At 49.0% G+C, this 56,691-nt stretch carries 70 protein-coding genes, 1 rRNA gene and 1 other annotated feature (1 of these 72 only partly in view); all 71 genes read right to left on the bottom strand.

Annotated elements, in window-relative coordinates; all coding sequences use genetic code 11:
- Positions 1-803, bottom strand: the 5' portion of a protein-coding gene (locus tag E1757_RS32670) for an Mrp/NBP35 family ATP-binding protein (RefSeq protein ID WP_133236176.1). It extends 283 nt beyond the left edge of the window; 803 of the gene's 1,086 nt are visible here — the first part of the coding sequence; its start codon is at positions 801-803; its stop codon lies off the left edge, out of view.
- Positions 804-859: 56 nt separating this feature from the next.
- Positions 860-1,615, bottom strand: coding sequence for an N-acetylmuramoyl-L-alanine amidase CwlD (cwlD, locus tag E1757_RS32665; RefSeq protein ID WP_133236174.1), 756 nt, complete (start codon positions 1,613-1,615; stop codon positions 860-862).
- 73 nt (positions 1,616-1,688) lie between these two features.
- On the bottom strand, positions 1,689-2,867 hold the full coding sequence (sat, locus tag E1757_RS32660; RefSeq protein WP_133236172.1) for a sulfate adenylyltransferase: 1,179 nt from the start codon (positions 2,865-2,867) through the stop codon (positions 1,689-1,691).
- A gap of 25 nt (positions 2,868-2,892) precedes the next feature.
- Positions 2,893-3,585 carry a phosphoadenylyl-sulfate reductase gene (locus E1757_RS32655; RefSeq protein WP_133236170.1) on the bottom strand — a complete coding sequence of 231 codons (693 nt, stop codon included), beginning with the start codon at positions 3,583-3,585 and terminating at the stop codon, positions 2,893-2,895.
- A gap of 204 nt (positions 3,586-3,789) precedes the next feature.
- Entirely contained in the window at positions 3,790-4,182 is a 393-nt protein-coding gene (gene rpsI, locus E1757_RS32650; RefSeq protein WP_133236168.1) for a 30S ribosomal protein S9, read from the bottom strand.
- Positions 4,183-4,202: 20 nt separating this feature from the next.
- Positions 4,203-4,640, bottom strand: a complete 438-nt coding sequence (gene rplM, locus E1757_RS32645) for a 50S ribosomal protein L13 (RefSeq protein WP_133236166.1) — start codon at positions 4,638-4,640, stop codon at positions 4,203-4,205.
- A 218-nt stretch (positions 4,641-4,858) separates the two neighbouring features.
- Positions 4,859-5,635, bottom strand: coding sequence for a tRNA pseudouridine(38-40) synthase TruA (gene truA, locus E1757_RS32640; RefSeq protein WP_133236164.1), 777 nt, complete (start codon positions 5,633-5,635; stop codon positions 4,859-4,861).
- Between the two features lie 105 nt (positions 5,636-5,740).
- Positions 5,741-6,106, bottom strand: coding sequence for a 50S ribosomal protein L17 (gene rplQ, locus E1757_RS32635; protein ID WP_133236162.1), 366 nt, complete (start codon positions 6,104-6,106; stop codon positions 5,741-5,743).
- Positions 6,107-6,156: 50 nt separating this feature from the next.
- The gene (locus E1757_RS32630; protein WP_133236160.1) at positions 6,157-7,101 is read right to left on the bottom strand and encodes a DNA-directed RNA polymerase subunit alpha; all 945 of its coding nucleotides are present in this window, start codon (positions 7,099-7,101) and stop codon (positions 6,157-6,159) included.
- A gap of 124 nt (positions 7,102-7,225) precedes the next feature.
- The gene (gene rpsK / locus E1757_RS32625) at positions 7,226-7,621 is read right to left on the bottom strand and encodes a 30S ribosomal protein S11 (protein ID WP_133236158.1); all 396 of its coding nucleotides are present in this window, start codon (positions 7,619-7,621) and stop codon (positions 7,226-7,228) included.
- Positions 7,622-7,642: 21 nt separating this feature from the next.
- The gene (rpsM, locus tag E1757_RS32620) at positions 7,643-8,011 is read right to left on the bottom strand and encodes a 30S ribosomal protein S13 (RefSeq protein ID WP_133236156.1); all 369 of its coding nucleotides are present in this window, start codon (positions 8,009-8,011) and stop codon (positions 7,643-7,645) included.
- A gap of 15 nt (positions 8,012-8,026) precedes the next feature.
- Entirely contained in the window at positions 8,027-8,140 is a 114-nt protein-coding gene (gene rpmJ, locus E1757_RS32615; RefSeq protein WP_003333770.1) for a 50S ribosomal protein L36, read from the bottom strand.
- Positions 8,141-8,241: 101 nt separating this feature from the next.
- Positions 8,242-8,460 (bottom strand): translation initiation factor IF-1, encoded by a 219-nt coding sequence (gene infA / locus E1757_RS32610; protein ID WP_009676800.1) that lies wholly within the window; start codon positions 8,458-8,460, stop codon positions 8,242-8,244.
- A 2-nt stretch (positions 8,461-8,462) separates the two neighbouring features.
- Positions 8,463-8,771, bottom strand: a complete 309-nt coding sequence (locus E1757_RS32605; protein WP_133236154.1) for a KOW domain-containing RNA-binding protein — start codon at positions 8,769-8,771, stop codon at positions 8,463-8,465.
- Positions 8,772-8,779: 8 nt separating this feature from the next.
- Positions 8,780-9,532 carry a type I methionyl aminopeptidase gene (gene map, locus E1757_RS32600; protein ID WP_133236152.1) on the bottom strand — a complete coding sequence of 251 codons (753 nt, stop codon included), beginning with the start codon at positions 9,530-9,532 and terminating at the stop codon, positions 8,780-8,782.
- Entirely contained in the window at positions 9,532-10,182 is a 651-nt protein-coding gene (locus tag E1757_RS32595) for an adenylate kinase (RefSeq protein ID WP_133236150.1), read from the bottom strand. The genes map and E1757_RS32595 overlap by 1 nt, the downstream gene beginning before the upstream one ends.
- 84 nt (positions 10,183-10,266) lie before the next feature.
- Positions 10,267-11,568 (bottom strand): preprotein translocase subunit SecY, encoded by a 1,302-nt coding sequence (gene secY, locus E1757_RS32590; RefSeq protein ID WP_133236148.1) that lies wholly within the window; start codon positions 11,566-11,568, stop codon positions 10,267-10,269.
- Complete coding sequence (rplO, locus tag E1757_RS32585) at positions 11,568-12,008, bottom strand: 50S ribosomal protein L15 (RefSeq protein WP_133236146.1); 441 nt, start codon at positions 12,006-12,008, stop codon at positions 11,568-11,570. Before rplO ends, secY begins: the two co-directional genes overlap by 1 nt.
- A 37-nt stretch (positions 12,009-12,045) precedes the next feature.
- A complete protein-coding gene (gene rpmD, locus E1757_RS32580) occupies positions 12,046-12,234 on the bottom strand; it encodes a 50S ribosomal protein L30 (RefSeq protein WP_133236144.1) in 189 nt (62 codons plus the stop codon).
- 10 nt (positions 12,235-12,244) lie between these two features.
- A complete protein-coding gene (rpsE, locus tag E1757_RS32575; RefSeq protein WP_094018036.1) occupies positions 12,245-12,742 on the bottom strand; it encodes a 30S ribosomal protein S5 in 498 nt (165 codons plus the stop codon).
- A 26-nt stretch (positions 12,743-12,768) separates the two neighbouring features.
- A complete protein-coding gene (gene rplR / locus E1757_RS32570) occupies positions 12,769-13,137 on the bottom strand; it encodes a 50S ribosomal protein L18 (RefSeq protein ID WP_133236142.1) in 369 nt (122 codons plus the stop codon).
- A gap of 54 nt (positions 13,138-13,191) precedes the next feature.
- The gene (rplF, locus tag E1757_RS32565) at positions 13,192-13,734 is read right to left on the bottom strand and encodes a 50S ribosomal protein L6 (RefSeq protein WP_133236140.1); all 543 of its coding nucleotides are present in this window, start codon (positions 13,732-13,734) and stop codon (positions 13,192-13,194) included.
- A gap of 31 nt (positions 13,735-13,765) precedes the next feature.
- Complete coding sequence (gene rpsH, locus E1757_RS32560; protein WP_133236138.1) at positions 13,766-14,164, bottom strand: 30S ribosomal protein S8; 399 nt, start codon at positions 14,162-14,164, stop codon at positions 13,766-13,768.
- Between the two features lie 32 nt (positions 14,165-14,196).
- Positions 14,197-14,382 carry a type Z 30S ribosomal protein S14 gene (locus tag E1757_RS32555; RefSeq protein ID WP_026326663.1) on the bottom strand — a complete coding sequence of 62 codons (186 nt, stop codon included), beginning with the start codon at positions 14,380-14,382 and terminating at the stop codon, positions 14,197-14,199.
- A gap of 35 nt (positions 14,383-14,417) precedes the next feature.
- A complete protein-coding gene (rplE, locus tag E1757_RS32550) occupies positions 14,418-14,960 on the bottom strand; it encodes a 50S ribosomal protein L5 (protein WP_133236136.1) in 543 nt (180 codons plus the stop codon).
- 32 nt (positions 14,961-14,992) lie between these two features.
- Positions 14,993-15,346, bottom strand: coding sequence for a 50S ribosomal protein L24 (gene rplX, locus E1757_RS32545; protein ID WP_220446566.1), 354 nt, complete (start codon positions 15,344-15,346; stop codon positions 14,993-14,995).
- A gap of 149 nt (positions 15,347-15,495) precedes the next feature.
- The gene (rplN, locus tag E1757_RS32540; protein ID WP_133236134.1) at positions 15,496-15,864 is read right to left on the bottom strand and encodes a 50S ribosomal protein L14; all 369 of its coding nucleotides are present in this window, start codon (positions 15,862-15,864) and stop codon (positions 15,496-15,498) included.
- A 41-nt stretch (positions 15,865-15,905) separates the two neighbouring features.
- Entirely contained in the window at positions 15,906-16,169 is a 264-nt protein-coding gene (rpsQ, locus tag E1757_RS32535; RefSeq protein ID WP_133236132.1) for a 30S ribosomal protein S17, read from the bottom strand.
- 24 nt (positions 16,170-16,193) lie between these two features.
- Positions 16,194-16,394: a 50S ribosomal protein L29 gene (gene rpmC / locus E1757_RS32530; protein ID WP_133236130.1), complete on the bottom strand. Its 201-nt coding sequence runs from the start codon at positions 16,392-16,394 to the stop codon at positions 16,194-16,196.
- Entirely contained in the window at positions 16,384-16,818 is a 435-nt protein-coding gene (gene rplP / locus E1757_RS32525; RefSeq protein ID WP_133236128.1) for a 50S ribosomal protein L16, read from the bottom strand. Before rplP ends, rpmC begins: the two co-directional genes overlap by 11 nt.
- A 2-nt stretch (positions 16,819-16,820) precedes the next feature.
- Entirely contained in the window at positions 16,821-17,486 is a 666-nt protein-coding gene (gene rpsC / locus E1757_RS32520) for a 30S ribosomal protein S3 (protein WP_133236126.1), read from the bottom strand.
- Positions 17,487-17,499: 13 nt separating this feature from the next.
- Complete coding sequence (rplV, locus tag E1757_RS32515; protein WP_133236124.1) at positions 17,500-17,835, bottom strand: 50S ribosomal protein L22; 336 nt, start codon at positions 17,833-17,835, stop codon at positions 17,500-17,502.
- Between the two features lie 42 nt (positions 17,836-17,877).
- Positions 17,878-18,159, bottom strand: coding sequence for a 30S ribosomal protein S19 (gene rpsS, locus E1757_RS32510; RefSeq protein ID WP_133236122.1), 282 nt, complete (start codon positions 18,157-18,159; stop codon positions 17,878-17,880).
- A 39-nt stretch (positions 18,160-18,198) separates the two neighbouring features.
- Positions 18,199-19,029, bottom strand: a complete 831-nt coding sequence (gene rplB / locus E1757_RS32505) for a 50S ribosomal protein L2 (protein ID WP_133236120.1) — start codon at positions 19,027-19,029, stop codon at positions 18,199-18,201.
- 30 nt (positions 19,030-19,059) lie between these two features.
- Positions 19,060-19,350: a 50S ribosomal protein L23 gene (gene rplW / locus E1757_RS32500; RefSeq protein WP_133236118.1), complete on the bottom strand. Its 291-nt coding sequence runs from the start codon at positions 19,348-19,350 to the stop codon at positions 19,060-19,062.
- Positions 19,350-19,973, bottom strand: coding sequence for a 50S ribosomal protein L4 (rplD, locus tag E1757_RS32495; RefSeq protein WP_133236116.1), 624 nt, complete (start codon positions 19,971-19,973; stop codon positions 19,350-19,352). Before rplD ends, rplW begins: the two co-directional genes overlap by 1 nt.
- 21 nt (positions 19,974-19,994) lie before the next feature.
- The gene (rplC, locus tag E1757_RS32490) at positions 19,995-20,618 is read right to left on the bottom strand and encodes a 50S ribosomal protein L3 (RefSeq protein ID WP_133236114.1); all 624 of its coding nucleotides are present in this window, start codon (positions 20,616-20,618) and stop codon (positions 19,995-19,997) included.
- A gap of 51 nt (positions 20,619-20,669) precedes the next feature.
- Positions 20,670-20,978, bottom strand: coding sequence for a 30S ribosomal protein S10 (gene rpsJ, locus E1757_RS32485; protein WP_133236112.1), 309 nt, complete (start codon positions 20,976-20,978; stop codon positions 20,670-20,672).
- A 244-nt stretch (positions 20,979-21,222) separates the two neighbouring features.
- Positions 21,223-22,413, bottom strand: a complete 1,191-nt coding sequence (gene tuf / locus E1757_RS32480) for an elongation factor Tu (protein WP_133236110.1) — start codon at positions 22,411-22,413, stop codon at positions 21,223-21,225.
- A gap of 37 nt (positions 22,414-22,450) precedes the next feature.
- Positions 22,451-24,526, bottom strand: a complete 2,076-nt coding sequence (gene fusA / locus E1757_RS32475) for an elongation factor G (RefSeq protein ID WP_133236108.1) — start codon at positions 24,524-24,526, stop codon at positions 22,451-22,453.
- Positions 24,527-24,562: 36 nt separating this feature from the next.
- On the bottom strand, positions 24,563-25,033 hold the full coding sequence (rpsG, locus tag E1757_RS32470; RefSeq protein WP_133236106.1) for a 30S ribosomal protein S7: 471 nt from the start codon (positions 25,031-25,033) through the stop codon (positions 24,563-24,565).
- 44 nt (positions 25,034-25,077) lie between these two features.
- Entirely contained in the window at positions 25,078-25,500 is a 423-nt protein-coding gene (gene rpsL, locus E1757_RS32465) for a 30S ribosomal protein S12 (protein ID WP_133236104.1), read from the bottom strand.
- Positions 25,501-25,631: 131 nt separating this feature from the next.
- Positions 25,632-25,880 carry a ribosomal L7Ae/L30e/S12e/Gadd45 family protein gene (locus E1757_RS32460; RefSeq protein WP_133236102.1) on the bottom strand — a complete coding sequence of 83 codons (249 nt, stop codon included), beginning with the start codon at positions 25,878-25,880 and terminating at the stop codon, positions 25,632-25,634.
- A 263-nt stretch (positions 25,881-26,143) separates the two neighbouring features.
- On the bottom strand, positions 26,144-29,764 hold the full coding sequence (rpoC, locus tag E1757_RS32455) for a DNA-directed RNA polymerase subunit beta' (protein ID WP_133236100.1): 3,621 nt from the start codon (positions 29,762-29,764) through the stop codon (positions 26,144-26,146).
- 50 nt (positions 29,765-29,814) lie between these two features.
- Positions 29,815-33,351 (bottom strand): DNA-directed RNA polymerase subunit beta, encoded by a 3,537-nt coding sequence (rpoB, locus tag E1757_RS32450; RefSeq protein WP_133236098.1) that lies wholly within the window; start codon positions 33,349-33,351, stop codon positions 29,815-29,817.
- 327 nt (positions 33,352-33,678) lie between these two features.
- Positions 33,679-34,272 (bottom strand): class I SAM-dependent methyltransferase, encoded by a 594-nt coding sequence (locus E1757_RS32445; RefSeq protein ID WP_133236096.1) that lies wholly within the window; start codon positions 34,270-34,272, stop codon positions 33,679-33,681.
- Between the two features lie 723 nt (positions 34,273-34,995).
- Complete coding sequence (rplL, locus tag E1757_RS32440) at positions 34,996-35,358, bottom strand: 50S ribosomal protein L7/L12 (protein ID WP_133236094.1); 363 nt, start codon at positions 35,356-35,358, stop codon at positions 34,996-34,998.
- A gap of 54 nt (positions 35,359-35,412) precedes the next feature.
- Entirely contained in the window at positions 35,413-35,925 is a 513-nt protein-coding gene (gene rplJ / locus E1757_RS32435; protein WP_133236092.1) for a 50S ribosomal protein L10, read from the bottom strand.
- Positions 35,926-36,138: 213 nt separating this feature from the next.
- Positions 36,139-36,299, bottom strand: a sequence feature (ribosomal protein L10 leader region).
- Between the two features lie 55 nt (positions 36,300-36,354).
- Positions 36,355-37,047 (bottom strand): 50S ribosomal protein L1, encoded by a 693-nt coding sequence (gene rplA, locus E1757_RS32430; RefSeq protein WP_133236090.1) that lies wholly within the window; start codon positions 37,045-37,047, stop codon positions 36,355-36,357.
- Between the two features lie 207 nt (positions 37,048-37,254).
- Entirely contained in the window at positions 37,255-37,680 is a 426-nt protein-coding gene (gene rplK / locus E1757_RS32425; protein ID WP_133236088.1) for a 50S ribosomal protein L11, read from the bottom strand.
- A gap of 42 nt (positions 37,681-37,722) precedes the next feature.
- Positions 37,723-38,256, bottom strand: a complete 534-nt coding sequence (gene nusG / locus E1757_RS32420) for a transcription termination/antitermination protein NusG (RefSeq protein ID WP_133236190.1) — start codon at positions 38,254-38,256, stop codon at positions 37,723-37,725.
- A gap of 27 nt (positions 38,257-38,283) precedes the next feature.
- Entirely contained in the window at positions 38,284-38,484 is a 201-nt protein-coding gene (gene secE, locus E1757_RS32415) for a preprotein translocase subunit SecE (protein ID WP_133236086.1), read from the bottom strand.
- Positions 38,485-38,501: 17 nt separating this feature from the next.
- Positions 38,502-38,651: a 50S ribosomal protein L33 gene (rpmG, locus tag E1757_RS32410; protein WP_028552031.1), complete on the bottom strand. Its 150-nt coding sequence runs from the start codon at positions 38,649-38,651 to the stop codon at positions 38,502-38,504.
- A 239-nt stretch (positions 38,652-38,890) separates the two neighbouring features.
- Positions 38,891-39,535, bottom strand: coding sequence for an RNA polymerase sporulation sigma factor SigH (gene sigH, locus E1757_RS32405; RefSeq protein ID WP_133236084.1), 645 nt, complete (start codon positions 39,533-39,535; stop codon positions 38,891-38,893).
- A gap of 134 nt (positions 39,536-39,669) precedes the next feature.
- Positions 39,670-40,185, bottom strand: coding sequence for an NYN domain-containing protein (locus tag E1757_RS32400; RefSeq protein ID WP_133236082.1), 516 nt, complete (start codon positions 40,183-40,185; stop codon positions 39,670-39,672).
- A gap of 14 nt (positions 40,186-40,199) precedes the next feature.
- A complete protein-coding gene (rlmB, locus tag E1757_RS32395; protein ID WP_165972382.1) occupies positions 40,200-40,961 on the bottom strand; it encodes a 23S rRNA (guanosine(2251)-2'-O)-methyltransferase RlmB in 762 nt (253 codons plus the stop codon).
- 6 nt (positions 40,962-40,967) lie between these two features.
- Positions 40,968-41,390 carry a Mini-ribonuclease 3 gene (locus E1757_RS32390; protein WP_133236080.1) on the bottom strand — a complete coding sequence of 141 codons (423 nt, stop codon included), beginning with the start codon at positions 41,388-41,390 and terminating at the stop codon, positions 40,968-40,970.
- Complete coding sequence (cysS, locus tag E1757_RS32385; RefSeq protein ID WP_133236078.1) at positions 41,390-42,790, bottom strand: cysteine--tRNA ligase; 1,401 nt, start codon at positions 42,788-42,790, stop codon at positions 41,390-41,392. The genes E1757_RS32390 and cysS overlap by 1 nt, the downstream gene beginning before the upstream one ends.
- A complete protein-coding gene (gene cysE / locus E1757_RS32380; protein ID WP_425464877.1) occupies positions 42,771-43,448 on the bottom strand; it encodes a serine O-acetyltransferase in 678 nt (225 codons plus the stop codon). The genes cysS and cysE overlap by 20 nt, the downstream gene beginning before the upstream one ends.
- Positions 43,449-43,906: 458 nt before the next feature.
- A complete protein-coding gene (gene gltX / locus E1757_RS32375) occupies positions 43,907-45,364 on the bottom strand; it encodes a glutamate--tRNA ligase (RefSeq protein ID WP_133236076.1) in 1,458 nt (485 codons plus the stop codon).
- Positions 45,365-45,409: 45 nt separating this feature from the next.
- Positions 45,410-45,895, bottom strand: a complete 486-nt coding sequence (gene ispF / locus E1757_RS32370) for a 2-C-methyl-D-erythritol 2,4-cyclodiphosphate synthase (RefSeq protein ID WP_133236074.1) — start codon at positions 45,893-45,895, stop codon at positions 45,410-45,412.
- A complete protein-coding gene (ispD, locus tag E1757_RS32365; protein WP_133236072.1) occupies positions 45,892-46,596 on the bottom strand; it encodes a 2-C-methyl-D-erythritol 4-phosphate cytidylyltransferase in 705 nt (234 codons plus the stop codon). Before ispD ends, ispF begins: the two co-directional genes overlap by 4 nt.
- A gap of 75 nt (positions 46,597-46,671) precedes the next feature.
- Positions 46,672-47,766: a PIN/TRAM domain-containing protein gene (locus E1757_RS32360; protein WP_133236070.1), complete on the bottom strand. Its 1,095-nt coding sequence runs from the start codon at positions 47,764-47,766 to the stop codon at positions 46,672-46,674.
- Positions 47,767-47,927: 161 nt separating this feature from the next.
- A complete protein-coding gene (gene pssA, locus E1757_RS32355) occupies positions 47,928-48,665 on the bottom strand; it encodes a CDP-diacylglycerol--serine O-phosphatidyltransferase (protein WP_133236068.1) in 738 nt (245 codons plus the stop codon).
- 73 nt (positions 48,666-48,738) lie between these two features.
- The gene (gene disA / locus E1757_RS32350; protein WP_133236066.1) at positions 48,739-49,818 is read right to left on the bottom strand and encodes a DNA integrity scanning diadenylate cyclase DisA; all 1,080 of its coding nucleotides are present in this window, start codon (positions 49,816-49,818) and stop codon (positions 48,739-48,741) included.
- A gap of 118 nt (positions 49,819-49,936) precedes the next feature.
- A complete protein-coding gene (gene radA, locus E1757_RS32345) occupies positions 49,937-51,304 on the bottom strand; it encodes a DNA repair protein RadA (RefSeq protein ID WP_133236063.1) in 1,368 nt (455 codons plus the stop codon).
- Positions 51,305-51,475: 171 nt separating this feature from the next.
- On the bottom strand, positions 51,476-53,917 hold the full coding sequence (clpC, locus tag E1757_RS32340) for an ATP-dependent protease ATP-binding subunit ClpC (protein WP_133236060.1): 2,442 nt from the start codon (positions 53,915-53,917) through the stop codon (positions 51,476-51,478).
- A 74-nt stretch (positions 53,918-53,991) separates the two neighbouring features.
- Complete coding sequence (gene mcsB, locus E1757_RS32335) at positions 53,992-55,062, bottom strand: protein-arginine kinase McsB (protein WP_133236058.1); 1,071 nt, start codon at positions 55,060-55,062, stop codon at positions 53,992-53,994.
- 77 nt (positions 55,063-55,139) lie between these two features.
- A complete protein-coding gene (gene mcsA / locus E1757_RS32330; protein ID WP_133236056.1) occupies positions 55,140-55,655 on the bottom strand; it encodes a protein-arginine kinase activator protein McsA in 516 nt (171 codons plus the stop codon).
- A gap of 13 nt (positions 55,656-55,668) precedes the next feature.
- Positions 55,669-56,130 (bottom strand): CtsR family transcriptional regulator, encoded by a 462-nt coding sequence (locus tag E1757_RS32325; protein ID WP_133236054.1) that lies wholly within the window; start codon positions 56,128-56,130, stop codon positions 55,669-55,671.
- Between the two features lie 252 nt (positions 56,131-56,382).
- Positions 56,383-56,499, bottom strand: a 5S ribosomal RNA gene (gene rrf, locus E1757_RS32320).
- Positions 56,500-56,691: the final 192 nt, after the last annotated feature.

The raw sequence follows: 56,691 nt of genomic DNA, 5'->3' as shown, positions 1-56,691 counted from the left end.
CCTGCTCTGGCAGCGACAAACGCCGCGGTCGCGTGCGGTGTCGTGACGATGATTTCTTTGCTCTGCGGAATCATCTGATGAACATCGAGCGCCACATCGCCTGTGCCCGGCGGCAAATCGAGCAGCACCATCTCCACGTCGCCCCAGCTTACTTCCTGGAAGAAATTGCGCAGCATTTTGCCCAGCATCGGGCCGCGCCATATAACCGGCGTATTCTCCTCAACGAAAAAGCCCATGGAGATCACCTTCACGCCAAATCGTTCCACAGGAATGATCTTGTTGCTGACGAGCTCCGGCTTCTGTTCGATTCCCATCATATCCGGAACACTGAACCCGTATATATCCGCGTCGATCAGTCCGACTTTTTTGCCCATCCGGGCTAGTGCGACTGCCAGATTGACGGTAACGGTCGACTTGCCTACACCGCCCTTTCCGCTCGCGATGGCGATGAATTGGACGCCCTCCGCCGGATCCAATATGTTGCGGACTTGCTCCGCCGCTTCGGTATGTACTTCGGCCGCATGCGCCTGCAGCTTGCGCGCCGCTTCGTTTCTGTCAAATTCGGATAAAGCCCGGAAGCGCAAATGAACATCCTTAGCGCCGGCCTGCTGGAAAGCTGCCGTAATTTGCCGCTCCAGATTTTGCTTATAGGACTCATCCTCCGAAGATAGCAGCACAGTTGCGGAAACGTTATCTTCTTTAATCATCATATCTCTGACGAACTGCAGCTCCGCCAGGTCCAGCTGAAACTCGGGATCATGCAGGTGGCGTATGGCATTCAATAATTGTTCTTTCGTTATCACATCTTCACCCCAGCGAAAGTATTCCTTATTTTACTGCACCTTATTATATCACAATTTCAATAAGAACCCACTTTTTCCCCCGAGTAGTACCGGAGAATACCTTGGTAGATGGAGGCTGCGATTTTTTTCTGATAAGCCGGCGACCGCAGCAGCCCCGCCTCGGCCGGGTTGGAAAGAAATCCGACCTCGACGAGTGCGCTTGGAATTTGCAATGTTTTCAGCAAATAAAAATTGTCTATCGGTTTAGCGACCCGGTCCGTATTCTTCAAATTTTTCTTCACTTCGTCTTGAATTAACGCGGCCAATAATCCGCTTTGTTGATGTTTAGGGTAATAAAATGTTTGTGCGCCTGACCATTTCTCGGACGGAGTGGCATTTAAATGAACGCTGACAAATAAATCCGATTTATGCCCGATAATAAACTGTGCACGGTTAATCATGTCTTCCGTCTTTCGTTTGCTGTAGCCTTTCGTTGAAGGCTCCGCCAAATCTTTATCGTTTTCCCGGGTCATGACCACCAACGCCCCGGCTTCCTGTAAATAGTCGCGAAGATGCAAGGTTATTGCCAAATTAATATCTTTCTCAATGATGCCGTCTTTGCTTTGCGCTCCCCCATCAGGCCCGCCGTGACCCGGATCGAGCGCGATCGTTTTGCCCGATAGAGGCAGCGTCCAGTTCGTCCACGTATTTGTGGCGGGCAGCTCGTAAGTAAACATGTACAGCATGAGTCCAACCAATAAAGCCGATATCATCAGCTTAAGGCCGCTCTGCATGGTCAGCCATACCACGACCCGCTTTCTCCTTTTCAACATAAAAAAATCCACCTCGCATCCCATAGACTCACTACCATCTATATGGGACGAGGTGGACAAATATACCTTCGTCCTACACCTGATATTCGGGTTCTTTCATGCCTTCAATAAGGACTTCCGCCACTTCCGGACGGGTAAATTCAGGCGGCGGGCATTGGCCGTCACGAAGCAGCGCACGAACCTTAGTGCCTGACAAATGCATGTGAGCCGCTTTGTCGTGTGGGCATGTTTTGCTCGATGCCATATTGCCGCATTTCGTACAGTAGAAGCTGTGTTCAAAAAACAGCGGCGTAATGCCGATTTCTTCTTTCGTAAAATTGCTGAATATTTCTTGCGCTTCATATGTGCCGTAATAATCGCCTACGCCTGCATGGTCGCGTCCGACGATAAAGTGAGTGCAGCCGTAGTTTTTACGAACCATAGCATGGAAAATGGCTTCTCGAGGCCCCGCGTAACGCATAGCCGCCGGAAATACACCAAGATGAACACGGTCCTGCGGGTAATAATTGTCGAGCAGCACAAGGTAGCTGCGCATTCGGACGTCTGCGGAAATATCGTCCGACTTCGTTTCGCCCACCAACGGATTCAAAAACAGTCCATCCACAATTTCCATAGCGCTCTTTTGGATGTATTCATGGGCGCGGTGTACGGGGTTGCGCGTTTGGAAACCGACTACCGTTCTCCAGCCATTCTCTACGAAAAGGCGGCGCGTATCCGACGGGTCAAAATAAAATTGTTCGAATTTGTCCGGCTTCGGACGGTTCAATACCTGGATCGGGCCTCCGAGAAGGATGTTGGAGCGCGACAGCAGCTTCTGCACGCCCGGATGCGCTTCATCATCGGTTTTAAACACTTTTACAGCCTCGTTCTTCTGATCGACCTTGTAAATGCTTTGGACGTCCAAAATGCCGTAAACGACGCCGTCCTGCTCGCCTACAAGCGCGACCTGCTCTCCATATTTAAGCGTTTCCGCGATGGCCTCATCTATGGGAAGCGTAATCGGAATGCTCCATACCGTACCGTCTGCAAGACGCATCCGTTCTACGACCGAATGGTAATCATCTTCGATCATAAACCCGGTCAAAGGCGAAAATGCGCCCACACCGATCAAATCGAGATCGGAAATCGTCCACGAATTAATTTGAAGCTGGAATAATCCTTCCGCCAGCTGTAACAGTCTTTCTCTTTCCGCACCATCCGCGATACGGTTAATCAATGTGCCTCCGTGAGGCTGAATCGTTTCTACGGACATAGTTCCCGAGTCCCCGCTTTCGCTATTATTTGTGAAGTCCGCATTCCGTCTTTTCGCTTCCTGCCCAACGTCCCGCGCGCGGATCTTCTCCCGGCATAACTTGACGTGTGCAATGCGAACAGCCGATACTTGGATAGTTGTTATCATGCAGCGGGTTGTAGATGATATTATTGCTGCGGATATAATCCCAAACGTCTTCGGTAGTCCAACTGGCCAACGGATTGAATTTGACCAAACCGAATTTAACGTCGTACTCCACTTTTTTCGCATTCGCCCGGGTTGGTGCCTGATCGCGGCGGATGCCCGTAATCCAGGCGTCATAGTTTTTCAATATGTCCGTCAACGGATCTACCTTGCGAATATTACAGCATTGATTCGGACTGCTTTTCCACAGCTCCTCGCCGTATTGCGCAGCTTGCTCCTCCAACGTCAGCTTTGGCAGCACTTGAACGAACTCAAGGCCGTAATGCTGCTGCAGCCGGTCGCGCGTATCCAACGTTTCCTGAAAATGTACATTCGTATCCAAATAAAAAATGTCGGTTTTTGGGCTGACTTTTTGAAGCATATCCACTAAAACCACATCTTCGGCGCCGAAGCTGCACGCTAATGTAAGGTTCGGAAATTTATCTACCGCCCATGTAATCAGAGCTTCCGGCGTTTGTTTTTCGAACGTTTCCGCCGCTTCCTGAATCAATTGTTCCTTTTCGAATAAATTCATGCGCTTACCTCCTGTAATTTTTAATTCCGAGTATATAAATGTGTTTTATCGTATATGTTTTAATTATATTCAGTACCGACTTTTTGTCAAATTAAATTTTTGTTGGGCCATTATCCAGTATATTGATTTGATTTATTGAAGGTGAACCGAAAAATAAAAAACCTTTCCACCGCAATAGTGGAAAGGTTCGTGTTTTGTATGGAATTAACGTTTCGAGAACTGAGGCGCACGACGTGCAGCTTTCAATCCGTATTTTTTACGTTCTTTCATACGAGGATCGCGAGTCAAGAAACCGGCTTTCTTCAACGATCCGCGGAATTCAGGATCTGCTTTCAGCAATGCACGGGAAATACCGTGACGGATTGCTCCGGCTTGTCCGGAAATACCCCCGCCGTTCGCGATAACCAAAACATCGTACTTGCTCAATGTTTCAGTCAATGTGAGCGGTTGTTTAACGATAAGCTTCAAAGTTTCCAAACCAAAATATTCATCCAGGTTGCGTTTGTTGATCACGATCCGGCCTTCTCCAGGTACCAAACGTACACGAGCTACCGAATGCTTACGACGACCTGTACCATAGTATTGAACTTGTGCCACAAGAATGTCCTCCCTTTATATTATCCGCGAAGTTCATACACTTCAGGCTGTTGAGCTTGATGTGGATGTTCAGATCCCGCATATACTTTCAATTTTGTTTTCAAGCTGTCGCCAAGACGATTTTTCGGAAGCATGCCGTGAATGGCAAGCTCGATTACGCGCTCCGGCTTGTTATTGATCATATCCTGTGCGGAAGTTACTTTCAGACCGCCGGAATACAAAGAGTGACGATAGTACATTTTATTTTGCAGCTTTTTACCAGTCAATCTGATTTTCTCAGCATTAATGACGACAACAAAATCGCCTGTGTCCACATGAGGTGTGAATTGCGGTTTATGTTTGCCGCGAATAAGGCTTGCCGCTTCGCTTGCAAGACGACCCAGTGTTTTGTCGGTTGCGTCAATAATGTACCATTTGCGTTCTACTTCATTAGGCTTAGCCATATATGTGGTACGCATCAATAGTTCCTCCTAAACATTTTGCACTTCGGTGCTCAATTCCCGTATTTGATGAAATGACATAGCTTGAGAACATAGTCCTCATGAAGGATCTCATCAACTTATTTATGTGCATCGTTAATTTGATTTTATAGTTGTTGGCCCTGTCCTGATCCGGGGCCGTGGGATAGCCGATCAAGAAACGCCAAGTAATATTGTACTATAGCCAGCATACAAAATCAAGTAATTGTTGCATCCTGATCGTACAAAACTTCCCACAGCGTCAAGCCGTGCGCCATTGCGGTCGGCCCTGCTTTCGCCCGGCTTCGCGCATTCAATATTTCGAGCATCGCCCCGCCGGACCGCTTCCCTTCGCCGACTTGAATTAACGTCCCGGCAATGATCCTTACCATATTGTATAAAAAGCCGTTTCCGGTCACATAAATATGAATAGCGTACGATTGTAAAATCGGATCCTGCGGTTCGCATTCCAGCCTGGCTTCATAAACGGTTCGGATATTGGACAGCTTGGTGGATCGAACGGAGCAAAACGATGTGAAATCATGGCGGCCTTCTATATATGCAAGGCCTTCTCTCATCGCCTCGACGCGTAGAGCGGTCGGATGATAAAACTCAAAATGCCGTTTGAACAAATCCGGATGCTTGCCGCAGCGAATCGTGTACCGGTACGTTTTCTGAACAGCCGATCTTCTCGAATGAAAAGAATCGTCCGCAAGTCTCGCACCGCTCACGACAATATCGGCCGGCAGCAGCGTATTTAACGCCATACACCAGCGCTCTACCGGAATTTTCGATGCGGTATAGAAGTTGATCACCTGACAGCGCGCATGCACGCCTGCGTCCGTACGGCCGGAGGAAGTCACTTTGATCGTTTCCCCGGTCAATGCCAAAATCGCCTTCTCCAGCACATCCTGTATCGTATTCTGATTGGGCTGGGTTTGAAAGCCGTTATAGGCCGTTCCATCATAACTGACTGTCATGCAAATATTCCGCACGGTCGACCTCCGTCATTTCATCGTGCACGCTGCAGCTGTACTCAAAGCTACAAAAAAAAGGGTTTCATCAGAATCAAGAGATCCCGTCCACCCTTTCCTACCCTTTTATGCACGATCTACTAGCTCTAAATATACCATAGGCGCTGCATCGCCGCGACGAGGCCCAAGCTTCAAGATTCTAGTATATCCACCCTGACGCTCAGCGTAGCGAGGTGCCAGATCGGAGAACAATTTTTGAATTGCATCTTGCGATTCATTAGCGGACTCGCGGCGAACAAAGGATGCAACTTGACGGCGAGCGTGAAGATCTCCACGCTTAGCCAATGTAATCAGCTTTTCTGCGATCGAACGCAATTCCTTCGCTTTTGCTTCAGTCGTTTGGATGCGTTCATGTATGAACAAGTCAGTTACCAAGTCGCGGAATAATGCTTTGCGCGCGCTGGAATCACGACCCAACTTTTGGTATGCCATTTGTGCAACCTCCTTCTGCTTCATTTGCTTATTGTATTATTTGTCGACGATTAGTCTTCCATTCGAAGGCCAAGGCCAAGCTCCTCGAGCTTTTCTTGTACCTCTTCAAGAGATTTGCGTCCAAGATTACGAACCTTCATCATGTCTTCTTCCGTTTTCGTAATCAATTCCTGCACCGTATTGATACCTGCACGCTTCAAGCAGTTGTAGGAGCGAACCGACAGATCGAGCTCTTCGATAGTCATCTCAAGCACTTTTTCCTTCTTGTCTTCTTCCTTCTCTACCATGATCTCAGCGTCCTTGGCTTCATCCGTCAAACCGACAAACAGCATCAAATGCTCCGTTAAAATCTTGGCGCCCAAGCTTACAGCTTCTTCAGGTCGAATACTTCCATCGGTCCAGACTTCGAGGGTTAGTTTATCATAGTTGGTAACTTGACCGACGCGAGTGTTTTCGACGCTGTAATTGACGCGGGTAATCGGAGTGTAGATCGAATCAATCGGAATGACGCCGATCAACTGCTCTTCCTTCTTGTTCTTGTCGGCTTGTACGTATCCGCGGCCGCGATTCGCATGAATTCGCATATGAAGACGCGCATCGGAGGATAAAGTAGCAATGTGCAAATCCGGATTCAGAATTTCTACATCGCTGTCACCACGAATATCGCCGGCTACGACAGCCCCTTCACCTTCCGCGTCGATTTCCAACACTTTCTCCTCGTCGGAATGTATCTTTAACGATAGCCCTTTAAGGTTTAGGATAATCTCCGTAACATCTTCCATAACGCCTGGAACCGTGGAAAACTCGTGCAGCACGCCGTCAATTTGAACGGACGTTACCGCTGCCCCCGGGAGCGAGGACAACAAAATTCTGCGCAGCGAGTTCCCCAGCGTGGTTCCATAGCCTCTTTCCAATGGCTCCACAACAAATTTGCCGTATGAGCCATCTTCACTCAATGATACGGTTTCTATTTTCGGCTTTTCGATTTCGATCACTTATAACCCTCCTTCAAAACGTCGCTTCCCTCTGGATAACTTAAGACGCATAAAACGTGCAGTATACCTATCCATATAGTATTCACTAATTTTGGATAATTATACCACTCTTTGCCATCCTGAATTAGACGCGACGACGTTTTGGAGGACGGCAACCGTTATGTGGGACAGGAGTCACGTCTTTAATCAGGTTTACTTCCAAACCTGCTGCTTGCAGCGAGCGGATAGCCGCTTCACGACCTGCACCAGGGCCTTTAACCATTACTTCAACCACTTTCATGCCATGCTCCATAGCGGCTTTGGCTGCGGACTCAGCGGCCATTTGCGCTGCGAACGGAGTGCTTTTACGGGAGCCTTTGAAGCCCAGGTTGCCGGCACTTGCCCAAGAGATTGCATTACCGTGAGGATCCGTGATAGTTACGATCGTATTGTTAAACGTAGAGCGGATATGTGCCACTCCAGAGTCGATATTTTTCCGGTCACGACGTTTGGTACGAACTACTTTTTTTGGTTTAGCCATTTTCAGTGTTAACCCCCTTTACTATTTTTTCTTGTTAGCTACAGTACGACGAGGACCTTTACGCGTACGTGCGTTCGTTTTCGTGCGTTGACCGCGAACAGGCAAGCCGCGGCGGTGACGAACACCACGATAGCATCCGATCTCGATCAGACGTTTAATGTTCAAAGAAATTTCGCGGCGAAGATCGCCTTCCACTTTAACGGTCTTGTCAATAGCATCTCGAAGTTTGCTAACTTCGTCCTCTGTAAGATCGCGAACGCGAGTAGACGGATCTACGCCTGTAGTAGCCAGAATCTTCTCAGAAGTGGTCTTGCCGATACCAAAAATGTACGTCAACGCGATAACAACGCGTTTGTCACGCGGTAAGTCTACACCAGCAATACGTGCCATTATACAAGCACCTCCTTATCCTTGTTTTTGTTTATGCTTAGGGTTTTCGCAAATTACCATTACGTTACCTTTGCGGCGAATGACTTTGCATTTTTCGCAAATCGGTTTGACCGATGGTCTAACTTTCATCTTAATTACCTCCTGATAGTTTTTCGCGAGAAAAACTTGCATCGAAAGCGCTGCTTGACTATAAAGCTTGCTTTAGCAAGCGGGTTCGTTCACAAACCGATCTATTTAAAACGATAGGTTATACGGCCTCTGGTCAAATCATAAGGGGAAAGTTCCACCGTCACTTTATCACCAGGCAAGATCCGGATAAAATGCATTCTGATTTTCCCGGATACATGAGCAAGTATTTTATGACCGTTTTCCAATTCAACCTTAAACATTGCATTAGGAAGAGGTTCAATCACTGTACCTTCAACTTCAATTACATCTTCTTTGGCCACAGTCATTCTCCTTTCTCTTGTGCTTCTGATTGTAGTTGATCCACGTACTTAAAGAGTGCAAACCGCAGTTTACCGTTAGTTACGCGACCGCTATCCTGCAAGCTTTCCACGACTTCACTGCTGATCGCCTGCAGCAATTCGAGATGAGCCAAATTTTTCTTTTTAGGATGATCGAACTTCCGTTTGTCGCCGTCGGCAATCCATACGAATCGTTGGTCTTCGACGTTGATAATAACGGCGTACTTCCCGGAATCTTTGCCCCGAACAATCCTAACGATTTGTCCCAGTTGAGGTATGTTTACCGAATCCACTCTATCACCTACGATCCAGACTTGGTCAATATTTCATACCCTTCTGGCGTAATAGCGATGGTATGCTCGAAATGCGCGCACAGTGTGCCATCCACTGTAACAACCGTCCAATTGTCGTCCAATGTCTTGACGAAACGTTCGCCGACATTAACCATCGGTTCGATTGCTAATACCATACCCGGCTTTAGACGAGGACCTCGTCCCGGCAAGCCGTAATTCGGAATTTGTGGTTCCTCGTGAAGCTCGGAACCAACTCCATGCCCTACATATTCTCGAACAATTGAAAAACCGGCATCCTCGACGCATTTTTGAATCGCATGAGAGATCGTATACAATCGCGCGTCCGGCTTAGCTTCTGCCAGTCCAGCGTATAAGCTTTGTTCCGTTACTTCTAATAATTTCTTAGCTGTTTCGGAAATCGTGCCTACACCATACGTCCATGCGGAGTCGCCATGATAACCTTTGTACTTGGCGCCGATATCGAGACTGATAATATCGCCGTCTTTAAGCTTACGTCCGCTTGGGATGCCGTGAACCAATTCATCATTAACCGAAGCACAGATGCTGCCAGAAAAACCGTTATAGCCTTTAAAAGATGGAGTTGCGCCCTGACTGCGAATGAAATCTTCTGCGATTTGATCCAGCTCTTTCGTTGTAATATCGGGCTGAATGGATTTCTGCAACAAGCGATGCGTTTCGGCTACAATACGACCGGCTTCTCTCATTAATTCCAATTCAGCTGCTGATTTACAAATGATCATTACGCTTGCCCTCGCAATAGTGAACTGATTTGTGCAGTAACCGTATTAATCTCTTGCTCACCGTTAACCTCACGCAAGTTTCCTTTGTCACGATAATACGACAGCAAAGGCGCCGTCTTGTTCATGTACTCATCAAGGCGAGTACCTACTTTTTCTTCGGTATCATCCGATCTTTGATACAGTTCACCTGAACATTTATCACATACATTTTCAGTTGCAGGGGGGTTAAACAAGATATGATACGTAGCTCCACATGCTCTACAGATTCTTCTTCCGGTCAAACGAGCCAACAACAGGTTGCGATCAACGCTTAAATTAATTACATGGTCGATGTTTCTTCCCATGCCTTGCACAATTTCGTCGAGTGCTTCCGCCTGCGAAATCGTTCTGGGAAAACCGTCCAGCAAGAAGCCCGGAACGCAGTCAGGCTGCTGCAGCCTTTCCTTAACGATACCTATGGTAATCTCGTCAGGAACCAGCAAACCTTGATCCACATACTTTTTGGCTTCGAGCCCCAGCGGCGTTTCCTGTTTCATTGCCAAACGAAACGCATCACCCGTAGAAATATGCGGGATTTGAAATTCATTGACGATACTTTCCGCCTGTGTACCTTTACCTGCACCAGGAGGCCCCATAAAGATTACGTTCATAATGACTTCCTCCCCATCACATCAAGTGATGCTAACAGCACAATAGGTGCCGATAGTCAATAAATCACTACCAGAACCTATTTGCTATTTATTAATAAAGCCTTTGTAATGCCGTTTGATTAATTGGCTTTCAATTTGCTTCATCGTTTCCAAACCAACACCGATGACGATCAGCAGGGACGTTCCGCCAATACTTACCGAGCTCGGCAAGTTGGCCAACTTTCCTAAGATCATGGGCAGAATGGCGACGATAGCGAGAAAAATTGCGCCGGATAACGTAATCCGCGTCATCACTCTCGTCAAGTAGACGGAGGTGGTTTTGCCAGGACGAATCCCGGGGATGTACCCGCCGTTTTTCTTCATCTGATCGGCCATTTGCTCGGGGTTAATCTGCACGAAAGTGTAGAAGAAAGTGAACCCGATAATCAGCAGCACATACAAAGTCATTCCAAGCGGATGCGTATAGTTCAGGTTCGTAATAATCCAGTCGGCAACCGCATTCCCTCTCCAGAAGCTGGCTAAGGTCGGAGGAAATACGAGCAGCGATAGGGCGAAAATAACTGGAATTACGCCTGCGGCATTTACTTTTAACGGAATGTGTGTGGATTGACCACCGTACATTTTACGGCCAACCACCCGTTTTGCATATTGCACCGGAATTTTGCGAACACCTTGCTGAATGAAAATGACCCCCGCGATAATCGCTATAATAACGACCGCGATGATGAGCATCTTCAGTACATTCAAGAACAACGCGTCACCGGCTTGTGCAAACTGGGATTTGTAGATCTGCGAAATTCCTGTTGGAATGGCCGCGACGATCCCAGCGAAGATGATAATGGAAATACCATTTCCAATGCCGTTCTCAGTGATCTGTTCCCCTAACCACATCAGAAAAGCAGTGCCCGCCGTAAGTACAATGGCGATCAAGGCATATGTTGCGAAACTGGGGTTCACAACCAATCCGGCGTAGATGCGGTTAAATCCGATCGCCACACCGAACGCTTGAATTAGCCCCAACACAATCGTACCATACCGCGTAATCTGCGCTAGCTTTTTCCTGCCCATCTCGCCTTCTTTGGCCCATTGAGCAAACCTCGGAATGACATCCATCGACAACAGCTGTACGATGATCGACGATGTAATGTAAGGCATAATCCCCGTCGCAAAAATGGAGAATTGAAACAATGCCCCCCCGGTAAAGGTGTTCAACAAGCCAAAAACATCGCTGGAATTAGCATGGTCTTGAGCTTTAAGAATATCTGTGTTGATGTTAGGTACCGTGATGAAAGCACCAATTCGGTAGACGATCAGTACCAATAAGGTAAACAGAATTCTTCTTCTCAAATCGTCTACTTTCATAATATTGGATATGGTACGAAACATTAAATCACCTCGGTTTTACCGCCGGCAGCCTCGATTTTATCTACCGCAGATTGGGAAAACTTGTTAGCTTTTACGTTCAATTGAACCGTAATTTCGCCATTGCCCAAGATTTTAATGCCGTCTCTTCCATTTTTCACGATTCCGGACTCAAAAAGTACTTCCGGCGTCACTTCCGTGCCAGCAGCAAACTTATTAAGTTCAGACAAATTCACGATCGCAAATTCCTTACGGAACCGGTTAGTGAATCCACGCTTAGGCAAGCGACGATAAAGAGGGTTTTGACCTCCCTCAAAGCCAGGACGTACGCCACCGCCGGAACGGGCGTTTTGACCTTTATGACCGCGAGTAGATGTTTTACCCATGCCGCTTCCGATACCGCGGCCTACACGTTTGCGGGCTTTGCGGGATCCAACAGCCGAAGTAAGTTCATGCAATTTCATCGTTTGCACCTCCTCTAGTACTTATTGTTAAGCCTTATTAAGCTTCGATTTCTTTAACTTCCACAAGATGACTTACTTGATTCACCATACCGCGAATCGCAGCGTTGTCTTGTTGCGTAACAGATTGGTGCAGTTTGCGCAATCCGAGAGAAGCAACTGTACGACGCTGTACTTCCGGACGACCAATCAGGCTGCGTTTGAGGGTAATTTGTAATTGCTTAGCCATGGTATCCCTCCTAACCTAACAGTTCTTCAACAGTTTTGCCACGCAGCTTTGCAACTTCTTCAGCACGCTTCAGACGCTGCAAGCCTTCAAGGGTAGCATTAACCATGTTGATGGAGTTAGAAGATCCTAGGGATTTGGTCAAAATATCGCCTACACCAGCCAGTTCCAACACCGCACGAACAGGGCCGCCGGCAATAACGCCGGTACCTTTGGAAGCTGGTTTCAACAATACGTTGCCTGCTCCAAATTTACCGATAACCAAGTGAGGGATGGTTGTGCCGACGATAGGTACATGAATCAGGTTTTTCTTGGCGTCTTCGATACCTTTGCGAATCGCATCAGGCACCTCTCCCGCTTTACCGATTCCTGCGCCTACCCAGCCATTACCGTCGCCTACAACGACAAGAGCGCTGAAGCTAAAACGACGTCCGCCTTTTACTACTTTAGCAACGCGGTTAATGTTAACGACTTTTTCAGTTAACTCTAAAGTATTGGGATCAATACGCAAGTGACTTTACCTCCTTGTAAATTCTATTAAAATTCAAGACCTGCTTCACGAGCTGCATCAGCCAAAGCCTGCACGCGTCCATGATACAAATATCCGCCGCGGTCAAATACGACTTTCGCTACACCGCTCTTTTTAGCGCGCTCCGCAATCAAAGCTCCGACCTTGCGAGCCGCTTCAACATTGCCGCCGTTACCGATACCGTCTTTCAGCTCTTTATCTTGAGTAGAAGCGGCAGCGATCGTTACACCCGTCACATCGTCGATCAATTGAGCGTACATGTGTTTGGAAGAACGGAAGATATTCAAGCGTGGACGTTCAGCCGTTCCTTGAATTTTCTTACGTACACGAAGGTGTCTTTTCAGACGAGCTTTATTTTTATCGCTTTTTGTAATCATCCGAGGTTCACTCCTTTCAGCTTGACTAAGACATTAACGCTTTACGCGATATTGTTATTTCTTCTTACCGGCTTTACCTTCTTTGCGAATAATGCGCTCGCCTTCGTATTTAATACCTTTACCTTTATACGGTTCAGGCTCACGAACGGAACGAATCTTGGCAGCAGTAGCGCCGACCAATTCTTTATCGATACCTTTGACGATGATCTTAGTGTTTGAAGGAACCTCGAATTCGATGCCGCTTTCCGGCTCGATCTCAACAGGGTGGGAATAACCAACGTTCAAAACCAGCTTATTGCCGGTTTTATTCGCACGGTAACCTACACCAACCAAATCAAGGTTTTTCACAAAGCCTTCAGTTACACCGCTAACCATGTTGTTGACAACGCTTCTTGTCGTACCATGAAGGGAACGATGTAATTTATTATCAGAAGGACGCTCTACTGAAATTTCATTCTCAGCAATAACAACCTTCATGTCTCTGTGTAATTCACGGCTCAAAGTACCTTTAGGGCCTTTTACCGTAATAAGTGTGTTATCCAAAGTGATGTTGACGCCACTTGGAATTGTAATTGGCTTACGACCAATACGGGACATGGTATGCACCTCCGTTCATTAAAATTCTGTTTTACCAGACGTAGCAGATAACTTCTCCGCCGGATTTGGATTGACGAGCTTCCTTGTCTGTCATAACGCCATGGGAAGTGGAGATAATTGCAATTCCCAAGCCGCCAAGTACGCGAGGAACCTCTTGACTTTTTGTATAAACGCGCAAGCCCGGCTTGCTGATTCTTTTCAGACCGGAGATAACACGCTCATTGTTAGGGCCGTATTTCAAGAACAAACGGATAATCCCTTGCTTGTTATCTTCGATATATTCAGCGTCACGGATGAAGCCTTCCTTCTTGAGGATCTCAGCAATTTCTCTTTTGATCGTCGAAGCAGGAATTTCTACAGTCTCATGACGCACAACGTTTGCATTACGAATGCGAGTAAGCATATCTGCAATTGGATCTGACATGACCATTTTGGTGAACCTCCTTCCCGAAACTTGGGTAATTACCAGCTTGCTTTTTTCACGCCAGGAATCTGGCCTTTGTATGCCAATTCACGGAAACAAATTCTGCAAATTTTGAATTTCCGTAGAACCGAATGTGGACGACCGCAACGTTCGCAGCGAGTGTAAGCTTGCACCTTAAATTTAGGAGGGCGCTGCTGCTTCACTTTCATCGAAGTTTTTGCCACTTATTTTTACACCTCCGGGGCTTAGCCAATCCGAATTACTTCGAAAACGGCATACCTAATTGGGTTAATAATTCACGCGACTCTTCGTCGGATTTAGCTGTTGTTACAATAACGATATCCATACCGCGTACTTTATCGACTTTATCGTACTCGATTTCCGGGAAAATCAATTGTTCTTTCAGACCCAGCGTGTAATTGCCGCGACCGTCGAAAGCTTTCGAGGATACGCCGCGGAAGTCACGAACCCGTGGTAGAGCGATGTTGAACAATTTATCCAGGAAATGATACATCCGCTCGCCGCGCAAAGTTACTTTTGCACCGATCGGCATATTTTCACGCAATTTGAAACCTGCGATCGATTTTTTCGCTCTCGTTACAACAGGCTTTTGACCGGAGATAAGCTGCAGATCCTGTACCGCAACATCCAGTACTTTGGAGTTGGAAACAGCTTCACCTACACCCATGTTGATAACGACTTTCTCGATCTTAGGCACTTGCATTACCGTGCTGTAGTTAAACTTTTGGATCAATGAAGGTGTAACTTCATTCAAAAAACGATCTTTTAATCTTGCTGCCATGTTTCATGTACCTCCTTTCTTACCTTATACGATTAATCGATGACTTCACCGGATTTTTTAGCGATACGCACTTTTTGACCGTTGTCCATTACTTTATAACCTACGCGGGTAGGCTGGCCGCTCTTCGGATCGATCAGCATCACGTTGGATACGTGAATTGGCGCTTCCTGAGCAATGATGCCGCCCTGCGGATTCGACTGCGATGGTTTCGTGTGCTTCTTCACCATGTTCACACCTTCGACCAACACGCGGTTTTCGCGAGGATATGCTGCGATTATACGACCTTTTTTACCTTTGTCTTTACCTGTAATCACGAACACATTGTCATCTTTTTTCACGTGCAATTTATTGTTGTGAGACTCCAATTTCTTGGGTTGCTTTGGCATTGAGTTTCCACCTCCTGAGAGCATTCGTAAGAATGCTAACTTCGTAAGCATAAACTTTAAGTTTTCGTTAGAAAACTGACTTCGTAAGGTACAGCTGAGCATTCCTGGGGAATGCTATTTATATTCGTTAGCCGCCGCGCGGCTGTTCATTAGATAACTTCAGGTGCGAGAGAAACGATTTTCATAAAGTCTCTGTCGCGAAGTTCACGAGCAACTGGCCCGAAGATACGAGTTCCGCGAGGACTTTTATCGTCCTTCACGATAACCGCCGCATTCTCATCGAAGCTGATGTAAGAACCGTCTTTACGACGAGCTCCGCGTTTCGTGCGGACGATAACCGCCTTAACTACATCACCCTTTTTGACAACGCCACCTGGTGTTGCTTCTTTCACCGAACAAATGATCAAATCGCCGATGTGACCTACGCGACGACCTGTGCCACCTAACACACGGATACACATCAGTTGCTTGGCGCCAGAGTTGTCAGCCACATTTAAACGAGATAGAGGTTGAATCATTGTCTAAACCCTCCTTCCGGAATTGATGCATCTTGCATATCTTAAACGATAACCGCTTTTTCTACGACTTCGATCAATCTCCAGCGCTTGTCTTTGGAAAGCGGACGAGTTTCCATGACTCTTACAACATCACCGATTTTAGCTTCGTTGTTTTCATCATGCGCTTTGAATTTTTTCGTATATTTGATTCTCTTGTGGTAAAGATCGTGCTTTTTATAGGTTTCAACGGCGATGACGATGGTTTTATCCATTTTGTCGCTCACGACTTTGCCAACTTGAGTTTTACGATCATTACGTTCACTCATTGGAAAATCCTCCTCTCTCTTTCATTAACTAATGATCCCCAGTTCTCTTTCACGCAAAACAGTCTTTGCACGAGCAATCTCTTTGCGGACTTCTCGAATCTGGACTGGATTATCCAGTTGACCGGTAGCTAGTTGAAAACGGAGGTTAAAGAGCTGCTCCTTAAAGCCGGAAATTTTTTGTTCAATCTCAGCAGTGGTTAAGTTGCGAAATTCACTAGCTTTCATTTGCTTCACCACCTACATCTTCTCTTTTAACAAACTTCGTTTTGATTGGCAGTTTGTGAGAAGCAAGACGCATTGCTTCGCGTGCGATTTCTTCGCTGACGCCAGCCAATTCAAACATAACTTTACCAGGTTTTACAACAGCAACCCATTTTTCCACATTACCTTTACCGCTACCCATCCGGACTTCAAGCGGCTTTTGCGTAATTGGCTTGGCTGGGAAAATTTTGATCCATACTTTACCGCCCCGCTTGATGTAACGGGTCATCGCGATACGGGCAGCTTCGATTTGACGGTTGGTCACCCAAGCCGGCTCCATCGCCTGCAAACCGAATTCACCGAAATGTACTTCCGCTCCGCCTTTAGCGCGACCGCGCATTTTACCGCGATGCTCTTTACGGTGCTTTACACGTTTAGGAACTAACATGATTAGTTGCCTCCTTCCGTAACAGCCTTTTTCTTAGCCGTTGGAAGAACTTCGCCGCGATAGATCCACACTTTTACGCCGATCCGACCATAAGTGGTGTGAGCTTCCGCCGTACCGTAGTCGATATCTGCACGAAGTGTATGAAGAGGCACTGTGCCTTCGCTGTAGCCTTCTTGTCTAGCGATTTCAGCTCCGCCCAAACGACCGCTAACTGATGTTTTGATACCTTTGGCTCCGGCTCTCATCGATCTTTGGATCGCTTGCTTCATCGCACGACGGAACGATACGCGACGCTCCAATTGTTGTGCAATGCTCTCGGCAACAAGAATCGCGTCAAGCTCCGGATTTTTAATTTCAGAGATATTGATGTGAACCTTTTTACCGTTCGTCAGGTTGGCAATGTAAGTACGGATCACTTCGATCTCGGACCCACCTTTACCGATAACCATACCAGGCTTCGCTGTATGAATGGTTACATTTACACGGTTTGCCGCACGTTCGATGTCAATATGAGAAACAGCGGAATCTTTCAGCTTTTGCTTCAAGTATTCACGGATTTTAACGTCTTCCAACAGCAAATCGCCGAAATCTTTACCAGCGTACCATTTGGATTCCCAATCGCGAATAATCCCAATTCTAAGTCCTACCGGGTTTACTTTCTGACCCACACGTTATCCCTCCTTATTTTTCAGATACCACTAACGTAATGTGGCTGGTACGTTTATTGATACGGCTCGCACGTCCCATAGCACGTGGACGGAATCTTTTCATTGTCGGGCCCTGATTCACATAAGCTTGAGAAATAACCAAGCTGTTCGGGTCCAAAGAGTAGTTATGTTCAGCGTTAGCAATCGCCGAGTTCAATACTTTCTCAACGATCGGAGATGCCGCTTTCGGCGTATGACGCAGAATCGCGATAGCTTCTCCTACTTGCTTGCCGCGGATCAAGTCGATCACCAATTGCACCTTACGGGGAGCAATACGGACGAATCTTGCAATGGATTTAGCTTCTTGCATGGAAGTACCTCCTTTCAGTTAACAGCTCAATTCGTTGCAAACTTAACGCTTGCTCGTTTTCTTATCGTCACCGTGACCTTTATAAGTACGCGTTGGAGCAAATTCGCCGAGCTTATGTCCAACCATATCTTCCGTTACGTACACCGGCACGTGCTTTTTACCATCGTATACCGCAAATGTATGTCCGATAAATTGCGGGAAAATCGTAGAACGGCGCGACCAGGTTTTGATCACCTGCTTTTTGGCAGTGGTATCGCCGATCGCTTCAACTTTCTTAAGCAGATAGCCGTCCACGAAAGGACCTTTTTTCAAACTGCGACCCATGTTTCGTTCCTCCCTTCTTTAACCGTTGCAAGAAATAAATTACTTCGTACGTGGGCGTACGATATATTTATCAGAAGCTTTGCCTTTTTTACGTGTTTTATAACCAAGAGTCGGTTTGCCCCAAGGAGACATTGGAGATTTACGACCGATTGGAGCGCGGCCTTCACCACCACCGTGAGGGTGATCGTTAGGGTTCATGACGACACCGCGTACTTCAGGTCTTTGACCCAACCAGCGGGAACGTCCGGCTTTACCGATCTTAACCAGTTCATAGTCTTCGTTGCCGACGGAACCGATTGTCGCGCGGCAAACCTTCAATACTTTTCTTACTTCGCCGGAAGAAAGACGAACAGTTACGTATTTATCTTCCTTACCGAGCAATTGAGCTTCCGTACCGGCAGCGCGCACCATTTGGCCGCCTTTGCCAGGCTTCAACTCGATATTGTGAATCACCGTACCTACAGGAATGTTCTCAAGCGGCAACGCATTGCCGATTTTAATATCGGCTGTCGGACCGGATACAACCTGATCGTCCACTTTCAAGCCTTTAGGAGCGATGATATAGCGCTTTTCACCATCAACGTAATGAATCAAAGCGATGTTGGCGGAACGGTTAGGATCGTACTCGATTGTAGCAACGCGTCCTGGTATTCCATCTTTGTTCCGTTTGAAATCGATAATCCGATACTTACGCTTATGTCCACCACCATGGTGACGAACCGTAATTTTACCTTGGTTGTTACGACCGGCTTTTTTGCTCAAAGGAGCCAAGAGCGACTTCTCCGGAGCAGATGCCGTAATTTCTTCAAATGTAGAAACCGACATAGCACGTCTTGCGGGCGACGTTGGTTTGTATTTTTTGATTGGCACTAGGATTCCCTCCTTACTTCAAAAAGTTAATTACACCGTTTCGAAAAATTCTAGTTCTTTGCTGTCTGCGCTCAAGGAAACAATCGCTTTTTTCCATTCGGACGTATATCCCGAGTGACGACCGTAACGCTTAGGCTTAGCCGGCATTCTCAATGTATTAACATTGGACACCTTCACATTGAAAATTTGCTCGATGGCTTGCTTAATCTCCGTCTTGTTTGCACGGAGGTCCACTTCGAACGCATACTTCTTCTCGGCCATCATCTCACTTGTACGTTCAGTGATTACAGGGCGCTTAATAATGTCGCGAGGGTTTTTCATTACGCAAACACCTCCTCTACCTTCTGTACCGCGTCCTTCGTAATAATCAGCTTGTCGTATACCATAACATCAAGCACGTTGATTCCTTCAGCTACTACAAACTTCACGCCAGGAATATTGCGCGCGGACAATGCCACGTTTTCTTCATAACCAGCTGTAACTACCAAAGCTTTACGGTCAACTTTCAAATTATTCAAAATCGTTGCAAATTCTTTTGTTTTCGGCTGGCTCATTTGAAGCTGATCCAACACGATGATTTCATTGCCGATTACCTTGGAAGATAGGGCAGATTTAATTGCAAGACGACGAACTTTTTTAGGAAGCTTGTAACCATAGCTGCGTGGAGTCGGTCCGAAAACAACACCGCCGCCCTTCCATTGAGGAGCACGGATACTGCCTTGACGAGCACGGCCCGTACCTTTTTGTTTCCATGGCTTGCGACCACCGCCGCGTACTTCGGAACGGCCTTTTACTTTATGAGTACCAAGACGCAAAGAAGCGCGCTGCATTAACACCGCCTCGTTCAACACATGAACATGCGGCTCAATTCCGAATACGGAATCGGACAGTTCGACTTCTCCCACTTGGGAACCACTAACATTATAAACTGCTACTTTTGGCATCTGAAATCCTCCTTTCCTGCTTTACTTTACTGTCGATTTAACGCTGACGAAACTATTTTTAGGTCCAGGAATGGAACCTTTAATGAGAAGCACATTGCGTTCCACATCAACCTTAATTACTTCAAGACGCTGAATAGTTACTGTTTCATGACCCATATGACCCGGCAGTTTTTTACCTTTCGGCACGCGGTTCGCTTGGATTGAACCCATGGAACCTGGACCGCGATGGTAACGGGAACCGTGAGCCATTGGACCTGTCGATTGATTATGTCTTTTAATAACGCCTTGGAAACCTTTACCTTTGGAAGTACCTGTTACATCAACGAATTCGCCTTCTGCGAACAAGTCGGCTTTAATTTCCTGGCCAACTTCGTATTCAGCGATCTGAACACCGCGGAATTCTTTAATGTAGCGCTTAGGTGTTGCGCCCGCTTTTTTCGCATGGCCCAACTCTGGTTTGTTGGCATTCTTTTCTTTCTTTTCTTCAAAACCGATTTGAATGGCTTCGTAACCGTCGTTCTCAGCATCCTTTTTCTGCAATACCGTGCAAGGACCTGCTTGAATTACCGTTACGGGAATTACCAAACCTTCCGGAGTAAACACTTGAGTCATTCCAAGCTTTTTCCCTAAGATACCTTTAGTCATCGTTGACACCTCTTTTCCTCTCGTTCGTTCATATATTTATGCACATGTGAATTACAGTTTAATTTCGATGTCCACACCGGACGGCAGATCCAAACGCATCAAGGCGTCGACCGTTTGCGGCGTCGGATTCACAATATCGATCAAGCGCTTATGTGTGCGCATTTCGAATTGCTCACGCGAATCTTTGTATTTGTGAACCGCACGAAGAATTGTAATCACTTGTTTCTCCGTAGGCAGCGGGATCGGACCCGATACGCCTGCGCCGGAACGTTTAGCCGTTTCTACAATTTTCTCAGCGGATTGATCCAAGATTCTGTGATCAAAAGCCTTCAAACGAATACGAATTTTTTGCTTTGCCATAGTATTCCCTCCTTCTATCGCCCAATTTTTTATCGGACATACTCCGTGAAAATCTCCTGACGCCGCCCCTATGGCAAAGGGGCCGGGTGTGTCAGCAACCTCTCACATCATCGCAACGTCACAGACCAACGTTCACTATTATATTAAAAATGAAAGCAAAAAGCAAGAAAATTTTCATACATTCGCCTAAAAAAAATAAATCCCCTCATTTCATAGAAATGAAGGGATTTATCGTCAACAGCAATTACTTGCTGATTGTAGCAACCGCGCCCGCACCGACAGTACGTCCGCCTTCGCGAATCGCGAAGCGAGTACCTTCTTCGATAGCGATTGGGGAAATCAGTTCAACCGTAACGGTGATGTTATCACCAGGCATAACCATTTCAGTACCTTCTGGAAGCGTAATGATACCAGTTACGTCAGTTGTACGGAAGTAGAACTGAGGACGGTAGCCAGTGAAGAAAGGCTTATGACGTCCACCCTCTTCTTTAGTAAGAACGTAGATTTGAGCCGAGAAGTTTGTATGAGGCTTAACCGAACCCGGCTTAGCCAATACTTGTCCGCGCTCGATATCTTTACGGTCTACACCGCGAAGCAATGCGCCGATGTTGTCGCCCGCTTGTGCGGAATCCAGCAATTTGCGGAACATTTCAACGCCGGTTACGATCGATTTGCGAGTTTCTTCAGTAAGACCAACGATTTCGATCTCGTCTTGTACTTTAACCGTACCGCGCTCTACACGACCGGTAGCAACAGTACCGCGGCCAGTGATGGAGAATACGTCCTCGACAGGCATCAAGAAAGGCTTGTCAGTGTCGCGTTCCGGAGTCGGGATGTAAGTATCGACTTGCTCGAACAGCTCGATGATTTTATCAGCCCATGCGCCATCAGGGTTTTGCAAAGCTTCACGAGCAGCACCGCGAATAATCGGCGTGTCGTCGCCTGGGAATTCGTATTCGTTAAGAAGGTCGCGAACTTCCATCTCAACCAATTCCAGAAGCTCTTCGTCTTCAACCATGTCGCATTTGTTCAAGAATACGACGATGTAAGGTACGCCTACTTGGCGGGACAACAGGATGTGCTCGCGAGTTTGCGGCATTGGGCCGTCAGCTGCGGATACAACCAGGATCGCTCCGTCCATTTGCGCGGCGCCTGTGATCATGTTTTTAACATAGTCGGCGTGGCCTGGGCAGTCTACGTGTGCGTAGTGACGGTTAGGTGTTTCGTACTCAACGTGAGCTGTGGAGATTGTGATACCGCGCTCGCGCTCTTCTGGAGCTTTGTCGATTTGATCGAATGCAACCGCTGCTCCGCCGTATCTTTTGGACAATACAGTAGTAATAGCAGCTGTCAAAGTTGTTTTACCGTGGTCAACGTGACCGATGGTACCGATGTTAACATGCGGCTTATTGCGCTCAAATTTCGCTTTTGCCATGATTAGATTGCCTCCTTAAAATAGACATTTATTATTATTAGGCGCCTTTGTGCTTTGCAATGATTTCTTCTGCAATGGACTTCGGCACTTCTTCATAGTGAGAAATTTCCATCGAGTAAACGCCGCGGCCTTGTGTGCGCGAACGCAATGTAGTAGAGTATCCGAACATTTCGGAAAGAGGTACCTTTGCACGGATGATTTGCGCACCGAAGCGAGCATCCATACCTTCGATCCGTCCACGGCGGGAGTTCAGGTCGCCCATAACGTCGCCCATATACTCTTCAGGAACGGTTACTTCTACTTTCATGATTGGCTCAAGCAGTACAGGAGAACATTTGTCTACTGCAGCTTTCAAAGCCATAGAACCTGCAATTTTAAATGCCATCTCGTTGGAGTCAACATCATGGTAAGAACCGTCAAGAACGGTTGCTTTGATATCAACCATCGGGAAGCCGGCAATAACGCCGTTCTTCATGGATTCCTCAATACCGGCCTGAATAGGCGCAATGTATTCTCTTGGAATCGCACCGCCGACGACTTTGCTCTCGAACTGGAAGCCGGTTCCAGGCTCAAGCGGCGAAAACTCAACCCAACAATGTCCGTATTGACCGCGGCCGCCGGACTGGCGAACGAACTTACCTTCGACCTTCGCAGTTGCGCGGAAAGTTTCACGGTAAGCAACCTGCGGTTTACCCACATTGGTTTCCACTTTAAATTCACGAAGCATACGGTCAACAAGAATTTCCAGGTGAAGCTCACCCATACCTGCGATGATTGTTTGACCTGTTTCCTCATCTGTATGCGCACGGAAAGTCGGATCTTCTTCAGCCAGCTTCGACAGTGCAATACCCATTTTGTCTTGGTCGGCTTTCGTTTTAGGCTCAACAGCAAGTTGAATTACCGGCTCAGGGAAGTTCATCGATTCCAAAATAACCGGATTTTTCTCGTCGCACAAGGTATCGCCTGTAGTTGTATCTTTCAGACCAACAGCTGCCGCGATGTCACCGGCATACACGATGCTGATTTCTTGACGGCTGTTTGCATGCATCTGCAGAATACGTCCAACTCTTTCACGCTTGCCTTTCGTTGCGTTGACTACGTAGGAACCGGAATTCAATACGCCGGAGTATACGCGGAAGAACGTCAATTTACCAACAAAAGGATCTGTCATGATTTTGAACGCAAGTGCGGAGAATGGCTGGTCATCAGCCGATTTACGGGTAACTTCCGTTCCGTCTTCCAGCGTACCTTTAATGTCCGGCACATCTATTGGAGAAGGAAGGTAATCGACAACTGCATTCAGCACTAGCTGAATACCTTTGTTTCTATAGGAAGATCCGCAAACGACCGGAAAGATTTTAACTTGGCAAGTTGCCGTACGCAAAGCTTTTTTGATTTCTTCGACGGTCAATTCTTCACCCTCGAGATATTTCATAGTCAGCTCTTCGTCCAGTTCGGCCACTTTCTCAACAAGTTCAAGTCTTAATTCTTCAACTTTAGCTTTATATTCCTCAGGAATATCTGTTTCTTCAATATCTTTACCCAGATCATCCTTGTAAATATAAGCTTTTTGTTCGATCAGGTCGATAATACCTTTAAAATCACTCTCGGCACCGATAGGCAATTGGATCGCTACTGCGTTAGCGCCTAGCTTTTCGCGCATTTGCTCGATAACTGCCAAGTAGTCGGCACCGATGATGTCCATCTTATTCACATACGCGATACGTGGAACGCTGTACCGGTCAGCTTGTCTCCAAACTGTCTCGGATTGCGGTTCAACGCCTTCTTTAGCGCTGAACACACCTACTGCTCCATCCAGTACGCGAAGGGAACGCTCTACTTCAACCGTGAAGTCTACGTGTCCAGGAGTATCAATGATATTGATGCGGTTGCCCTTCCAATGAGTTGTGGTAGCAGCGGAAGTGATGGTAATTCCGCGCTCCTGCTCTTGTTCCATCCAGTCCATCGTTGCTGCACCTTCGTGCACTTCTCCGATTTTGTGAGTGATACCTGTGTAGAACAAGATCCGCTCCGTAGTTGTAGTTTTACCTGCATCAATATGAGCCATAATCCCGATATTACGCGTATCGTTCAAGGAGTACTCTCTAGCCATGAGGATGTCTCCTTCCAATTCATCAGGAATAAAATTCTACCAGCGGTAATGCGCGAACGCTTTGTTGGCTTCCGCCATTTTGTGCGTATCTTCACGCTTCTTAACGGAAGCGCCTGTGTTGTTGCTGGCATCAATGATTTCTTGAGCCAATCTTTCTTCCATTGTTTTCTCACCGCGAAGGCGGGAGTAGTTGACCAACCAGCGAAGACCCAAAGTCGTACGACGATCTGGTCTCACTTCGATTGGCACCTGGTAGTTGGCACCGCCGACACGGCGAGCTTTAACTTCAAGAACTGGCATAATGTTTTTGATGGCTGCTTCAAACACTTCCATCGGCTCTTTACCCGTACGATCTTGAATCATGTTAAAAGCGTTGTATAGGATGGTCTGAGCGACCCCTCTTTTGCCGTCAAGCATAATGCGGTTGATTAAACGTGTCACCAGCTTGCTATTATAAATAGGATCTGGCAATACGTCTCTGCGAGTAACTGGACCTTTACGAGGCATAGTTATCCCCCTTTCTCAAAAAGTTCATTCGTTTATTGCAAAGATTACGATTTTGCCGCTTTCGGACGTTTCGTACCGTATTTCGAGCGAGCTTGCTTACGGTTGTTGACACCGGATGTATCCAATGCACCGCGAACAATGTGATAACGTACCCCTGGAAGGTCTTTTACCCGTCCACCACGGATCAATACGACGCTGTGCTCTTGCAGGTTATGTCCGATCCCCGGGATGTATGCAGTTACCTCGACACGGTTAGTCAAACGAACACGCGCATATTTACGAAGTGCGGAGTTCGGTTTCTTCGGAGTCATTGTACCTACACGAGTACATACACCGCGCTTTTGAGGTGCGCTAATGTCAGTCGCTTCTCTTTTCAGAGCGTTGAAACCTCTTTGAAGAGCCGGCGATTTCGACTTGTCTACTTTTGCTTGACGTCCTTTACGAACGAGCTGGTTAATTGTTGGCATGTGGCCACCTCCTTCCAAAATTTGAAATGTCATTTTTCAAGCCCACAGATCCAGGCGAATCGTAAATGAACAAAGGAAAAGTTTTTACCGGCAACATCGATGGTTTTCGGCAAAAACGGATTGTGCATCATTCATTCACTTACAGCCGCAACCGCGGCTCCAACTTCAATACCACACGCTTTACCTAACAACTTCATGGAATCCACGTATGTTACTTTAACCCCCATTTTTTTGCAAAGGTTAACTATTTTTATCGTTATTCGCGGATCTGCATCTTTCGCAACAAAAACTTCCGAGGCTCTGCCCGATTCGATCATTTTTGAAGCTTGCTTCGTGCCAGTGCTTACGTTCGCAGCCTGTTTGACTTTTTCATATGACATGTGAATCATCCTCCAAAGGACAGGAGACCGTTCATAAATTGGCACACTACGATATATTAGCACTAGGAAAGTGCCATTGTCAAGGATAATCCCCCAAAAGTGACGCGAAGCTCCGAAGCAAATTCCGATTACTTTTGGGGGAGCCCCCATCCACAGAAATAGGCAGCGCATCATTTCCGAAACAACAAGAAAAACGCGCGCCTTCATAAACAATTCATATCCAGCTATTTATGAAGGCACTGCGCGTCTTGTACAAGTTATCGTTACTCTACCGGAACAGGCTCCATATCCAAGGAATCTTCTACGATCTCCTCTTCGTTTGGATTCGTGATCCGGATGTTGCGGTAGCGCGCCATTCCCGTTCCTGCAGGAATCAGCTTGCCGATGATGACATTTTCTTTCAAGCCGAGCAGCTGATCGACCTTGCCTTTGATCGCCGCATCCGTCAGCACTCTTGTCGTCTCCTGGAACGACGCCGCTGACAAGAACGAATCCGTTTCAAGCGAAGCTTTCGTAATACCCAACAGCACCGGCTTGGCAACGGCAGGCTCTTGATCGGCAAACAAAGCGACTTTGTTCGCTTCTTCATATTCATGGATGTCAACGAACGCGCCAGGCAAGAGCGTCGTATTTCCGGAATCAACGATACGGATTTTGCGAAGCATCTGGCGAACCATAACCTCGATATGCTTATCGTTAATTTCTACCCCTTGGTTCCGGTATACGCGCTGAACTTCTTGAAGAATATAGTTTTGAACGCCGCGAATCCCTTTGATTCTGAGCATTTCCTTCGGATCGATCGAACCTTCCGTCAGCTCGTCGCCGGCTTCTACCTGCTGGTTGACCGTAACGCGAACACGCGAGCCGTAAGGAACGGCGTACACTTTAGATTCCGCCTCGCCCAACACTTCGATTTCACGACGATCCTTGGCTTCGCGAATATCTTTGACGATACCGTCCAGCTCGGAAATGATCGCTTGACCTTTCGGATTGCGCGCTTCAAACAGCTCCTGAATACGCGGCAAACCTTGCGTAATGTCATCGCCCGCGACACCGCCGGTATGGAACGTACGCATCGTCAGCTGCGTTCCCGGTTCACCGATCGATTGCGCCGCGATAATCCCTACCGCTTCGCCGATTTCGACATGCTGACCGGTTGCCAGATTGCGGCCGTAGCATTTTTTGCATACGCCGTGTCTCGAACGGCAGCTGAGCACGGAACGAATTTGCAGCTTTTCAATGCCGGCTTGAATGATCTTGTCGGCAATGCCCGCTTCGATCAATTCATTGCGGCCGATAATGATCTCGCCCGTCTCCGGATGACGAATCGTCTCGAACGCATAGCGTCCTTCGATACGGTCGTACAAGTCCTCGATAACCTCTTTACCGTCCTGAATCTTGCTGACGGTAAATCCTTTATCGGTACCGCAATCTTCATCGCGGACAATAACGTCCTGCGCCACGTCTACAAGACGACGGGTCAAATAACCGGAGTCCGCGGTACGAAGCGCCGTATCCGCCAAACCTTTCCGCGCTCCGTGCGTGGAAATAAAGTACTCCAACACGGTAAGACCTTCGCGGAAGTTCGATTTGATCGGCAACTCGATAATTTTACCGGACGGATTGGCCATCAGACCGCGCATACCGCCCAGCTGGGTAATCTGCGATTTGTTACCGCGCGCCTTCGATTCGACCATCATGTTGATCGAGTTGTACTTGTCGAGCGACTTCATCAAAATATCCGTCAGCTCATCCTTCGCTTTACTCCAGATCGCGATGACCCGGTCATAACGCTCATCATCGGTGATGAGACCGCGGCGGTACTGATTGGTGACGACGGCTACTTTTTCATCCGACTCTTTAAGAATCGCTTCCTTCTCGCTAGGAACCGTTACGTCCGCGACAGCGATCGTAATACCCGCTTTCGTCGAGTAAGTGAAGCCAAGCTCTTTAATGCGGTCCAAAATAACCGACGTCAGCGTCGTATGGTATTTGCGGAAGCACTCGGCGATAATCGAGCCCAGGTACTCCTTGCCTACCGCCTTGCTTTCAGGAAGCTCCTGCATCTTCTTGCGGATGTCGCCGCCCTTGTCAAACACAAAGTATTCGTCGGAAGCGCCGTTCAACAGGTTCGCTTTTGTCGGCTCGTTGATAAACGGGAAATCCGCCGGGTAAATTTCATTAAAGATTACTTTCCCGATGGTCGTGATCAGCATGGCTTCCTGCTGCTCCGGCGTAAAGCTCGTTTTATTCAAAGCTTTGGCCGGGATGGCAATACGGGCATGCAGCGATCCAGCTCCGCGCTGGTACAAGGAGACCGCTTCGTGGACGCTGCGGACAATCGTCAGAGCGCCTTTGGCCTCTTTATTCTCCGTCGTCAAATAGAAGCTGCCCAAAACCATATCCTGCGACGGCGTGACAACAGGCTTGCCGTCTTTCGGGTTCAATATGTTGCCGGATGCCAGCATCAGCACGCGTGCTTCCGCTTGAGCTTCCGAAGACAATGGCACGTGCACCGCCATTTGGTCGCCGTCAAAGTCGGCATTGTACGCTGTACATACCAACGGATGCAGCTTGATTGCGCGGCCTTCAACCAGGATCGGCTCGAATGCCTGAATACCCAATCTATGCAATGTGGGGGCGCGGTTCAACAGAACCGGATGCTCCTTGATCACTTCTTCCAGTACGTCCCACACTTCAGGGCTGACGCGTTCCACCTTGCGTTTCGCACTCTTGATGTTATGCGCCAATCCTTTGTTGACCAGCTCTTTCATAACGAAAGGCTTGAACAGCTCAAGCGCCATTTCTTTCGGCAGACCGCATTGGTACATTTTCAAGCTCGGTCCTACAACGATAACGGAACGGCCCGAATAGTCAACGCGCTTGCCGAGCAGGTTTTGCCGGAAGCGTCCCTGCTTGCCTTTCAGCATATGGCTGAGCGATTTCAACGGACGGTTGCCCGGACCCGTTACGGGACGGCCGCGGCGGCCGTTGTCGATCAACGCATCAACCGCTTCCTGCAGCATCCGTTTCTCGTTTTGCACGATAATGTCCGGCGCACCGAGATCCAGCAGCCGTTTCAGGCGGTTGTTCCGGTTGATCACGCGGCGGTACAAGTCGTTCAGGTCGGACGTCGCAAAACGTCCCCCATCCAACTGTACCATCGGACGAAGCTCCGGCGGGATGACGGGAAGCACATCCAGCACCATCCACTCCGGCATATTTTTCGAATTGCGGAATGCTTCCATGACTTCCAACCGTTTGATCGCGCGGTTACGGCGCTGTCCTTGAGCGGTTTTCAGTTCTTCCTTGAGCATATCCACTTCTTTGTCGATTTCGATATCCTGAAGCAGCTTTTTCACCGCTTCGGCACCCATGCCGGCCTGGAAAGCATAGCCGTATTTTTCTCGGTAGCTGCGGTATTCCTTCTCGGACAACAGCTGCTTCTTCTCCAACGGCGTATCGCCAGGATCGGTTACAACATAAGAAGCGAAATAAATGATCTCTTCCAACGAGCGAGGGGACATATCCAACGCCAATCCCATACGGCTCGGAATTCCTTTGAAATACCAGATGTGGGAAACCGGGGCAGCCAGCTCGATGTGCCCCATCCGCTCGCGGCGCACTTTCTGACGCGTCACTTCTACGCCGCAGCGGTCACAGACGACGCCTTTATAACGGACGCGCTTATATTTACCGCAATGGCACTCCCAGTCCTTAGTTGGACCAAAAATCTTTTCACAGAACAGACCTTCCTTTTCAGGCTTTAAGGTTCTGTAGTTGATTGTTTCCGGTTTTTTTACTTCCCCGCGGGACCACGATCGGATCTTTTCCGGAGAAGCCAATCCAATTTTCATAAATTCGAAGTTGTTAACGTCCATCAAGGAGCAACCCTCCTTAAGAAGAATGTACTATATGCTAAGCAAGCCCTGCGTTATTCTACACCTAACTCCGCGCCTTCAAGATTGAGATTCAGCTTATCGCTCGTAACCTCATCTTCATCGTCCATTTCCTTCATTTCGATTTCCTGCTCGTCTCCGGACAATATCTTCACGTCCATACCCAAGCTTTGCAGCTCCTTGATCAAAACCTTGAAGGATTCCGGAACGCCCGGCTCTGGAACATTCTCCCCTTTGACGATGGACTCGTACGTTTTCACGCGGCCTACCACGTCATCGGATTTCACAGTCAATATTTCCTGCAGCGTATAAGCGGCCCCATAGGCCTCCAACGCCCAAACCTCCATCTCCCCGAAGCGCTGTCCGCCGAATTGAGCTTTACCGCCCAACGGCTGCTGCGTAACGAGAGAGTACGGGCCTGTGGAACGCGCATGAATTTTATCGTCAACCATGTGCGCCAGCTTGATCATATACATGACGCCGACCGTCACTTCGCGTTCGAACGGCTCGCCCGTCCGTCCGTCATACAGGATCGTTTTACCGTTGCGCTGCATGCCGGCCTCTTCCATCGTATCGAACACATCATACTCGTGCGCGCCGTCAAATACCGGCGTCGCCGTATGAATGCCCAGATACTTGGCCGCCATGCCCAAGTGGACCTCGAGCACCTGACCGATGTTCATCCGCGAAGGAACGCCCAACGGGTTCAGTACAACCTGTACCGGCGTGCCGTCCGGCATGAACGGCATGTCCTCTTCAGGCAGAATACGCGCGATAACCCCTTTATTTCCGTGGCGCCCGGCCATTTTATCCCCTTCGGAAATTTTCCGCTTTTGCGCAATGTAGACGCGCACCAGCTGGTTCACGCCCGGAGGAAGCTCGTCGCCGTTTTCCCGCGTAAATACTTTGACGTCAACGACGATACCGTCCGTACCGTGCGGCACGCGCAGCGACGTATCGCGGACTTCGCGTGCTTTTTCACCAAAGATGGCATGCAGCAAGCGCTCTTCCGCCGTAAGCTCCGTGACGCCTTTAGGCGTTACTTTGCCGACGAGAATATCGCCTGCGCCAATTTCTGCGCCGACACGGATAATACCGCGTTCGTCCAGATTTTTGAGCGCATCTTCACCGACGTTCGGAATATCGCGGGTAATTTCCTCAGGTCCGAGCTTCGTATCCCTGGCTTCGGACTCGTATTCCTCGATGTGAATCGACGTGTACACATCTTCTTTAACCAGCTTCTCGCTTAACAGGATCGCATCCTCGTAGTTGTAGCCTTCCCATGTCATGAAAGCGACGACGACGTTGCGTCCGAGCGCCAATTCACCCATTTCCGTGGAAGGACCGTCAGCCAAAATATCGCCGGCGCGAACCTGCTCGCCCTTATGGCAAATCGGACGCTGGTTGATGCACGTACCCTGGTTGGAACGCATGAATTTGTGCAGCTTATGCTTGATCAAGTCGCCGTTAACCAATTTGCCGTCGACAACCGCCTGACGGCGAACCCAGATTTCATTGGCCGACACGCGCTCGACCACTCCATCGACCTTGGACACGATACATACGCCCGAATCTTTAGCCGATTTGTGCTCCATTCCGGTACCGACAAGCGGCGCTTTCGGAATAAGCAGCGGAACCGCTTGGCGCTGCATGTTCGATCCCATCAATGCGCGGTTGGAGTCATCGTTTTCCAAAAACGGAATCAGCGCGGTCGCAACCGATACAACCTGTTTCGGCGAAACGTCCATATAATCGACGCGCTCTTTAGGAAGAATCAAGTTATCGTCTTTATAACGAACGATAGCCGCGTCTTCCGCCAGTCGCCCGTCTTCCGTCAGCCTGGCGTTCGCTTGAGCGACAACATAGTTATCCTCTTCATCTGCCGTCAAATAAGCAATTTGCTCGGTAACGATCCCCGTCTTCGGATCCACCCAACGGTACGGCGCTTCAATGAACCCGTACTCATTGATTCGCGCAAACGTGGACAAGGAGTTGATCAAGCCGATGTTCGGTCCCTCCGGCGTCTCGATCGGACACATCCGCCCATAGTGGGAGTGATGCACGTCGCGGACTTCAAAGCCCGCGCGCTCTCTCGTCAAACCGCCGGGTCCGAGTGCGGACAAACGGCGCTTATGCGTCAGCTCCGCTAACGGGTTCGTCTGGTCCATAAATTGCGACAGCTGGGAGCTTCCGAAAAACTCCTTAATCGATGCGATAACCGGTCTAATATTAATTAACGCTTGCGGCGTAATCACATTGGCATCCTGAATCGACATCCGTTCGCGAACAACGCGCTCCATACGGGACAAGCCGATCCGGAACTGATTTTGCAAAAGCTCACCGACGGAACGCAATCTTCTGTTCCCGAGATGGTCAATATCGTCCGTGCTGCCGATTCCGTGCAAAAGATTAATAAAATAGTTAATCGAAGCAATAATATCAGCAGGGGTAATATTTTTCACCGTTTTGTCGATCTTGCCGTTTGCAATGACCTTCACGATCTTGCCGTCTTCGATAGGCGAATATACGCTAATGCATTGGAGCGGAATATGATCCATCTCGTTCATGCCGTTAGGAGCGGTATATTCTTTAAACCCGACATTTTTCTCGAGGTACGGAAGAACTTCGTCCAACAGGCGACGGTCGAGCAGTTGTCCGGCTTCGGCAATAATTTCACCTGTCTCCGTATCAACCAAAGTCTCGGCCAGCCGCTGATTGAACAAACGGTTTTTGATATGCAGCTTCTTGTTGATTTTGTAACGTCCTACGTTCGCCAAATCGTAGCGCTTCGGATCGAAGAAGCGGGCAACAAGCAAGCTTCTTGCGTTATCCAACGTAGGCGGTTCGCCCGGACGCAGCCGTTCGTAAATCTCAATCAAAGCTTTGTCCGTCGAATCCGTATTGTCCTTATCGAGCGTATTGCGGATATACTCGTCGTCGCCCAACAAGTCCAAAATGTCGGCGTCCGTGCCGAAGCCCAACGATCTGAGCAAAACGGTCACAGGAATTTTACGGGTACGGTCGATCCGCACATAAATAATATCTTTTGCATCCGTCTCCAGCTCGAGCCATGCGCCGCGGTTGGGAATGACGGTTGCGGTATACGTTTTTTTACCGTTTTTATCCACTTTCGTGCTAAAATAGACGCTGGGAGAACGAACCAACTGGCTGACGATAACCCGTTCAGCACCATTGATAATAAAAGTTCCTGTTTCCGTCATTAACGGGAAGTCTCCCATAAATACTTCCTGTTCCTTGACCTCACCAGTCTCTTTGTTGATCAAGCGCACTTTCACACGAAGCGGAGCTGCGTAAGTTACATCGCGTTCCTTGGACTCATCCACCGAATACTTGGGCTCGCCCAAGCTGTAATCGATGAATTCCAACACCAAATTCCCCGTAAAATCTTGAATAGGGGAAATATCCTGAAACATTTCACGCAATCCTTCTTCCAAAAACCACTCGTACGATTTTTGTTGGATTTCAATCAGGTTTGGAACTTCCAACACCTCATGAATCCGAGCGTATGACCTGCGTTTGCGTCGACCTAATTGAACAAGATGACCCGCCAACTTTGATTCACCCCTCATGTCTACTCAATAGAACAAAATAAAAGCCTCTCCTTGAAGCCTTCTCGAGTAAATACCGCCCAAGTGACACTTCTTCTAGAAGCTTTTCCTGACATCAACTTTCGTACTGCCACTATTTTCCTCATACCTAGTAGGCTTTACTTAAAATTTAAACATTATACGTCTAATGTCCAATTTTTATTCACCAGGCGAGAAAAAACTTCTTGACATTTTAGTGAACTAAAGACATATATCCCAGTTTAATACTGACATTTTATTATAATATCACATATGAAATGTCAAGTCAACATTTTTTGTCACCACATACAATCATTTCACAGCTTTAACAATTCGGTAGCCTTTATCCTTGGTAACCTCGGTCACCTTCGCAAACAAACTTTCCAATTTGGCAAAAGCGGATGGCGCCCCTTGTTTTTTCTGGATAACGATCCACAAAGCTCCGCCCTGCCTCAGCACCTCATAGGATTGCTCGAATATTCGATGCACCGTTTCCTTGCCCGCGCGGATCGGCGGATTCGTCACTACCACATCAAACTGCCGGTCCATTACCTTTCCCAGCATATCGCTCTGCAAAATGTCCACATTCGCAATATGATTGCGCTGCGCATTTTGCCGGGCCAGCTCCACCGCTCTTTCATTAATATCGACCATCGTCACATGTCCGCGAGCCGCCAGCCCCGCTGCAGCAAATCCAATCGGACCGTAGCCGCAGCCGACATCCAGCACCTCGGCCGACTCATCGATTTCAAGCGCTTCAATCAGCGCCTTTGACCCGTAATCGACCCCCTTTTTCGAAAATACTCCCGCATCCGTTATAAATGTATACTTGCGGCCGCGCAATGTCTCCTCGATTGTCTGAATCTGATGCGCCGCAGTCGGCTTTTGCGAATAATAATGTTCCATATTCCACCCTCCCAAACCCTCCCTACAGGGAGGGCTCCAAAGGGCTTTGCCCTCTGGACACCCTTTTGTTATGACTGCTGCATAGTGCGACTGGATCGCTTTCGTCCCTGCGGGACACGCTATACGGTTTTTTATGACCCTCCCAAACCCTCCCTACAGGGAGGGCTCCAAAGGGCTTTGCCCTCTGGACACCCTTTGTGCTGGGACTGCTGCAGAGTGCGGTTGGATCGCTTTCGTCCCTGCGGGACACGCTTAACGGTTGTGCTTATTTTGTGTAGACTTTCTCCTGGCGTTTCTTTTTTGCATTCGTCCTTAAGAACTTCACAAAACGTTTCGCCACTAACGGAAACCAGCGACGTTATTTGCGGTCAAACGCTTCATTTTTCAGGCTAACGGACTCAGCAGCTTTTATTTTGTCGTAAACGGAAGTATTCGGAGGCCGGTCAACCTAATAAAGGCGCTCAGGTCCGTTACAATCCGCAAAGGGCGAAATTAGGTCAAATAACGACTGCTCAGTCCGTTAGCGCAGCGGTCTACAATCTTGAGCGAGCTAACCACCTGTAGGCCACGCCCCATCCATCAACTGCTGTTCCATTCTTCTCTATGACGTTAGCGGCAGGCACACTTCTGGCGTTTATTCGCGCGAAATCGGTCAAGGCGGTTGAAAAAGCCCCTTGAAGGTAAACTCCAAGGGGCTTCATGAACAGCATGAAAAGCGGATTCTTATTTCACTTCTACTGCTGCGCCAGCTTCTTCAAGCTTAGCTTTAACAGCGTCAGCTTCTTCTTTGCCCACTTTTTCTTTGATTGGTTTCGGCGCGCCGTCAACCAGATCTTTTGCTTCTTTCAAGCCAAGGCCCGTGATTTCGCGAACAACTTTGATAACGTTGATTTTGGAAGCGCCAGCGCTCGTCAAAATAACGTCGAATTCAGTTTGCTCAGCTACTTCAGCAGCTCCGCCGCCAGCTACAACAGCTACAGGAGCTGCAGCCGTTACGCCGAATTCTTCTTCGATTGCTTTAACAAGATCGTTCAATTCCAAAACAGTCATACCTTTAATTGCTTCCAAGATTTGCTCTTTACTCATGGTATAGTTACCTCCGATTAATTGTTTTTTAATGAAACGGCCATCCAAAGGTGATTAAGCCTCTTGTGCGCCGCCTTCTTGTTTCTCAGCCACTGCTTTAACCGCAAGAGCGAAGTTGCGAACAGGCGCTTGAAGCACGCTGAGCAACATGGATAGCAAGCCTTCTCTGGAAGGAAGGTCGGCCAATGCCTTGATTTGGTCAAAACCTACTACACTACCTTCAACTACGCCTGCTTTTACGCTCAAATGCTCGTTCTTCTTAGCAAAATCAGTCATGATTTTTGCCGGAGTTACGATATCATCTTTACTGAATGCAATAGCGGTTGGGCCTGTCAAATACTCATCCAGTGCGCTCAACTCGGCATTCGCAGTAGCACGTCTTGCCAAAGTATTCTTCAATACCTGGAATTCAACGCCTGCTTCACGCAGTTGTTTACGAAGCTCAGTTACTTGAGCCACGTTCAAGCCGCGGTAATCCGCAACAATCGTACATGAGCTTTCTTTCAGCTTGTCAGCTACTTCACTCACTTGCCGAGATTTAATCTCGATGGTTTTTGCGTTTGCCATTTTTGCACCTCCTAAGTGCTTCCTGTAAGGAAGCATTCTTCGTAAGCATAAGCTTAGCTTTCGTAAGAAAGCTGTCTTCGTAATCATAATCTGTGCTTCCTGTTAAGGAAGCATTTTTCGTAAGCGTCCATGATTCCGTACTTTTCTTATCCCGTAAACAACTCGTCAGCGTCCGCAGCACGAATTCAGCTGCAGCGTCTTGCGAAAGCATCCGCCAAAAGCGAAAATGCCTTCGCAGACACTGCGAAGGCATGATGAACGATGTAATCTTTGATTCAAAGCAAAGATACCGATCTTATATCATAACACCTCGGCAGGAAATTAAGCCCGATTCATCAGGCACCTGCTGTCTACGGTAAGTCATATTCGATTGTTAACTTAGATAGGTTAGCATGCGTGACGATAAAAGTCAACTGCCAGGCTCAATCCTTATCTAAAGGTTTGTACGTTTACGCGCGCGCTAGGACCCATCGTCGAGGAAACCGCAATGTTTTTCAGGTATACACCTTTAGCAGCCGCAGGCTTCGCTCTGTTCAACGCATCCACCAAAGCTTTGAAGTTTTCAGCCAACTTCTCAGCGTCGAAGGACACTTTGCCGATTGGAGCGTGGATTTGTCCGGCTTTATCCAAGCGGTATTCGATTTTACCGGCCTTAATCTCTTGAACCGCTTTAGCTACATCGAATGTAACCGTACCGGCTTTAGGATTCGGCATCAAACCTTTACCACCCAAAATACGACCCAGCTTACCCACTTCACTCATCATGTCGGGAGTCGCTACGCAAACATCAAATTCGAACCAGCCCTGCTGGATCTTATTGATCATGTCCTGATCGCCTACGAAATCGGCGCCTGCCGCTTCCGCTTCTTTGGCTTTGTCGCCTTTAGCAAATACAAGGACACGTTTGGTTTTACCTGTACCGTGCGGCAGTACAACGACGCCACGAACGGCTTGGTCTTGTTTTCTAGGGTCTACGCCCAGACGAACTGCTACTTCAACGGTTTCGTCAAATTTGGCAGTTGCCGCTTTTTTAACAAGCTCGATCGCTTCAGCCGGCTCATAAGTAGCTTCAGCATCGATCAGCTTGGAAGCTTCCAAATACTTCTTGCCGTGTTTAGGCATTTGATTTTCCTCCTCGTGTGGTATTAGCGGAAATTCCTCCCACTTATGTGCAACCGCTACTTAGGTTAAACCAAGTCGGTTGTCACGATGTGCAACTGTTGCATCACGCGAACGATGTCAGTTGTCACAGTATGCAACTGCTACTTAAGCGAAGCCAAGTCAGTTGTCACGATGTGCAGCACGATTGCCGCACATTGTTGAATCCAATTAGTCAACGATCGCTACGCCCATGCTGCGAGCAGTACCTTCGATCATACGCATTGCAGCCTCAACGGAAGCAGCGTTCAGATCGGGCATTTTTTGCTCGGCGATTTCGCGAACGGTTTTGCGGTTGACAGTCGCAACTTTCTTTTTGTTCGGCTCACCGGAACCTTTCTCGATCTTAGCAGCAACGCGGAGCAATACGGCAGCCGGCGGAGTTTTGGTGATGAACGTGAAAGAACGGTCTTCGAATACTGTGATTTCAACAGGAATAATCAAACCTGCTTGGTCGGCAGTACGAGCGTTAAACTCTTTACAAAAAGCCATGATGTTAACCCCTGCTTGACCAAGAGCCGGACCGATTGGCGGAGCCGGATTCGCTTTAGCGGCAGGAACCTGCAGTTTAACAACCTTGATAACCTTTTTTGCCATTGTGTGACACCCCCTTACATGTAGTATGACGGATTAGCAACTTTAAAGTTTTTCCACTTGGTGGTAGTCCAGCTCTAACGGGGTTTCCCGTCCGAACATGTTCACAAGCACCTTCAGCTTCGCTTTATCGAGCAAAATTTCTTCAACCGATCCGACAAAGTTCGCAAAAGGTCCCACCATAACACGTACGGTATCTTTGAGTTCGAAGTCGATCTTCGGCTTTGGTTCTTCCATGCCCATATGCTTAAGAATAGCTTCCACTTCGTCAGGAAGCAGCGCGGTCGGCTTCGATCCAGACCCTGTCGAACCGACAAAGCCCGTCACACCCGGCGTATTGCGGACAACATACCAGGAATCGTCGGTTTGAATCATTTCGACCAACACATACCCCGGATACACTTTGCGCATAACCGTTTTTTTCTTGCCGTCCTTATTCACAAGCTCTTCTTCCATCGGAACCAAAACGCGAAAGATTTTGTCCGTCATATTCATAGACTCGACGCGTTTCTCCAAGTTTGCCTTTACCTTGTTCTCATACCCGGAATAGGTATGCACGACGTACCATCTTTTTTCCATTTCCATGATTAGCCACCTAACTCCCGCTTATTTGAAAATAAGACGAAGCAGCTCAGAAATCCCCAAATCAAGTACGTAGAAGTAAATGGTTACAAAGGCAACCGTAAACAGAACGACTAGCGTATAGCTGATCAGCTCCTTACGACTTGGCCACTTCACTTTTTTTAATTCGGACCAGCTGTCCGTAAAAAAGGAAAATGTGTTCTTCATTCTAGCTAAAAAGGACACAACTACACCTCCAAAGACTACCTAGTTTCGCGATGAGCGGTATGTTCATTGCAAAACTTGCAAAACTTCTTCAACTCCATGCGGTCTGGATTGTTGCGCTTATTTTTATTGGACGTATAGTTTCTTTGCTTGCAGTTCGTGCACGCTAACGTAATAATAACCCGCATGATGTACACCTCCTACGGACCAGCCTCGTATTTTGAAAACCTTAAACGATCAGCAAAAAAACGCCTCTTTTTAGGGCTACCTGAATACTTTAGCATAGCGCCATTTTCATGTCAAGGAAATCCTATTAACACAACCGCTCATCGGCTTGATCTTACTTTTGCTAGTATTAACGCCAAATGGGAAGGATAAACTAAACGGACAAAAAATAAACACCCCCCGCTTCCGCGAAAGGCGCCGTTCATGCATCCCTTATTTCCAAATAACGTTCAAGCTTTCGTTTCACCCGCTGCAGGGCGTTATCTATCGACTTCACATGCCGGTCCAAATCGACCGCAATCTCCTGATAGGAACGGCCGTCCAAATACAGCATCAGCACGCGGCGTTCCAAATCGCTTAAAATTTCACCCATTTTATCTTCTAAACCGCTGAACTCCTCTTGATTAATAATGAGCTCTTCCGGGTCCGTTACGCGCGAACCGCAGATCACGTCAAGCAGGGTGCGGTCGGAATCTTCATCGTAAATTGGCTTGTCCAGCGAAACATACGAGTTCAGCGGGATATGCTTCTGCCGCGTCGCCGTCTTAATGGCCGTAATGATCTGACGCGTAATGCATAATTCCGCAAAGGCTTTAAAGGACGCAAGCTTGTCTCCCCGAAAATCGCGAATCGATTTATATAAACCTATCATACCTTCCTGAACGATATCCTCGCGGTCGGCGCCTATCAAAAAATAAGAGCGAGCTTTGGCGCGTACGAAGTTTTTGTACTTGTTGATCAAATACTCCAGCGCATCGCTATCGCCGTCACGGACCGCCTCGACAATATCTTCATCTGCCTTGAGGTCATATTCATGCATTCTCAATTCTTTGAGGTCGACACTCACAAATAATCCCTCCGGCCCTGGCAAGACTGCGAAACCTATACCTTTATAACCACGTAAAGATAGGATTAGTATACATTATGTAATCTAACATCGTCAACCAAATTCCCATTAGCAAAAGCTTCAAAGCATTGTCGTTACTGGCCTCTGCGCCACTTTTCCAACAGATCCTTCATCTCTGCGCTCAAGTTGCTGTCAAATGTGTTCCGCTTCGCCGGCACGTCGTCGCGAATTTTTTGGCGAATTTCCCGCCGCGACTGTCTGATCTTGACCAGCAGCTCGCTTGCCGGAATCCGGAACGCCCCTTTGCCGAAGATGACATGCTGCTCGGTCATATCCGAGGTTGCCACGTAAATTTGCTTGCGCCGTCCGATATGCTGCGTAACGAGACGCTCAATCAGCTCGTCGGCGGTTTCCTTTTCCTTGGTGTAGTAAATGCGCAGCTTGCTTTGCACATATTTGCCGCCCAGACCGGGGACGTAATACGCATCGAAAACGAGCAGCACCTTCATGCCGGAAAAAGACTGGTACTCCGCCAGCACCTCGATGAGCCGGTCCCGTGCCTCCGCAAGGTTGATCTCCTTCAGCTTCTGCAGCTCCGGCCAGGCGCCGATAATATTATAGCCGTCTACGATTAGAATTTCCTGAATCATACCGGGTAAACCATCTATTTCGCAGACAAGCGCTGACGAACCGCTTCATACATCAGCACCGATGCCGCGACCGATGCGTTCAAGGAGTTGACGTGGCCGAACATGGGCAGCTTCAGCAGAAAATCGCATTTTTCCTTGATCAGTCTGCCCATCCCCTTCTGCTCATTGCCGATCACCAGCGCCAGCGGCATATTCAAATTCGTCTGATACACCTGCTGCTGAGCCGCTACATCGGCCCCCGCCACCCACACGCCGCGTTCCTTCAGCTGCTCGATCGTTTGCGCCAAATTCGTAACCCGGGCAACCGCCACATATTCCACCGCTCCGGCCGATGTTTTGGATACTGTAGCGGTCAAGCCGACGGATCGGCGCTTCGGGATAATAACTCCGTGAACGCCCGTACAGTCCGCCGTCCGAAGAATGGAGCCCAAATTATGCGGATCTTCGATCTCGTCCAAAATGAGGATAAACGGCTCCTCGTCCCGGCTCGCGGCCAGCGCCAAAATATCCTCAACCTCTACATAGGCATATGCCGCGACTTGGGCAACTACGCCCTGATGCTGAATATTGTCGACCATTTGATCGAGCTTGCGTTTATCGGCAAACTGCACGATGACGCCGTTTTGTTTCGCTTCGGCCACGATCGGCTGGGTCAATTGCTTCTGCGCGTTTTCCGCGATCCATATTTTATTAATCGTCCGTCCGGACCGGAGAGCTTCCAGCACCGAATGCTTCCCGGCAATAAATTCTTCCTCCATCAACGTCACTCCATTCATAGCTGGCTAATCCCGTTCCAGAGACAGCATCATCAAATATTGAAGCCGCTCCAGCTGTTTCGTGTAATATAAATAACCGATTAAACATTCAAAAGCCGTGCTGTGCCGATATTCCAAAATATCGGCATTTTTGGCGGAGGTGCCGGATTTGGCGTTACGCCCCCGCTTCACAATACCGGTTTCTTCCTCCGTCAAATGAGGCATCCATCTTTGCAGCGACTTGGCTTGCGCTTTCGCCGAAACGTATTGAGTCGATAACCGGTGCAAATGATTAGGCCTCTGATTGGTCTGCGCAATGACGTATTGGCGGATAAACACCTCATACACCGCATCGCCGATATAGGCCAGCACGATCGGATTCAAGAGCCTCGGTTCTTTGGCCGGCGGGAAGCAAAAGAGCCCGGAATCGAGAGAGAATGGCTCTTTCATTATTTGTTGCGCCGCCAGCGGATACCTTGCGCCGTATCCTCCAGAATGATGCCTCGCTCCGTCAACAAATCGCGAATTTCGTCGGCGCGCGCCCAGTTTTTCGTTTTGCGCGCTTCGGTACGGTCCGCAATCAGCTGCTCGATCTCCTCGTCGAGCAAATCTTCGTCGGCTTGCACTAGTATGCCCAGGATTCGGTCCATCGCCTCGAATTGCCCGAGCAGCAGCTCAAGGGAGCCTGCGGTTACCCGCTCCTGCTGCAAGTGCAGATTAGCCGCATTGACGAGCTCGTAAATAGCCGTCACCGCGTCCGGCGTATTGAAATCGTCGTCCATTTTCGCCGCGAATTGCCGGCGCGCCTCATCGACAGCCAGAACGACGTCGGAAGCCGCCTCCCCGCTCTCGGCTGCAGCCAGCCGGTGTTTCACGTTGGCCAGGCAATTTTCAATCCGGGTCAACCCGTTTTTCGCCTGTTCGACTGTTTCGTCGCTGAAATTTAGCGGATTGCGGTAATGCGCGGACAGCATGAAATAGCGAATGACCTGCGGGCTCAGCGATTGCAGCAGCTGATGGACGTTGACGCCGTTGCCCTGCGATTTGGACATTTTCTCATTATTAATGTTGATATATCCGTTATGCATCCAGTAGTTGGCCATCGTATGCCCGGTGAAGCATTCGGATTGGGCAATCTCGCACTCATGATGCGGAAATTGCAAATCCTGGCCGCCGCCGTGAATGTCGATCGTTTCGCCCAAATATTTGCGGACCATCGCCGAGCACTCGATATGCCAGCCTGGCCGGCCTTCGCCCCAAGGGCTGGACCACGAAATTTCGCCGGGCTTGGCCGCCTTCCACAGCACAAAATCCTGCGGATTCTCCTTGCGCTCGTCCACCTCGACCCGGATGCCGAACTGGAGCTCCTCCAGGTTTTGATGCGACAGCTTGCCGTATTCCGCGAACTTCGTCGTCCGGAAATAAACGTCGCCGCCGTTTTCATAGGCATAGCCTTTGCTTACGAGACCTTCGATAAAAGCGATGATTTCATCGATATTTTCCGTTACCCGCGGGTTCAGCGTCGCTTTGCGGATGCCGAGACCTTCCGTATCTTCATAAAATTTACGAATAAATAGATCCGCTACCTCTGGAACCGTCACTTCCATTTGCGCCGCTTTTTTAATCAGCTTGTCGTCCACATCGGTGAAATTTACGACATAGGTTACGTCATAGCCGGTCGATTCCAAATAGCGCCGGACCACATCGAAAAAAATCATTGGCCGCGCATTGCCGATATGGATGTAATCGTACACGGTCGGGCCGCATACGTACATCTTTACTTTGCCGGGTTCTATAGTTTGGAACGTTTCTTTCGTCCTGGAAAGCGTATTATAAATTTTTAGCGCCATGCTCCTGGCTACCCCCGCTCTTGGATTTAATAGCTGCCACTTCGGCCTTCAATTGCTCGATCTGCTCCTGCATCTGACGAAACATGTCAATGACCGGGTCGGGCAAATTATGATGATCCAGCCGTCCTACGCGAACGCCGTCGCGCTTCACCACACGTCCAGGAATGCCTACAACGGTGCTGTTCGGAGGCACCTCGCTCAGTACGACGGCGTTCGAGCCGATCCGCGAGTTGTCCCCGACGACGAAGGAACCGAGCACCTTGGCCCCCGACGAGATAACGACATTGTTGCCGATGGTCGGATGACGCTTGCCCTTCTCCTTGCCCGTACCGCCCAAGGTGACGCCTTGATACAGCACGACATCGTCGCCGATTTCGCAGGTTTCGCCTATAATAACGCCCATCCCATGGTCGATGAAAAAGCGTCGGCCGATCACGGCGCCCGGATGAATTTCAATGCCTGTCATGAAGCGGCTGATCTGGGATATCACTCTTGCCATCGTATACCATTGACGTTTATAAAATCGATGAGCGAGCCGGTGCGCCCAAAGCGCGTGCAGCCCGGAGTAAGTGAATACCACTTCAAACCCGCTGCGGGCCGCGGGATCGTTCTCGAATATAGTTGCAATATCCTCTCTCATTTGATTAAACAAGAACATCCACCTGCTTTCTTACTGCTCGCTTTCCATATCGGCAATGAAAATAGACGCATGAGCCCGGCCGAGCCCCGATAATGGCCGAAAAATAAAAAGCCCCTACAGCCTGACGGCTGCAGAGGCGTAAAGTCGCGGTTCCACTCTGCTTGGACGTGCATGCATAACTGCGCGCAGCGTCCATCTTGTGCGTTCGTAACGTGAACGGTACGGTAAGACTACCCTGCCTGGCGTTCGCTTCATGTTCCCAAGCCAGCGCGGCAGCTCGTCGATACGGCTCCCAGGTGCATTTCCAATCCGCGGGAATGGACAGCTTTCAGCCCGGCGCATTCGGCCGGCTGTCCTCTCTGTAAAACCCTTGCAGCATTTGTACTCTCCTGATCGACGCCAAATATGTCATTTCAAGTTGCTCATTTCCGGTTCAACCGGATGCTTGCTGATATTATATCGAAAAAGGGTACGGTTTACAATAATTTATTCAGTCGGGCGACGACTTTATTTCTACCCAGCAGAAACACCGTCATATTGAGATCGGGGCCGTGGGTCTGTCCGGTGAGTGCGACACGGATCGTCATGAACAGCTGCTTCCCCTTGTAGCCCGTCGCTTTCTGCACCGCCTTCAGCATGGCCGGAATATGCTCGGCCGCGAATGTCTCGGCCTTTTCCACTTCATCCAAAAAGCCGCGCAGCACGATGGGAACATGGTCTTCCGCAAGCAGCGCCTTGGCTTCTTCTTCAACGTGCGTGACTTCATCCTGGAAGAACAGCTCCGATAACGGGACGATTTCCGCAGCATACTGCATTCTTTCCTGATTGAGCCCGACGAGGCGCGTCACCCATTCCAGCTGCTCTGTTCCTGGCTGCTCCGGCACGAGACCGGCCTTTTGCAGATGCGGCAAGGAGAGCTCCACGACGCGGGACAGCTCCGCCTTTTTCAAATAATGATTGTTCATCCAGTTCAGCTTATCCATATCGAATACGGCAGGGCTCTTCGAGACGCGGTCCAAACCGAATTGCTCGATCAGCTCTTCCTTGGAGAAAATCTCCTCTTCACCTTTAGGCGACCAGCCGAGCAGCGCGATAAAGTTCATGACCGCTTCGGGCAAATAACCGAGCTCTTGATACTGCTGAATAAATTGAATGATCGATTCGTCCCGCTTGCTCATTTTTTTGCGGTCCTGGTTCAAAATAAGCGACAGATGCGCAAATTCCGGGATCGGCAAACCAAGCGCCTCGTACATCATAATTTGTCTCGGCGTATTGGACAAATGCTCCTCGCCGCGGATGACCAAATTGATATCCATCAAGTGATCGTCAAGAATGACGGCAAAGTTGTAGGTCGGAATTCCGTCGGGACGCACGATAATAAAATCGCCGATGCCGCCCGAATCAAATTCGACATGCTCGCGGACGCGGTCCTCGAATGCAATCACCCGGTCCTCCTTTACGCGAAAACGAACGGACGGCTTGCGCCCTTCCGCTTGGTACCGCTCCAGCTCCTCAGGCGTCACATGACGGCATTTGCCGGAGTAACGCGGCATTTCGCTTCTCGCTTCCTGCTCCGCGCGCTCCCGCTCCAAATCCGCTTCCGAGCAGTAGCAATGATAAGCGCTGCCGCTCTGCAGCAATTGCTCGATGAACGGCCGGTACAGGTCCAGACGTTCGGTTTGCCGGTAAGGACCGTAAGGGCCGCCTACATCGACGCTTTCATCCCAGTCCAGGCCAAGCCATTGCAGACCTTCCAGCTGGCTGCCGATACCGGACTCCACATGCCGCGTCTGATCGGTGTCCTCGAATCGGATAACAAATTTCCCGCCAAGCTTGCGGGCCAACAAATAATCGAATAATGCCGTACGCGCGCCGCCAATATGAAGATGGCCCGTGGGGCTTGGCGCATATCTGACACGCAGTTGATCTGACATAAGTGCTTGCTCCCCTCTGTGACAACCGTATACTGAATATTTTTGTTATGATAGCACATCTTGGATTAAACAAACAACCGATTGTGCCGCAATTCCTTCGCCGCGGCCGGTAAAACCGAGCTGCTCCGTCGTTGTCGCCTTCACATTGACCTGGGACGGCGCCGCTTCCAGCGCTGCGGCAATCCGTTCCACCATGGCCGGTATATGCGGCGCCATTTTGGGCTTTTGCGCGATAATCGTAGAATCGATATTGCCCAGCCTATAGCCCGCTTCTTTAGCCAGCTTCCATACGTCCAGCAGCAATTGATAGCTGTCCGCATCTTTGTAGGCCTGATCCGTATCCGGAAAATGCTTGCCGATGTCTCCCATGCCGAGTGCGCCCAAAATCGCATCGCTGATCGCATGCAATAGCACATCCGCATCGGAATGGCCGAGCAGCCCTTTTTCATAAGGGATGTCGACGCCGCCGATAATACATTTCCTTCCTTCCGCCAATTGATGCACATCAAACCCCTGTCCCACTCGAATCATTGTACGCTCTCTCCTCTGACATGATGAATAATCCAGTCCGCCCAAGGCAAATCCTCCGGCGTCGTTATCTTTATATTGTAATAGTCGGCCTCCACGACTTGAACCGGCGTTCCGATCCGCTCGACCAGCATGGCGTCGTCCGTTCCGGTAAATCCGTCCTTCTCGGCCTCCGCATATGCGCGTTTCAGCAAAGAAAGACGAAAAGCTTGTGGGGTTTGAATCGCCCACAAGCTCCGCCGGTCCGGCGTAGACTGTATCGTTCCCGCGGAATTGACCACCTTGATCGTATCCTTGACCGGAACGGCTAGGACGGCGGCTTCCGTCTCCATCGCTTTGCGCCAGCAAGCCACAACATGCTCCACCGCCACAAAAGGGCGGACACCGTCGTGCACCATTACCCATTCGGTATCCGCAGCGAGCGCCTGAAGTCCGCGATATACGGAATGCTGACGCTCCTTGCCGCCCGCTACAATATGCTTTACTTTGCTTAGCCCATATTGCCCGACATAGCCCGAACACCGTTCCATGTCATCGGTTCCGGTTACCAGCACAATCGTATCGACCTGCGCGATCCGCTGAAACAATGCCAACGTATGTACAATAATCGGTTTCCCGTTCAAATGTAAATATTGCTTGCTCTCCTCTGTCCGCATCCGCGAGCCTTTGCCCGCGGCTACGACGACAACCGCCAGCTTCCCCATTGCTTCCCCACCTGCCAACTACTGCATCCGGGCACTTTTTCCAGAAGTGCTGCCGCTCCCCTTATCATATACGTTTTAGAGCGCTTTTTCCAATAGTTTCGGTTTGGCGAAAATCATCCGGCCCGCCGACGTCTGCAGCACGCTTGTAACGAGAACATCCAGCGTCATTCCGATAAAGTCGCGTCCGCCTTCCACAACAATCATCGTACCGTCATCCAGGTAAGCGACGCCTTGACCGTGCTCCTTGCCGTCCTTAATGACCTGCACCAGAATTTCTTCTCCCGGCAGCACGACCGGCTTGACCGCATTCGCCAAATCGTTAATATTCAATACCGATACGCCCTGCAGCTCGCATACTTTGTTTAAATTAAAATCGTTTGTAATGACTTTGCCCTGCAAGACTTTGGCCAGCTTCACCAGCTTGCTGTCCACCTCGGAGATTTCTTCGAAATCGCCTTCGTAAATCAGCACCTTGACGTCCAGCTCTTTTTGAATTTTATTCAAAATGTCCAATCCGCGGCGTCCGCGGTTTCGTTTGAGCAAATCGGAGGAATCGGCAATATGCTGCAGCTCTTCCAGTACAAATTCAGGGATGACCAAGGTCCCCTCGATAAATCCGGTTTTGCAAATATCCGCAATACGGCCGTCGATAATGACGCTTGTATCCAAAATTTTATGCTCCTCAAACCCTTTGATTTCACCGGCTGCGCTCCGCTCTTTGGAGCTCCGGCCCTTGGACAGGAGAACGATGAATTCCTCTTTTTTCGCGTAACCGAGCCGGAATCCGATCACTCCGAACATCGCCGTAAATATGGCTTGCAGCAGGGGCGAAACGATCCCCGCCTGTCCGAACGGCGTCAGCAGCATAACCGCCAGCAGCAAGCCGACCACCATGCCCGCCGTACCCGCGAAGAGGTCGGCAATCGGCATATGCGCGACTTTTTCCTCCCCTTGCTTCATCCACTTCATTCCGTAATGGGCTGCCCAAGATCCGATTATATAAAAGAGCAGCACGCCAACCGCCGTCAACCAGTATGCCTTTCCGGCTACTTCGCTCACACCAAACATCTCTATGAATTTAAAAAATGGTTGACCGACCGAATCACTCCACCCATAACATAACATGCCTCCAATAACTGCAAAAAAGCACTGAAACCATCTTTTCATCATAGAATCACCTCCACGCTTTCATTTATAAAAAATTCATTCAATATAATTATGAACCAAATCCTTCCTGCCTAATCGTCTTTTGTCAAAAGAAATGCAAAAAAAAAGCATTCACTTTCCGATTACGGAAAATAAATGCTTTTCATTTTCGCTTATTCGCATCGTTATAACGATCTTGTTTCCGAGTTCACATCATCCATGGATTTGCCGTTTCTTTTGCGTTTCCTAAACAACAGGCGTTCAACGTTTTTTTTTAAGCCGTACAGCGCATAAAGAAGCAGCGGTACAAAAATCATTTTCGATAAGGTGCCCGGATAATTCACCGCCACGATAACGGCGACGATAACGACAACGGGCGTAATCCATATAGCCGCTTTGGGAATTCCCACTTTTTTGAAATTGGGATATTTCACGGTGCTCACCATCAGATACGACAACAGCAAGGTGCTGAGCACGAGCACAACGGTATTCAGCTCTTTATGGAATAAAGCCAGCGTACACAATACACCGCCGGCCGCTGGAATCGGCAGACCGATAAAGTAGCCCGGAGTTCCGGCCACAACATTAAATCGCGCCAAACGGAGCGCTCCGCAAATCGGGAAGATCGCAGTAACCACCCACGCTGCAGCCGCGTTAAGCTCTGTAAAAGCAACCACATACATAATAAATGCGGGTGCAACCCCGAACGAAATAACATCGGATAAAGAATCCAGTTCTTTGCCGAATTCGCTTTGGGCATTCAGTGCACGCGCCACACGTCCATCCAGTCCGTCCAATAACATAGCCACGATCACCATAATTGCTGCGAGCTCCGGCCTGTTATTAAAAACGAGAATGATTGAAATTATTCCTAAAAACAAGTTCCCTACTGTAAATAGATTGGGAAGAGATTTAGTTAGCATTATTTGTCCACCTCTAGTTTACTGTACCCTAATATACCTAATTATATTAAAGCACCCTCTGATTGTATGCAAGTTAAATATGTCTGTCAATGAGAACTTGGTCTTGAATCCGCTTTAAGCCTTCCTTAATCGCCCTTGCCCTGACTTCGCCTATGCCGTCCACTTCATCAAGCTCCTCTATGGTTGCCATCAACAGATGGGGCAGTCGTCCGAACGTTTCAACCAGGTTATGGATGATGACCGCAGGAAGCCGCGGTATTTTGCTGAGCACGCGATAGCCTCTTGGCGATACCGTCTCCTCCGCAAGATTGCTCGTATGCTGATAACCCAGCAATCGGGCTATATGATAATGGTCCAGCACTTCCTCTGCCGCCAGCCGTTTTAGGCTGTTGGTCATATCCTTGATTCTATCATCATTTAGCTCTTTAATATAGTCTTTTAACAAAAGTTGCGCTTCCAATTCGGTATTTCCGACCAATTCTTCCAGCTGCATATTGATAAGACGGCCTTCCGTCCCCAACTCGTTAATGTAGCGCTTTATTTCTGCTTTAACGCGCAGCACCATCTCGACGCGCTGAATCACGTTCGTCACATCGTGGAGCGCAACTAGCTCCTCGAATTCCGAGGCGCCCAAATTCGTCAACGCCTGATCCAGAACCGTTTTATATCGTTCGAGCGTTTGGATCGCCTGATTCGCCTTCGTCAATATAACGCCTATGTCCTTTAATGAATAGCGAAGATTGCCCTGGTACAAGGTGATTACATTCCGTCTTTGGGAAATGGACACGACAAGCTTGGAGGTTTGCTTGGCGACCCGCTCAGCCGTCCGGTGGCGGATTCCCGTTTCCGTGGAGGAAATTGACGAATTCGGTATAAGCTGCGTATTCGCGTATAAAATTCGTTTCAAATCTTCGCTTAAAATAATCGCTCCATCCATTTTGGCCAGCTCATATAAATAGTTCGGCGAAAAATCACAATTGATGGAAAAGCCTCCATCGACGATTTCCATTACTTCCGGGCTGTAGCCGACAACGATCAGTGCGCCCGTTTTGGCCCGCAGCACATTTTCCAGGCCTTCGCGAAAAGGCGTTCCCGGCGCGACCATCTGCAGCAGCTGGCTCATCACATCCCGTTTCAATTCTTCCTTGCTCATGTTGTCCCTCCCTAATCCCCCTCCCTACCCTTCCCGCCGGGAGAGCCTCGGAAGGCTCCGCCCACTGGACACCCATTTGGGAAAGGAGGTTCGGTAGCAGTTCTTTCACCTATATACATTACCCCAAGGCGGCCTTTAACGCCTCCGCCACTGTGTTCACGCCAATAATTTCGATAGAGGCCGGAGGGGTCCAGCCCTTCAAGCTTTTTTCCGGTAAAATAACGCGGCGAAAGCCGAGCTTTTCCGCTTCCTTCACTCTTTGGTCGACGCGGGATACGCCGCGAACCTCGCCCGTCAGCCCAACCTCGCCGAATATGACATCGAAAGGCTGCGTAGGCTGCTCCCTTAAGCTGGAAGCAATACTAACAGCAATTGCCAGATCAACGGCAGGTTCATCCAGCTTAACCCCGCCGGCAACGTTGACATATGCGTCCTGATTTTGCAAAAACATGCCGATTCTTTTCTCCAGCACAGCAATAATCAACGCCATCCGGTTATGGTCGATTCCAGTTGCCATGCGCCGCGGCGATGGAAAATTGGTCGGCGAAACCAACGCCTGCAGCTCGACAAGCACAGTCCGGGTTCCTTCCATGCTCGCAACTACCGTAGAGCCCGATACGCCCAGCGGCCGCTCCGATAAAAACAGCTCGGAAGGATTATTCACTTCTACCAGCCCGTTTTCCTGCATTTCAAATATGCCGATTTCGTTTGTCGCCCCGAAGCGGTTTTTCACCGCCCGCAGCAGCCGGTAGGAATGGTGGCGTTCTCCTTCAAAATACAGCACGCAATCGACCATATGCTCCAGCATCCGCGGCCCGGCAATCGCGCCTTCCTTAGTAACATGACCCACGAGCACGGTTGCGATACCTTTTATTTTGGCAATGCGCATAAAATGTCCCGTACATTCTCTTACCTGCGAGACGCTGCCGGGCGCGGACGAAATGGCCGGATGGTAGACGGTCTGAATGGAATCGATGACCAGGAAATCGGGCTGCACTTGCTCAATCGCCGCTTCGATCTGCTCCAGATTCGTTTCGCACAGCACATATAGCAGCTCGGAAGTCGCCTGCAGACGATCCGCGCGCAGCTTCGTCTGGCGAACCGATTCCTCCCCGGATATGTACAGCACCTTTTTCTCGCTTTGCGTCAAATCATAGGAGGTTTGCAGCAGCAGGGTCGATTTCCCGATGCCCGGATCCCCGCCAACCAGCAGCAGCGAGCCGGGTACAACTCCACCGCCCAGCACACGGTTCAATTCCTTGTTGCGTGTCAAAATGCGCTGCTCTTCCGTACCTTTTATATTTATGATCGAAACGGCCTTTTCTTTCGTCCGCAAAAGAGAAGATTGCATCCCCTGCGTCTTCGTGACCGTTTCCAGTTCTTCGACAAATGTATTCCATGCCTGGCAGCCCGGACATTTGCCAAGCCACTTGGGCGATTCAAACCCGCATTCCGAACAGAAAAACTTCGTTTTTTGCTTAGCCATTCCAACGCTCCCAGCTGATTATTAAATCCGATCCGACAAAACGGTGTATATCAAAGTTTACCATTTTGGGGAAGTAATGAAAACCCTCTTGCTGAAGAAACTGCCCCTTGCGGCAATAAAAAAAAACATCCCGCGGCTATTGCCGCAGGATGTTCGCTTCCTGCCCCGTTATCAGGATTGTGTTACTCCTTGACTGCGCTCTACGGTTAATTCGCCGTCCTGCTCGTCAATCGTTAACGTATCGCCTTTCGATATCATGCCGCGCAGCAGTTCTTCGGACAAACGGTCCTCGATATGCTTTTGAATCGCTCTGCGCAGCGGTCTCGCTCCATAGGTCGGATCGAAGCCTTCTTTGGCCAGAAATGCTTTCGCCTTATCGGTCAAAATAAAGTCGACCTCTTGCTCTTTCAGACGTTTGCGCAAATCTTCGGCCATCAAGGTTACGATTTCCGAGATATGATTCTCATCCAAGGAGTGGAACACAATGATCTCATCGATCCGGTTCAAGAACTCCGGACGGAAGCTCTTCTTCAACTCGCTCATTACTTTATCCTTCATATTGCCGTAATCTTTGCCGGCATCCTGCGCGGCCGTGAAGCCGAGCGAGGAGTTTTTCTTGATCATTTCCGCGCCTACGTTCGAAGTCATGATGATCAACGTGTTGCGGAAATCTACCGTGCGTCCTTTGGAATCGGTCAGTCGGCCGTCTTCGAGAACCTGCAGCAGTATATTAAATACTTCCGGATGCGCCTTCTCGATTTCATCCAACAGGACGACCGAGTACGGCTTACGGCGAACTTTTTCCGTCAGCTGGCCGCCTTCCTCATAGCCGACGTACCCCGGAGGAGCCCCTACCAGCCGCGATGTCGAATGCTTTTCCATGTATTCCGACATGTCGATCCGGATAACTGCATTTTCATCGCCGAACAGCGATTCCGCCAACGCGCGGGCCAGCTCGGTTTTACCGACACCTGTCGGACCGAGGAAGATGAACGAGCCCATCGGCCGCTTCGGATCTTTAAGGCCTGCTCTTGCGCGGCGGATAGCGCGGCTGACCGCTTTAACGGCTTCATCCTGACCAATGACACGGTCGTGCAGGATCGATTCCATCTTCAGCAGACGCTGCGTTTCCTCCTCCGCCAGCTTGACGACCGGAATGCCGGTCCAGCTCGCCACGACCTGCGCGATATCGTCAGGCGTTACTTCGGAGTCAGTGCGCCCTTGCTTTTCTTTCCAATCGTTCTTGGTCGTATCCAGCTCTTCACGCAGCTTCTGCTCCGTATCGCGCAGCGATGCGGCTTTCTCGAACTCTTGGCTTTGAACGGCCGCGTCCTTCTCCTTGCGGATATCTTCGAGCTTGCTCTCCAGCTTTTTCAGATCGGGCGGTACGGTGTAAGAGCGAAGCCTTACTTTCGAGCTTGCCTCGTCAATCAGGTCGATCGCCTTATCCGGCAAGAACCGGTCGGTAATGTAGCGGTCGGACAATTTTACCGCTTGTTCAATGGCATCGTCGGTAATTTTAACGCGGTGATGCGCTTCGTAACGGTCGCGCAGCCCATGCAAAATTTGAATCGCTTCTTCCGGAGAAGGCTGATCTACTGTAATCGGCTGGAACCGTCTCTCCAAAGCCGCATCTTTCTCGATATATTTGCGGTATTCATCCAACGTCGTTGCCCCGATGCATTGAAGCTCGCCTCTGGCTAACGCCGGCTTCAAAATATTGGACGCATCGATCGCACCTTCCGCCCCGCCTGCGCCGATCAGCGTATGCAGCTCATCGATGAACAGGATGATATTGCCGGCTTGGCGGATTTCGTCCATTATTTTTTTGAGACGATCCTCGAATTCGCCGCGGTATTTGGTGCCGGCTACAACCGAACCCATATCCAGCGTCATCACTCGCTTGTCGCGCAGCGTTTCGGGAATTTCATTGTTAATTATTTTTTGCGCCAAGCCTTCGGCAATCGCCGTTTTACCGACGCCGGGCTCGCCGATCAGCACCGGATTATTTTTCGTTCTGCGGCTCAGCACTTGAATAACGCGTTCAATTTCTTTGCCTCTTCCAATAACGGGATCCAGGTTGCCGTCTTTCGCGTAGGCCGTCAGATCCCGCGCCAGGCCGTCCAGCGTCGGCGTGTTGACGTTTGCGCTGCTGCCGCTGTTCGTGGATACGACTTCGCTGCTGCCCAACAGCTGCAGCACTTGCTGGCGGGCTTTATTCAGGCTGACGCCCAGGTTGTTCAGGACGCGGGCCGCCACGCCTTCGCCCTCCCGGATCAGACCGAGCAAAATATGCTCCGTTCCGACATAAGTATGGCCCAGCTTGCGCGCTTCATCCATCGACAGCTCGATAACTTTTTTCGCGCGGGGAGTGTATGCAATGTTGGTAGGCTGCTCTTGTCCCCGGCCGATTAAAGCCTCCACCTCGTCCTGGATTTTTTCCAAACCTAATCCTAAAGCGATCAGTGCTTTGGCGGCAATGCCATCACCTTCGCGAATCAAACCGAGCAAAATATGCTCCGTTCCGATATTATTATGACCTAAACGAACGGCTTCCTCTTGTGCCAGTGACAATACTTTTTGCGCACGTTCCGTAAATCTTCCAAACATCATGCGTAACACCTCCATAAAGAATAAGTATTAACGAAGTACGTTTGACATGTAAGAAGCAATCAACTCGCGATGCGCTAAGACTCCGATGTCAGTTTTTCCCTAATGAGCTGTGCTCTTCTTATGTCTCTTTCTTCAGCTGTTAGCTTTTCTCCTGCATACTGCTGCAAAAAACCCGGTTGGGTCATCACCAGCAGTTCATTCATGATTTGCATGGGAACATTCTTAATGATTCCCAAATCGATGCCCAAACGTACATCGGACAGGCGCTGAGCCGCCTCCTTCGAATCCATAATTGCGGCGTAGGACATAATGCCGTACGATCTGCTGATGCGGTCGACAAGCTTGGACTTCGTTTCCAGTTGAAGCTTTTCGCGCGCCGCCCGCTCATGCTCGATAATTTGCCGTACGACCCCGTACAAATTTTCGATTATTTCCTGTTCGGACTGCCCTAACGTAATCTGATTCGAAATTTGAAACAGGTTGCCCAGCGCCTCGCTTCCTTCGCCATACAAGCCGCGAACCGCTAACCCGACCTGCGTGATAGCCGATAAAATCCGGTTGATTTGTTGGGTTAATACTAAGGCCGGCAAGTGAATCATGACCGAAGCGCGAATACCGGTGCCCACATTGGTCGGGCAGCTCGTTAAATATCCGCGTTTTTCATCAAAAGCATAATCGAACTCGAATTCAAAAACATCGTCGATCTGGCTGGCCAAATCCCAAGCCTCCTGAATTTGAAAACCGGGGCACAAGCATTGTATTCGTAAATGGTCCTCTTCATTCACCATAATGCTGACGGATTCGTTATCGCTTAGTATGACGGCGCCGTTTCGCGATTCATTGGCCAAGGCCGGACTAATTAAATGCTTCTCAACCAATACCCGCTTTTCCAATTCGTCCAGCTCATCGAGGGTCAGCAACGTAAAATTACTGATCGTGCCCAGCTCCTCCTGATTCAAAACGCTCGATAGCTTATCAAGCACTTCTTGGGATTGCTGGTTCGTGGAGAGCATCGGAAACGGATACGACTGCAAGTTTCTCGCTATACGAATTCGTGTGCTGATAACGATATCCGAGTCCGGCCCTTCACTTTTCATCCAGTCGCTTAAAGCCTGCTTCGTAAACCGATTCGCTTTAGCTGTCATAAGTTTTCCTCCTTGCCATAAAGAGAACCCCGCCGCAATCCAATGACTGCGAATCCGAGTGTTTTATTAATTAGCTTTTAACTTTCAGCGACTTTTCTCTCGAGCTGGCGGATCTCGTCGCGAAGTTTGGCCGCTTCTTCAAATTCTTCGCCTTGAATGCGAAGCAGCAGTTCCTTTTTCAAATCTTCAATCTCTCTCTTATATTTAATTAACCCGCCTGAGCGTTTGGGAACCTTTCCCGTATGAACGGTATTGCCGTGCACTCTTTTAAAAAGCGGGTCGAGCTTGTCGTCAAAATGCTTGTAGCAGGAGCTGCAGCCGAAACGGCCCACTTTGCTGAACTGGCTATATGTCAATCCGCACTGCTCACAGCGTCCGGGCTGCGATTTGGATGTCACGGAGTTTTGCGAAGGGTCAAAATCAAGCAGACCTGACAATAGATTATGGATAGAAAACCCATTCGGTGTGCCCGGAATCAACTCCCCCTTCTCGCGAGCGCACGATTCGCAAATGTGAAATTCCGTCTTCTCGCCGTTTAATATTTTAGTAAAATGAAGCGTTGCCTGCTTCTTACCACATTCCTGGCATAGCATCGACATTCCCTCCTTACTTGCTCAACAAGGATATCAGCATAGCTTTCAAAATTCTGGCGCGAATTTCGTCTCTCAGCGGCAGCTTCAAGACTAATACTTCTCTGTCAATCGCCGCCTTCATCAGCGCGGCTTCTCTAGAAGTAATGTAACCACTCTCCTTCAATTGATACAAAAGCCCTTCTGACGTGGTTTGATCAATTTGGCCGCTAATTGTTTTAAATATATGGTCAAGCACCGAACCATGTGCATTCAGTTCGATTCTTTGAATCCGGATATATCCGCCGCCGCCGCGCTTGCTTTCGACAATGTACCCTTTTTCCAAAGTAAAACGAGTGCTTATCACGTAATTAATTTGCGAGGGGACGCAAGCGAATTGATCAGCCAGATCGTTTCGTTGAATTTCGATCATGCCTTCATTGCTCTGCTGTAAACTTTGCTTTAAATATTGTTCGATTATTTCCGAGATATTACGCATCAATTCAACCTCCTAGCCAAGAAGTAAATTGACTTTGACTTTCTTTGACTTTAATAACATTATAGCAGATTTGAAATAATTTGCAACAGCGTCGCTTTAAGTTGTTCAAGCAGCTTTTTATGGCGTTTTCGACGTGCAAAAAGCATTGTGAACGGCGACTCAAGATTGGATTATACCGGTGAAAATTTCCGCTTAATTCCGAGGCGACAAAGAAGCAGCCGATCCATTAAGGATCGGCTGCTTCCGGTATTTGCTTGGCGATGTCCTACTCTCCCAAGACCCTGCGGTCTAAGTACCATTGGCGCTGGAGGGCTTAACGGTCGTGTTCGAGATGGGAACGCGTGGTTCCCCTCCGCCATCATCACCAAACGTGGTTTAAGTTTGATGTTCCCGCCAAGGAACATCCGTTCTTCATGCCAATTGCTCTCGGGGCTCCCCGCAAAGTAATCGGCATTATCATCGGAGCTTCCCTTCACTTTGTGGGGTGAAGTTATTGCGCCTTGAAAACTGGATCCGAAACCGGCAAGCATAGCTGTATTGCTTTTTTATCAGGGGTCCCGC

This window comes from Paenibacillus piri (assembly GCF_004354045.1).
Taxonomy (GTDB): domain Bacteria; phylum Bacillota; class Bacilli; order Paenibacillales; family NBRC-103111; genus Paenibacillus_S; species Paenibacillus_S piri.
Note: the sequence above shows the minus strand (reverse complement) of the source record. Positions and strands in the feature narration are given on the sequence as shown.

Coding starts and splice junctions, on each gene's coding strand:
- mcsA (WP_133236056.1), bottom strand. CDS start 55,655: ATGCTATGCCAGGAATGTGGTAAGAAGCAGGCAACGCTTCATTTTACT.
- clpC (WP_133236060.1), bottom strand. CDS start 53,917: ATGATGTTTGGAAGATTTACGGAACGTGCGCAAAAAGTATTGTCACTG.
- mcsB (WP_133236058.1), bottom strand. CDS start 55,062: ATGACAGCTAAAGCGAATCGGTTTACGAAGCAGGCTTTAAGCGACTGG.
- rplK (WP_133236088.1), bottom strand. CDS start 37,680: ATGGCAAAAAAGGTTATCAAGGTTGTTAAACTGCAGGTTCCTGCCGCT.
- ispF (WP_133236074.1), bottom strand. CDS start 45,895: ATGATTCGAGTGGGACAGGGGTTTGATGTGCATCAATTGGCGGAAGGA.
- radA (WP_133236063.1), bottom strand. CDS start 51,304: ATGGCTAAGCAAAAAACGAAGTTTTTCTGTTCGGAATGCGGGTTTGAA.
- rpsQ (WP_133236132.1), bottom strand. CDS start 16,169: ATGAGTGAACGTAATGATCGTAAAACTCAAGTTGGCAAAGTCGTGAGC.
- rpsM (WP_133236156.1), bottom strand. CDS start 8,011: ATGGCACGTATTGCTGGTGTAGACTTACCGCGTGACAAACGCGTTGTT.
- rplD (WP_133236116.1), bottom strand. CDS start 19,973: ATGCCAAAAGTAGCAGTTTATAATGTTAGTGGTTCCCAAGTGGGAGAA.
- E1757_RS32460 (WP_133236102.1), bottom strand. CDS start 25,880: ATGTCATATGAAAAAGTCAAACAGGCTGCGAACGTAAGCACTGGCACG.
- rpmC (WP_133236130.1), bottom strand. CDS start 16,394: ATGAAAGCTAGTGAATTTCGCAACTTAACCACTGCTGAGATTGAACAA.
- secY (WP_133236148.1), bottom strand. CDS start 11,568: ATGTTTCGTACCATATCCAATATTATGAAAGTAGACGATTTGAGAAGA.
- gltX (WP_133236076.1), bottom strand. CDS start 45,364: ATGTCAGATCAACTGCGTGTCAGATATGCGCCAAGCCCCACGGGCCAT.
- E1757_RS32400 (WP_133236082.1), bottom strand. CDS start 40,185: ATGATTCAGGAAATTCTAATCGTAGACGGCTATAATATTATCGGCGCC.
- rplM (WP_133236166.1), bottom strand. CDS start 4,640: ATGCGTACCACATATATGGCTAAGCCTAATGAAGTAGAACGCAAATGG.
- rpmD (WP_133236144.1), bottom strand. CDS start 12,234: ATGGCTAAGCAATTACAAATTACCCTCAAACGCAGCCTGATTGGTCGT.
- rpsL (WP_133236104.1), bottom strand. CDS start 25,500: ATGCCAACAATTAACCAGCTCGTTCGTAAAGGACGTCAAGCAAAAGTA.
- rplA (WP_133236090.1), bottom strand. CDS start 37,047: ATGCCTAAACACGGCAAGAAGTATTTGGAAGCTTCCAAGCTGATCGAT.
- E1757_RS32445 (WP_133236096.1), bottom strand. CDS start 34,272: ATGGAACATTATTATTCGCAAAAGCCGACTGCGGCGCATCAGATTCAG.
- rplR (WP_133236142.1), bottom strand. CDS start 13,137: ATGATTACAAAAAGCGATAAAAATAAAGCTCGTCTGAAAAGACACCTT.
- E1757_RS32325 (WP_133236054.1), bottom strand. CDS start 56,130: ATGCGTAATATCTCGGAAATAATCGAACAATATTTAAAGCAAAGTTTA.
- E1757_RS32360 (WP_133236070.1), bottom strand. CDS start 47,766: ATGATGAAAAGATGGTTTCAGTGCTTTTTTGCAGTTATTGGAGGCATG.
- E1757_RS32390 (WP_133236080.1), bottom strand. CDS start 41,390: ATGAAAGAGCCATTCTCTCTCGATTCCGGGCTCTTTTGCTTCCCGCCG.
- rpsG (WP_133236106.1), bottom strand. CDS start 25,033: ATGCCTCGTAAAGGTCCAGTTACTCGCAGAGACGTATTGCCAGATCCT.
- rpsH (WP_133236138.1), bottom strand. CDS start 14,164: ATGGTCATGTCAGATCCAATTGCAGATATGCTTACTCGCATTCGTAAT.
- cysS (WP_133236078.1), bottom strand. CDS start 42,790: ATGGCGCTAAAAATTTATAATACGCTTTCCAGGACGAAAGAAACGTTC.
- nusG (WP_133236190.1), bottom strand. CDS start 38,256: ATGGAAAAAAGATGGTACGTCGTGCATACCTATTCCGGGTATGAGAAC.
- rplV (WP_133236124.1), bottom strand. CDS start 17,835: ATGCAAGAAGCTAAATCCATTGCAAGATTCGTCCGTATTGCTCCCCGT.
- disA (WP_133236066.1), bottom strand. CDS start 49,818: ATGAGCAAGGAAGAATTGAAACGGGATGTGATGAGCCAGCTGCTGCAG.
- rpsK (WP_133236158.1), bottom strand. CDS start 7,621: ATGGCTAAACCAAAAAAAGTAGTTCGTACCAAACGTCGTGACCGGAAA.
- cwlD (WP_133236174.1), bottom strand. CDS start 1,615: ATGTTGAAAAGGAGAAAGCGGGTCGTGGTATGGCTGACCATGCAGAGC.
- rplE (WP_133236136.1), bottom strand. CDS start 14,960: ATGGCAGCAAGATTAAAAGATCGTTTTTTGAATGAAGTTACACCTTCA.
- rplN (WP_133236134.1), bottom strand. CDS start 15,864: ATGATTCAACCTCTATCTCGTTTAAATGTGGCTGACAACTCTGGCGCC.
- rplO (WP_133236146.1), bottom strand. CDS start 12,008: ATGAAATTGCATGAACTTACTTCGGCTGTTGGATCCCGCAAAGCCCGC.
- sat (WP_133236172.1), bottom strand. CDS start 2,867: ATGTCCGTAGAAACGATTCAGCCTCACGGAGGCACATTGATTAACCGT.
- rpmJ (WP_003333770.1), bottom strand. CDS start 8,140: ATGAAAGTTAGACCATCGGTCAAACCGATTTGCGAAAAATGCAAAGTC.
- map (WP_133236152.1), bottom strand. CDS start 9,532: ATGATCATTTGTAAATCAGCAGCTGAATTGGAATTAATGAGAGAAGCC.
- rplJ (WP_133236092.1), bottom strand. CDS start 35,925: ATGGCAAACGCAAAAACCATCGAGATTAAATCTCGGCAAGTGAGTGAA.
- rplF (WP_133236140.1), bottom strand. CDS start 13,734: ATGTCCCGTATTGGTCGTAAGCCAATTACAATTCCAAGTGGCGTCAAC.
- pssA (WP_133236068.1), bottom strand. CDS start 48,665: ATGCTAACTAAATCTCTTCCCAATCTATTTACAGTAGGGAACTTGTTT.
- rplC (WP_133236114.1), bottom strand. CDS start 20,618: ATGACTAAAGGTATCTTAGGGAAAAAGCTTGGAATGACTCAAGTGTTT.
- ispD (WP_133236072.1), bottom strand. CDS start 46,596: ATGGGGAAGCTGGCGGTTGTCGTCGTAGCCGCGGGCAAAGGCTCGCGG.
- rpsS (WP_133236122.1), bottom strand. CDS start 18,159: ATGGGTCGCAGTTTGAAAAAAGGTCCTTTCGTGGACGGCTATCTGCTT.
- E1757_RS32595 (WP_133236150.1), bottom strand. CDS start 10,182: ATGAACGTAATCTTTATGGGGCCTCCTGGTGCAGGTAAAGGTACACAG.
- cysE (WP_425464877.1), bottom strand. CDS start 43,448: ATGTTCTTGTTTAATCAAATGAGAGAGGATATTGCAACTATATTCGAG.
- rpsJ (WP_133236112.1), bottom strand. CDS start 20,978: ATGGCAAAGCAAAAAATTCGTATTCGTTTGAAGGCTTTTGATCACAGA.
- tuf (WP_133236110.1), bottom strand. CDS start 22,413: ATGGCAAAAGCGAAATTTGAGCGCAATAAGCCGCATGTTAACATCGGT.
- E1757_RS32655 (WP_133236170.1), bottom strand. CDS start 3,585: ATGAATTTATTCGAAAAGGAACAATTGATTCAGGAAGCGGCGGAAACG.
- fusA (WP_133236108.1), bottom strand. CDS start 24,526: ATGGCTAGAGAGTACTCCTTGAACGATACGCGTAATATCGGGATTATG.
- rlmB (WP_165972382.1), bottom strand. CDS start 40,961: ATGAATGGAGTGACGTTGATGGAGGAAGAATTTATTGCCGGGAAGCAT.
- rplL (WP_133236094.1), bottom strand. CDS start 35,358: ATGAGTAAAGAGCAAATCTTGGAAGCAATTAAAGGTATGACTGTTTTG.
- rplW (WP_133236118.1), bottom strand. CDS start 19,350: ATGAAAAACCCTCGCGACATTATTAAGCGCCCTGTAATCACTGAACGT.
- rplQ (WP_133236162.1), bottom strand. CDS start 6,106: ATGGCATACCAAAAGTTGGGTCGTGATTCCAGCGCGCGCAAAGCATTA.
- rplX (WP_220446566.1), bottom strand. CDS start 15,346: ATGCCAAAGCAACCCAAGAAATTGGAGTCTCACAACAATAAATTGCAC.
- rpmG (WP_028552031.1), bottom strand. CDS start 38,651: ATGCGGGTTATTATTACGTTAGCGTGCACGAACTGCAAGCAAAGAAAC.
- rplP (WP_133236128.1), bottom strand. CDS start 16,818: ATGTTAGTTCCTAAACGTGTAAAGCACCGTAAAGAGCATCGCGGTAAA.